General features: G+C 67.5%; 46 protein-coding genes and 1 rRNA gene (2 of these 47 running past the window's edge). 35 read left to right on the top strand and 12 right to left on the bottom strand.

Annotated features, from left to right (window positions below; translation table 11 throughout):
- Together C1924_RS19985 and C1924_RS19980 are read left to right on the top strand one after the other, a co-directional pair.
- Positions 1 to 19, top strand: the 3' portion of a protein-coding gene (locus C1924_RS19985; protein ID WP_108767134.1) for a lytic murein transglycosylase. It extends 2,084 nt beyond the left edge of the window; the window shows 19 of its 2,103 coding nt (coding positions 2,085–2,103); its start codon lies off the left edge, out of view; its stop codon occupies positions 17 to 19.
- 238 nt (positions 20 to 257) lie between these two features.
- Complete coding sequence (locus C1924_RS19980; RefSeq protein ID WP_108766878.1) at positions 258 to 995, top strand: GYF domain-containing protein; 738 nt, start codon at positions 258 to 260, stop codon at positions 993 to 995.
- 6 nt (positions 996 to 1,001) lie between these two features.
- On the opposite strand, the gene C1924_RS19975 is transcribed toward C1924_RS19980, so the two are convergent.
- Positions 1,002 to 2,189 (bottom strand): benzoate/H(+) symporter BenE family transporter, encoded by a 1,188-nt coding sequence (locus C1924_RS19975; protein WP_108766877.1) that lies wholly within the window; start codon positions 2,187 to 2,189, stop codon positions 1,002 to 1,004.
- 606 nt (positions 2,190 to 2,795) lie between these two features.
- On the opposite strand from C1924_RS19975, the gene rrf reads away from it, so the two are divergent.
- Positions 2,796 to 2,910: ribosomal RNA gene (gene rrf / locus C1924_RS19970) — 5S ribosomal RNA — on the top strand.
- A gap of 263 nt (positions 2,911 to 3,173) precedes the next feature.
- Here rrf and C1924_RS19965 read toward each other — a convergent pair.
- The 3 genes from C1924_RS19965 to hemH all read right to left on the bottom strand — a co-directional run bounded on the left by C1924_RS19965 (position 3,174) and on the right by hemH (position 7,361).
- The gene (locus C1924_RS19965; protein WP_108766876.1) at positions 3,174 to 5,276 is read right to left on the bottom strand and encodes a methyl-accepting chemotaxis protein; all 2,103 of its coding nucleotides are present in this window, start codon (positions 5,274 to 5,276) and stop codon (positions 3,174 to 3,176) included.
- Positions 5,277 to 5,556: 280 nt separating this feature from the next.
- Positions 5,557 to 6,402, bottom strand: a complete 846-nt coding sequence (locus C1924_RS19960) for an alpha/beta hydrolase (RefSeq protein ID WP_108766875.1) — start codon at positions 6,400 to 6,402, stop codon at positions 5,557 to 5,559.
- A complete protein-coding gene (hemH, locus tag C1924_RS19955) occupies positions 6,399 to 7,361 on the bottom strand; it encodes a ferrochelatase (protein WP_108767133.1) in 963 nt (320 codons plus the stop codon). Before hemH ends, C1924_RS19960 begins: the two co-directional genes overlap by 4 nt.
- A 165-nt stretch (positions 7,362 to 7,526) precedes the next feature.
- Here hemH and C1924_RS19950 point away from each other — a divergent pair, with 165 nt between their 5' ends.
- The 4 genes from C1924_RS19950 to tatC all read left to right on the top strand — a co-directional run bounded on the left by C1924_RS19950 (position 7,527) and on the right by tatC (position 9,951).
- Positions 7,527 to 8,411 carry a YSC84-related protein gene (locus tag C1924_RS19950; protein ID WP_108766874.1) on the top strand — a complete coding sequence of 295 codons (885 nt, stop codon included), beginning with the start codon at positions 7,527 to 7,529 and terminating at the stop codon, positions 8,409 to 8,411.
- Between the two features lie 74 nt (positions 8,412 to 8,485).
- Positions 8,486 to 8,713, top strand: a complete 228-nt coding sequence (gene tatA, locus C1924_RS19945) for a Sec-independent protein translocase subunit TatA (protein ID WP_108759268.1) — start codon at positions 8,486 to 8,488, stop codon at positions 8,711 to 8,713.
- A gap of 15 nt (positions 8,714 to 8,728) precedes the next feature.
- Complete coding sequence (gene tatB / locus C1924_RS19940) at positions 8,729 to 9,205, top strand: Sec-independent protein translocase protein TatB (RefSeq protein WP_108766873.1); 477 nt, start codon at positions 8,729 to 8,731, stop codon at positions 9,203 to 9,205.
- Positions 9,202 to 9,951 carry a twin-arginine translocase subunit TatC gene (tatC, locus tag C1924_RS19935; protein ID WP_108766872.1) on the top strand — a complete coding sequence of 250 codons (750 nt, stop codon included), beginning with the start codon at positions 9,202 to 9,204 and terminating at the stop codon, positions 9,949 to 9,951. Before tatB ends, tatC begins: the two co-directional genes overlap by 4 nt.
- An 83-nt stretch (positions 9,952 to 10,034) precedes the next feature.
- Here tatC and C1924_RS19930 read toward each other — a convergent pair whose 3' ends face one another.
- The 3 genes from C1924_RS19930 to C1924_RS19920 are packed head-to-tail and all read right to left on the bottom strand — an operon-like array spanning position 10,035 to position 13,545.
- Positions 10,035 to 10,946, bottom strand: a complete 912-nt coding sequence (locus tag C1924_RS19930; RefSeq protein WP_108766871.1) for a BPSS1780 family membrane protein — start codon at positions 10,944 to 10,946, stop codon at positions 10,035 to 10,037.
- Between the two features lie 51 nt (positions 10,947 to 10,997).
- On the bottom strand, positions 10,998 to 11,744 hold the full coding sequence (locus tag C1924_RS19925; RefSeq protein WP_108766870.1) for a glutamine amidotransferase: 747 nt from the start codon (positions 11,742 to 11,744) through the stop codon (positions 10,998 to 11,000).
- Complete coding sequence (locus C1924_RS19920; RefSeq protein WP_108766869.1) at positions 11,716 to 13,545, bottom strand: GspE/PulE family protein; 1,830 nt, start codon at positions 13,543 to 13,545, stop codon at positions 11,716 to 11,718. The genes C1924_RS19925 and C1924_RS19920 overlap by 29 nt, the downstream gene beginning before the upstream one ends.
- A gap of 83 nt (positions 13,546 to 13,628) precedes the next feature.
- On the opposite strand from C1924_RS19920, the gene glyQ reads away from it, so the two are divergent.
- The 6 genes from glyQ to C1924_RS19890 all read left to right on the top strand — a co-directional run bounded on the left by glyQ (position 13,629) and on the right by C1924_RS19890 (position 28,487).
- The gene (gene glyQ / locus C1924_RS19915; RefSeq protein ID WP_108754631.1) at positions 13,629 to 14,540 is read left to right on the top strand and encodes a glycine--tRNA ligase subunit alpha; all 912 of its coding nucleotides are present in this window, start codon (positions 13,629 to 13,631) and stop codon (positions 14,538 to 14,540) included.
- 71 nt (positions 14,541 to 14,611) lie between these two features.
- A complete protein-coding gene (glyS, locus tag C1924_RS19910; protein WP_108766868.1) occupies positions 14,612 to 16,687 on the top strand; it encodes a glycine--tRNA ligase subunit beta in 2,076 nt (691 codons plus the stop codon).
- A gap of 250 nt (positions 16,688 to 16,937) precedes the next feature.
- Positions 16,938 to 18,734 (top strand): autotransporter assembly complex family protein, encoded by a 1,797-nt coding sequence (locus C1924_RS19905; protein ID WP_108766867.1) that lies wholly within the window; start codon positions 16,938 to 16,940, stop codon positions 18,732 to 18,734.
- On the top strand, positions 18,731 to 22,591 hold the full coding sequence (locus tag C1924_RS19900; RefSeq protein WP_108766866.1) for a translocation/assembly module TamB domain-containing protein: 3,861 nt from the start codon (positions 18,731 to 18,733) through the stop codon (positions 22,589 to 22,591). The genes C1924_RS19905 and C1924_RS19900 overlap by 4 nt, the downstream gene beginning before the upstream one ends.
- Before the next feature lie 166 nt (positions 22,592 to 22,757).
- The gene (locus C1924_RS19895) at positions 22,758 to 24,905 is read left to right on the top strand and encodes a S46 family peptidase (protein WP_108766865.1); all 2,148 of its coding nucleotides are present in this window, start codon (positions 22,758 to 22,760) and stop codon (positions 24,903 to 24,905) included.
- 135 nt (positions 24,906 to 25,040) lie between these two features.
- Positions 25,041 to 28,487: a PAS domain-containing hybrid sensor histidine kinase/response regulator gene (locus tag C1924_RS19890; protein WP_108766864.1), complete on the top strand. Its 3,447-nt coding sequence runs from the start codon at positions 25,041 to 25,043 to the stop codon at positions 28,485 to 28,487.
- A gap of 39 nt (positions 28,488 to 28,526) precedes the next feature.
- Here C1924_RS19890 and mntP read toward each other — a convergent pair whose 3' ends face one another.
- The 3 genes from mntP to acs form a co-directional block, all read right to left on the bottom strand.
- Positions 28,527 to 29,102: a manganese efflux pump MntP gene (gene mntP / locus C1924_RS19885; protein ID WP_108766863.1), complete on the bottom strand. Its 576-nt coding sequence runs from the start codon at positions 29,100 to 29,102 to the stop codon at positions 28,527 to 28,529.
- A gap of 355 nt (positions 29,103 to 29,457) precedes the next feature.
- Positions 29,458 to 30,123, bottom strand: coding sequence for a response regulator transcription factor (locus C1924_RS19880; RefSeq protein WP_046982592.1), 666 nt, complete (start codon positions 30,121 to 30,123; stop codon positions 29,458 to 29,460).
- 122 nt (positions 30,124 to 30,245) lie between these two features.
- Entirely contained in the window at positions 30,246 to 32,189 is a 1,944-nt protein-coding gene (gene acs, locus C1924_RS19875; RefSeq protein WP_108766862.1) for an acetate--CoA ligase, read from the bottom strand.
- 244 nt (positions 32,190 to 32,433) lie between these two features.
- On the opposite strand from acs, the gene C1924_RS19870 reads away from it, so the two are divergent.
- The 4 genes from C1924_RS19870 (at position 32,434) to xth (ending at position 38,115) form a co-directional block, all read left to right on the top strand.
- Positions 32,434 to 33,861 carry a DcaP family trimeric outer membrane transporter gene (locus C1924_RS19870; RefSeq protein ID WP_108766861.1) on the top strand — a complete coding sequence of 476 codons (1,428 nt, stop codon included), beginning with the start codon at positions 32,434 to 32,436 and terminating at the stop codon, positions 33,859 to 33,861.
- 79 nt (positions 33,862 to 33,940) lie between these two features.
- Positions 33,941 to 35,596: an MFS transporter gene (locus tag C1924_RS19865; protein ID WP_108766860.1), complete on the top strand. Its 1,656-nt coding sequence runs from the start codon at positions 33,941 to 33,943 to the stop codon at positions 35,594 to 35,596.
- A gap of 214 nt (positions 35,597 to 35,810) precedes the next feature.
- On the top strand, positions 35,811 to 37,220 hold the full coding sequence (locus C1924_RS19860; RefSeq protein WP_108766859.1) for a coniferyl aldehyde dehydrogenase: 1,410 nt from the start codon (positions 35,811 to 35,813) through the stop codon (positions 37,218 to 37,220).
- A gap of 127 nt (positions 37,221 to 37,347) precedes the next feature.
- Positions 37,348 to 38,115: an exodeoxyribonuclease III gene (gene xth, locus C1924_RS19855; RefSeq protein ID WP_108766858.1), complete on the top strand. Its 768-nt coding sequence runs from the start codon at positions 37,348 to 37,350 to the stop codon at positions 38,113 to 38,115.
- 70 nt (positions 38,116 to 38,185) lie between these two features.
- On the opposite strand, the gene C1924_RS19850 is transcribed toward xth, so the two are convergent.
- Entirely contained in the window at positions 38,186 to 38,437 is a 252-nt protein-coding gene (locus C1924_RS19850; protein ID WP_108766857.1) for a GlsB/YeaQ/YmgE family stress response membrane protein, read from the bottom strand.
- 90 nt (positions 38,438 to 38,527) lie between these two features.
- Between C1924_RS19850 and C1924_RS19845 the strand changes: the two genes are divergently transcribed.
- The 18 genes from C1924_RS19845 to C1924_RS19760 all read left to right on the top strand — a co-directional run bounded on the left by C1924_RS19845 (position 38,528) and on the right by C1924_RS19760 (position 57,439).
- The gene (locus C1924_RS19845; RefSeq protein WP_108766856.1) at positions 38,528 to 39,127 is read left to right on the top strand and encodes a 4'-phosphopantetheinyl transferase superfamily protein; all 600 of its coding nucleotides are present in this window, start codon (positions 38,528 to 38,530) and stop codon (positions 39,125 to 39,127) included.
- Positions 39,128 to 39,166: 39 nt separating this feature from the next.
- A complete protein-coding gene (gene rsmG, locus C1924_RS19840; RefSeq protein ID WP_108766855.1) occupies positions 39,167 to 39,805 on the top strand; it encodes a 16S rRNA (guanine(527)-N(7))-methyltransferase RsmG in 639 nt (212 codons plus the stop codon).
- Between the two features lie 112 nt (positions 39,806 to 39,917).
- Positions 39,918 to 40,715, top strand: a complete 798-nt coding sequence (locus tag C1924_RS19835; protein WP_108766854.1) for a ParA family protein — start codon at positions 39,918 to 39,920, stop codon at positions 40,713 to 40,715.
- The gene (locus tag C1924_RS19830) at positions 40,715 to 41,635 is read left to right on the top strand and encodes a ParB/RepB/Spo0J family partition protein (RefSeq protein WP_108766853.1); all 921 of its coding nucleotides are present in this window, start codon (positions 40,715 to 40,717) and stop codon (positions 41,633 to 41,635) included. The genes C1924_RS19835 and C1924_RS19830 overlap by 1 nt, the downstream gene beginning before the upstream one ends.
- Before the next feature lie 84 nt (positions 41,636 to 41,719).
- A complete protein-coding gene (locus C1924_RS19825; RefSeq protein ID WP_108766852.1) occupies positions 41,720 to 42,445 on the top strand; it encodes a suppressor of fused domain protein in 726 nt (241 codons plus the stop codon).
- A 45-nt stretch (positions 42,446 to 42,490) separates the two neighbouring features.
- A complete protein-coding gene (locus tag C1924_RS19820; RefSeq protein WP_108766851.1) occupies positions 42,491 to 43,456 on the top strand; it encodes an NAD-dependent epimerase/dehydratase family protein in 966 nt (321 codons plus the stop codon).
- A gap of 90 nt (positions 43,457 to 43,546) precedes the next feature.
- On the top strand, positions 43,547 to 44,269 hold the full coding sequence (locus tag C1924_RS19815; RefSeq protein ID WP_108766850.1) for a glycosyltransferase family 2 protein: 723 nt from the start codon (positions 43,547 to 43,549) through the stop codon (positions 44,267 to 44,269).
- The gene (locus C1924_RS19810) at positions 44,269 to 44,610 is read left to right on the top strand and encodes a lipid-A-disaccharide synthase N-terminal domain-containing protein (RefSeq protein WP_108766849.1); all 342 of its coding nucleotides are present in this window, start codon (positions 44,269 to 44,271) and stop codon (positions 44,608 to 44,610) included. Before C1924_RS19815 ends, C1924_RS19810 begins: the two co-directional genes overlap by 1 nt.
- Positions 44,611 to 45,071: 461 nt before the next feature.
- The gene (locus C1924_RS19805; protein WP_108766848.1) at positions 45,072 to 46,841 is read left to right on the top strand and encodes a DUF885 family protein; all 1,770 of its coding nucleotides are present in this window, start codon (positions 45,072 to 45,074) and stop codon (positions 46,839 to 46,841) included.
- A gap of 131 nt (positions 46,842 to 46,972) precedes the next feature.
- Positions 46,973 to 47,338 carry a hypothetical protein gene (locus C1924_RS19800; protein ID WP_159094855.1) on the top strand — a complete coding sequence of 122 codons (366 nt, stop codon included), beginning with the start codon at positions 46,973 to 46,975 and terminating at the stop codon, positions 47,336 to 47,338.
- A gap of 60 nt (positions 47,339 to 47,398) precedes the next feature.
- Positions 47,399 to 48,670: a TolC family protein gene (locus C1924_RS19795; protein WP_108766846.1), complete on the top strand. Its 1,272-nt coding sequence runs from the start codon at positions 47,399 to 47,401 to the stop codon at positions 48,668 to 48,670.
- The gene (locus tag C1924_RS19790; RefSeq protein WP_108766845.1) at positions 48,667 to 49,635 is read left to right on the top strand and encodes an efflux RND transporter periplasmic adaptor subunit; all 969 of its coding nucleotides are present in this window, start codon (positions 48,667 to 48,669) and stop codon (positions 49,633 to 49,635) included. The genes C1924_RS19795 and C1924_RS19790 overlap by 4 nt, the downstream gene beginning before the upstream one ends.
- A gap of 19 nt (positions 49,636 to 49,654) precedes the next feature.
- On the top strand, positions 49,655 to 52,822 hold the full coding sequence (locus C1924_RS19785) for a CusA/CzcA family heavy metal efflux RND transporter (protein WP_174209002.1): 3,168 nt from the start codon (positions 49,655 to 49,657) through the stop codon (positions 52,820 to 52,822).
- A gap of 107 nt (positions 52,823 to 52,929) precedes the next feature.
- Positions 52,930 to 53,418 (top strand): hypothetical protein, encoded by a 489-nt coding sequence (locus C1924_RS19780; RefSeq protein WP_159094854.1) that lies wholly within the window; start codon positions 52,930 to 52,932, stop codon positions 53,416 to 53,418.
- On the top strand, positions 53,415 to 55,127 hold the full coding sequence (locus tag C1924_RS19775; protein ID WP_108766842.1) for a hypothetical protein: 1,713 nt from the start codon (positions 53,415 to 53,417) through the stop codon (positions 55,125 to 55,127). Before C1924_RS19780 ends, C1924_RS19775 begins: the two co-directional genes overlap by 4 nt.
- A 10-nt stretch (positions 55,128 to 55,137) precedes the next feature.
- Entirely contained in the window at positions 55,138 to 55,326 is a 189-nt protein-coding gene (locus C1924_RS19770; protein ID WP_108766841.1) for a hypothetical protein, read from the top strand.
- Between the two features lie 5 nt (positions 55,327 to 55,331).
- Complete coding sequence (locus C1924_RS19765) at positions 55,332 to 55,877, top strand: hypothetical protein (protein WP_108766840.1); 546 nt, start codon at positions 55,332 to 55,334, stop codon at positions 55,875 to 55,877.
- Between the two features lie 2 nt (positions 55,878 to 55,879).
- Positions 55,880 to 57,439 (top strand): AAA family ATPase, encoded by a 1,560-nt coding sequence (locus tag C1924_RS19760; protein ID WP_108766839.1) that lies wholly within the window; start codon positions 55,880 to 55,882, stop codon positions 57,437 to 57,439.
- A gap of 55 nt (positions 57,440 to 57,494) precedes the next feature.
- On the opposite strand, the gene C1924_RS19755 is transcribed toward C1924_RS19760, so the two are convergent.
- A protein-coding gene (locus C1924_RS19755) for a RidA family protein (protein ID WP_108766838.1) crosses the window boundary here: on the bottom strand, positions 57,495 to 57,671 show its 3' portion. Its footprint extends 213 nt past the window's final position; 177 of the gene's 390 nt are visible here — the last part of the coding sequence; the start codon falls outside the window, past its right edge; its stop codon occupies positions 57,495 to 57,497.

Here is a 57,671-nt window from a genome sequence, read left to right as displayed (position 1 = left end):
GTCGGTATCACCCCTGTAGGAAGGGTGTAGCCAGGGCGCCGCAGCCCATCCTGCAAGACAGACCGGGGTAGTGCCGGCCGCTGGCCGGCCCCCCGCTGCAGAGGGCACGTCCTGGCCGCATGCGCTGGGTGAGAGTCGGTCATCCTGACGTCGATGACGCAAACGGCCTGGACGGTCTGGAAGGACTCCGTGACCATCTCCCGGCCCGCCGCCCGGCCCGGCGGTGCGTCACTGCGCACACAAGGATGAACGGTTCCATGGAGAAGGCACGCTGGCATTACGTCGATGGCGCAAGGAGCAAGGGGCCCTACAGCCTGGCGGAGCTGCACCATCTGCAGGCGCAGGGCAGGGTCACCGCCCAGACGCTGGTGTGGTGCGAGGGCATGCCAGGCTGGCAGCCGCTGGACACTGTTGGCGTGGGCGCGCCCCCGACGACCGCAGGTTTCGATACAGCGCCGCACGATCCCTACCGCGCACCCGGAGCGAGCGCGGGTCCACACCCAGCAGCAAGCGCGGCTGATCGCCTGCCAGGTGAGATGGCGCCCTATGCCGCCTTTGTCGGCAAGCGTTTCTCCACCTATCGCAAGCGCTGGCGCTTGGACTTCGGTGGTGCCAACGCCGCCAGCACGTGGCACTGGCCGGGTTTCCTCTTCGGTGTCGTCTGGCTCATGTACCGCAGGATGTACGGTATTGCTGCCGTCTGGTATGGCGTGATGATCGCGCTGACGGTGCTCGAGAAGGTGGCGGGCCTGCCCGAGGTGGTCACGTTGTTCGTCTCCGTGGGGCTCTCCATCACGGCCGGTGCCTGCGGCAACGCCTGGTACCTGTCCCACTGCCAGCGCAACATCGCCGAGGTGCGCCGCCTGCGCGGTTACGACGAACCACGGCGGCTGCGCGTGCTGGCGGAACGCGGCGGCACCAGCGTGGGTTCCGCGCTCGCCGCCCTCGGTATAGCCTTGGCCATGAGCGTACTGGGTCTACTCATGGCGGCCTGAGTCGTCTCAGCCCGATGCACGCGGCCGCAGGACCAGCAGGCACAGCGTGCCGGCCACCAGGCCCCAGAATGCCGAGCCGATGCCGGCCAGCGACACCCCGGAAGCGGTCACCAGGAAGGTGACCAGCGCGGCTTCGCGGTCGCGCTCCACGGCCAGGGCGCTGGCGAGGCTGTTGCCGATTGTGCCGAACAGGGCGATGCCGGCCACGCAGGCGACCAGTTCCTTGGGGAAGGCTGCGAACAATGCCGCCACCGTCGCCCCGAACAGGCCGATCAGGATGTAGAACGCACCGGCGGCCATGGCGGCGGTATAGCGGCGTGCGGGATCCTCATGGGCATCGCGGCCCATGCAGATCGCCGCGGTGATCGCCGCCAGGTTCAACGCATAGGCGCCGAAGGGCGCCAGCAGCGTATTGACCACGCCGATCCAGCCGATCACCGGCGAAATGGGAGCGCTGTAGCCGGACGCGCGCATGACAGCCACTCCGGGGATGTTCTGCGATGCCATGGTGACCACGAACAGCGGCAGGGCGATGCCGGCCACGGCCTGCCAGGACAGCGAAGGCGTGACCCAATGCGGGGCAGCCAACTGCAGGTGCAGGTCCTGGGCGTGCAGCAGGCCACGGCTGGCCGCGATGATGATGCCGACCAGCAGGGTTGCGATCACCGCATAGCGCGGGAACAGGCGGCGGCCGGCCAGCCAGGTGGCGAACATGGCCAGGGCGAGCAGCATCTGGGTGTTCATCGCTACGAACACATCCAGGCCGAAGCGCAGCAGCACGCCGGCCAGCATGCCCGCTGCCAGTGCCATCGGCACCCGCTGCATCAGACGGGCGAAGATGCCCGAGAAGCCGGCCAGCATGCCCAGCACCGCAGCGAGCAGGAACGCACCGGTGGCTTCAGACAGGGAGGCGCCACCGGCACCGACCACCAGCATTGCCGCACCGGGCGTCGACCATGCGGTGACCACAGGCACGCGGTAGCGCAGCGACAGGCCGATACAGGTCACCCCCATGCCCAGTCCGAGCGCCCACATCCACGAAGCGATCTGCGCCTGGTCAGCGCCAACGGCCTGTGCAGCCTGGAACACGATCACCGCAGAACTGGCGAAGCCCACCAGTACGGTAATGAAGCCGGCGACGATGGCCGGTACAGAAAGATCGCGCCACCACGCGCGTTGAACCTGCGCACCCATCACTCTCTCATCTCTGTTCATCCCTACATAGATAGCGCCTGCGGCATTGACCGCGCAACGCGCGGGCAATGCCGCAGTGATGCCGGCACGCGTGTCATGCATGGCGCAGGCGACGTCGTTGTCATCTTCCTGAAAAAAAGTGTTGACGAATTCTGCAGGATCTCTAGAATTCGCTCCCTTGCTGCGGCGTGGCAACTTCCTCGGAAGTGACCCGCCAACAGCGACGCCACACCGGCGAACGAGATGATCGAACGAAGGTGTTGACGGACTCAGAAAGTCCGGCATAATAGGCGGCTCGCAACGACGAAAGGCCCTCGGGTCCAACGACGAAGCGGCATCGGCAACAACGTCCACCCCGGTGAGACGGCCTTGAAAAAGGTGTTGACGAAGCGGAAAAGCCGGCTATAATGGGCGGCTCGCTACGAAGGAAACTTCGCAGCACACGGGAGCGGCGCTGAGGCCACTTCCCCGGATCTTTGAAAGTATGCGCAGGTATCTTGTGAAGGCGCCTGCAGGAAGGATGATTGTCCATCTTGCAGACGTTTGATCAAGCAACTATTAATTGTTTTAAAGCAAGCGATACGTTGCCAGCATCAATAAAGCCTCCCTGGTGAAATTAGCGCTGTGGAACCACCCGATCCCATCCCGAACTCGGAAGTGAAACGCAGCTGCGCCGATGGTAGTGTGGCTCAAGCCATGCGAGAGTAGGTCATCGCCAGGGTTTATACCCAAAAACCCCGCTGCTCACGCAGCGGGGTTTTTTCTTTGCGCGAGGATAGACACGCCGGGCGCGCTGCCGCGCATTGCGCGGTGCCAACCAAGGTTGGCAGCTACCAACGACGAACCCGGTACATCCACGCCATGCGTGGATGCGTCCCCGACGCAGCGCCATCCGGTAGATCCACGCCATGCGTGGATGGGCCGCCTACGCAGAGACAGGTGCCAACACCACGGTTGGCACCTGCCCAATGCAACCGCGCTTCCTCAAGCCAGCGCTACGTCCTGCGCTTCCTGTTGGCGGAACACCGCTACCGCTTCACTCAACGTCCCTGCCTGCGCCTGCAGTTCACGTGCGGCGGCGGTGGCTTCCTCCACCAGCGCCGCGTTCTGCTGCGTGGCCTGGTCCATCTGCACCACGGTCTGGTTGATCTGCTCGATGCCACTGGATTGCGCCTGCGAGGCGGTGGAGATCTCGTGCATCAGGGCGCTGACGCGCTGCACGCCACCGACAATACCCTCCATGCGCTGGCCAGCATCGGCCACCTGTTGTGCACCCTCGCCGACTTCGCGGCCAGCGGTGTCGATCAGCGTCTTGATCTCCTGCGCGGCTGCCGCTGAGCGCTGGGCGAGTACGCGCACCTCACTGGCCACCACCGCAAAGCCGCGCCCCTGTTCGCCCGCGCGGGCGGCTTCAACGGCGGCGTTCAGGGCCAGGATGTTGGTCTGGAAGGCAATGCCGTCGATCACGCCGCTGATGTCGCCGATGCGACGCGACGCCGCTTCGATCGCCTGCATGGTGTGGACCACCCGTTGCATCGCCTGGTTGCCCTCATGGGCGGCATCCTGCGTGGTGGCGGCCAGATCGCTGGCTTGGCGCGCATGGTGGGCGTTCAGGCGCACGGTGGACGTCAGCTCCTCCATCGAGGCGGCCGTCTCCTGCAGGTGCGCGGCCTGGCGCTCGCTGCGCTCGGACAGTGCGTCGTTGCCGGTGGCGATCTCGCGGGCGGCGCTGCGGATCGCGCCGGCACTGTGCTGGATGCGACCGACCATGCGGGCCAGCTGGGTGGCGGTGGCGTTGGCATCGCGCTGGATCGCGGCGAACGCGCCCTGGTACTGACCCTGCATGCGCTGGTCGAGCTCACCGCGGGCCAGTGCGGCCAGCATCTGTCGTACCTCTTCGACGGTACCGCCGACGGTTGCCATCAGCTGGTTGATGCCCGCCGTGAGGCCGTGCAGGAAGCTTGCACCCTCGCTGGCCTGGAGCCGCTGCTCGAGATCGCCCGCCGCTGCCGCCGCGACGATGCCGGCGACGGCGTTCTCCAGTGTCAGTTCATGCGTGCGGTCGTGCCACTCCACGGCAAAGCCGAGCCGGTTGCCCTGTGCATCGAACACCGGGGTGACCACCTGGGCAAAGTGCACCGCGCCGATCTGGATCTTGCCGTTGTGGGTGACCTGCAGGCCGTTGAGGAGGGTGCGGATGCGGTCCGGATTGGCGTGGAAACGATGGATGCTGGTGCCCACCAGCCGTTCGGCATCGAAATCCGGGAAGGCCTGGCGCAGCGTGGCTTGCTGGTTGCGCAGCAGGGCGACGACCGATCGGTTTACGTAACGGATCACGTGCTCGTTGTCGGCGATCATCATGGCCGTGCGCGAGACATCCAGCGCCTGACGGATCTGCGCGTTCTCGGCATGTGCCTGTGCCTGCCGGCCACGCTGTGCCTGCACGTGGCGGGCCGTGTCGGCCAGTGCATGGGCCAGGGAACCGGCGGCGTAATCCTGCGCGTTGCTGTGTGCGGTCAGGTCGGCTCCGGTGGCAATATCCCGCGCCAGTGCGGCCAGTCGCTGCGGGCCATGGCCCAGCGCCTCGCCCTGCTGGCGCAGGCGCGCCGCAGTCTGGCCGAGCACGAGGGCCAGACCACCCAACGCAGCGGCGTGCAGCAGGCCAGGCAGTATCGCGGCGCCCTGCAGGAGCGGCAGCAGCAGGGCGATCACCCCGACCGTACCCGCCAGCCACAGTGGCAGGCGGTCGCGATGGCCCAGCAGAACCGCAAGCAGCAGGGCGATCGGCAACGCGGGGCTGACACCCCCGAGGTGGCAGAGCAGGCCAAGCTGGGTGGCGATGATCACCGCCAGGCCATTGCGGGCCAGGCGGCTACCTGCCTGCGGGCCAGCCAGCCACGCGGCGGGCAGCACCGCAGTCACTGCCAGCAGGGCGACCAGATCGCGCTGGCCATTCAATACAAGGCCCAGCCCGAGCAGCGCCATGGCAACGCTGCCGACCAGCAGGCGGCGGTCACCGCGTCGTGCGAGCTGCTGCAGATAGGGGCGGCGGCCCTGATCGGGGGGACGAGGGGATGCGACGGACATCGATGACTCCTGGAAAAGCGGACGGCACAGGCCCGGCGTACCGCCACGCGCGACGGCGTGTCAGTGGCAGGGCCAGGAATGTGCAGGGGGAGATGACGCGGATGGCAGACACCGGGGCCACGTCCTGTGGGCGGCGGTGCAGGCAGACAGGCATGTGGGCTTCCTTGCAGAGCACGAACAGCCGCAGGCCCGACCGGACCCGCGTACCACGGGCGCAGGGGCCCGCAACTGTTCTATCGGCCGTGCGCGCGCAGAGTGAAGCGTGCGGCGCAGGCGCTGCTCAGCCGGCGAGGAAGCGGTTGATCACTTCGGCGATCTGCGCCGGATGTTCCATGTGCAGGTGGTGGTTGCCGGGAAACACGGCCAGGCGCCCGTCGCGCAGGTGCTGCAGCCGCTGGCTGCGGCCGGGCTCCGGATAGTAGGACTGTGCCGGCGTGGCGTAGATCACCTGGGTGGGGCAGGCGATGGCCTGCAGCAGGTTGTCGATCTGGCCCTCGCTGAGGCGGATGGCCGTGGGCAGCATCAGGCGCGGATCGCTGCACCAGCGGTAGCCGCCTTCCACCGGCTCCACGCCGCGTTCGACCAGCAGGCGGGCGCAGCCCTCACTGAGCTGGTTGGCCATCATCCGTGCGCGGATGGGTGCTGCGAGTTCCGGGAACACGCGCAGCTGCTTGCGCGCCAAGGCGCGGCTGGCATTCACGTGATCGCGCAGGCGATCGGCGGTTTCTTCTTCGGGCCCGCGCAGGCCGCCCAGCGCTTCGATGGCGATCAGCCGTTCGACGCGATCACTGACAGCTGCGGTGAGGCTGGCGATGCCGGCGCCCATCGAATGGCCCATCAGGGTGAAGCGGTCCCAACCCAGCGCGTCGGCGACATCCAGCACATGGGTGATGGCGGCTGGCGTGGTGTAGACCGCACCCGCAGGCAGGTGCGCGCTGTGGCCATGGCCAGGCAGGTCGATGGCCACCAGTTCCACACCCTGCAGGTGCGGCGCCAGCGGCACGAAGCTGGCGGCATTGTCGAGCCAGCCATGCAGGGCGAGTACGCGGGTGCCGTCGGTGCTGCCGCCGCGCAGGCCGGACACGCGCGTACCGGCGATGTCCATCGCGAATGGCTGCAGGCTCATGCCAGCGATGCCACGGCCAGACGGGCCAGCGCCCGCGCGTGCCCGGGTTCTGAATTCAAGCAGGGGATGTAACGCATCGTCGCGCCGCGTTCGGCCAGCGTTTCGGTGAAGCCCATCGCCACTTCTTCCAGCGTTTCCAGGCAATCGGTGGCAAAGCCCGGACAGACCACGTCGATCTGCTTCACGCCTGCTTCGGCCAGCGCCCACAGGCTGGGTTCGGCGTAGGGCTGCAGCCAGCGCTCACGGCCGAAACGCGACTGGTAGCCGAGCTGCCACTCGTCGGCGGCCAGACCCAATGCGTTGGCGATGGCCTGCGCGCTGGCTTCGCAGCGGTGCGGGTACGGGTCGCCTGCATCGGCCAGGCGCTGCGGAATGCCGTGGAAGGAGAACACCAGCTTCTGGCCGCGGCCGTGCTGCTGCCAGTAACGCTGGATGGAGCCGGCCACGGCGGCGACCCAGTCCGGGTCGACCGAGTAATCCTGCACCAGGCTGATGGTGATGCCGGGATGGCGGTGCTGCCAGTCATCGACGCGGTCTTCGATCGACGCGGTGGTGGTGGTCGAATACTGCGGGTACAGCGGCAGCACCACGATGCGGCGCACGCCCTCGGCCGCCAGGCGGTCGAGTTCGGCGGTCAGCGCGGGCGTGCCGTAGCGCATGGCGTGGCGAACCCGCAGGGTGGGCAGCAACGCCTGCATGGCCTCGGCCAGGCGCCGGGTGTGCACCATCAGCGGCGAGCCTTCCGGCAGCCACACCTGGGCGTACTTGGCCGCCGAACGGCCGCTGCGCAGCGGCAGGATGAGCCCGCGCAGCAGCGGCTGCCAGAGCAGCGCCGGAATCGAGACCACGCGGGGATCGGACAGGAATTCAGCCAGGTAACGACGTACGGCGGGTGCCGTCGGCGTCTCGGGCGTGCCTAGGTTGACCGCCAGCACGGCGGTATCGGGTGCGTCGAGCATGGTGGCCATTGTCGCCGATCCGGCGCCGCACCGGCATACGGGGTTCGGATCGTGGTGATGCAGCACGGCTATCGACGGCGGACGCGCTCATTGGATATTCATGACAACGCTACTAATTTCAGTCACTTGCTATATCTTCCTATGGACTGACTTCTGGAGCCCGCCATGCGTCGCCCGATCCAAGCCCTGCTGATCGCCGCCAGCCTGCTGTCCAGCCAGGCCATGGCCGGACCGCAGGAAGACCAGCGCGCCCGCAACGCGGTGCGTGTGCTGGCTGAAATCCAGGAAATCCCCGAACAGGGCATTCCGGACAAGTTGCTCGACGAAGGCCGCGCGGTCATCGTCATTCCCGACACGATCAAAGCAGGTCTGGTCATCGGCGGTCGCCGGGGCCATGGCCTGATGTCGGTGCGCATGCCCAACGGTGCCTGGTCCAACCCGGTGTTCATCAAGCTGACCGGTGGCAGCATCGGCTTCCAGGCCGGCGTGCAGTCCTCCGATGTGGTGCTGGTGTTCCGCAATGACCGCAGCCTGGACAACCTCGTCAATGGCAAGTTCACCCTGGGCGCCGATGCGGGCGTGGCTGCCGGTCCGGTGGGCCGCAATGCCGCCGCCGCCACCGATGGCCAGCTGAAGGCTGAGATCTGGTCGTGGTCGCGTGCCCGTGGCCTGTTTGCCGGTGTGGCGCTGGATGGCGCGGTGCTGCAGATCGACGATGCCGCCAACCTGGACGCCTACGGCAGCAACACCACCCCGCGGATGATCTTTGAAGGCCGCGCTGCCGGTGCCCCGTCGATGGACGTGGTGGCCTTCCGCGACCGCCTGGAAGAAGCCACCTACGCTGCGCGCAACAACCGCACCGGCAACGCTGGCACCGCCAGCGCCCCGCCGCCGCCGGTCCAGGCGCCTGTTCAGGCACCGACCCCGGCGCCGGCCGAAGCGACCACCGCGCCCCTGCAGAACATGCCGCAGAACCCGCCGCCGCCGCAGCAGGGCTTCCAGCCGGTCGGTGACGGTGAGATCCGCACCGAGACGCTGGGCGGCAACTGACTTTCGTCACGCGCGCCGGCTTGCAGCCGGTGCGCTATGCTCGACAGCCTGATCACTACGTAACGAGCGTCTTTATGGGCGGTTTGAGCATCTGGCATTGGTTGATTGTCCTGGCCGTGGTTCTGTTGGTGTTCGGCACCAAGCGGCTGACCAGTGGCGCCAAGGATCTCGGCTCGGCGGTGAAGGAATTCAAGAAGGGCATGCGCGATGACGACAAGCCGTCGGCGCAGCTGGGCGACGAGTCGCGCAGCCAGGATGCCTCGCGCACCGCGCAGGACGAGCACGACCGCAACGCGCGTTGATCCGGAGCGGTTGCGGTGTTTGATATTGGTTTCAGCGAACTGCTGGTGATTGCCGTGGTCGCCCTGGTGGTGCTCGGTCCCGAGCGCCTGCCCAAGGCGGCCCGTTTCGCCGGCCTGTGGGTACGTCGTGCCCGCAACCAGTGGGATTCGGTGAAACAGGAGCTGGAGCGCGAACTGCAGGCCGAAGAGATCAACCGGCATATGCAGGATGTGCGGCAGAGCATGCACGACACCGAAAGCCAGCTGCGTGCCAGTGGCGAAGCGGTGCGCCGCGAGGCGGTACAGGCACAGCAGCAGGGCGATGCCCTGGCCCAAGAAGTGCGCGCGCCGGCCCCGGCGCAGATGCCGCCGCACCTGGCCGAAGACGACCCCGCGATGCCCGCAGCGGCCCAGGACGGCGATTCAATTCCGCCCACCTCCACCGACGTCGCCAAGGATGCTCCGGCGAACCCCGTGGCCGATGCGCCCGCTGCGCCGGAGCGCCAGCCATGAGCGAACATGATTTCGGCGAAAGCTCGCTGGTCGAGCATCTGGTTGAACTGCGCGCGCGCCTGATCCGTGGGCTTCTCGGCTTTGGCGTGGTGCTGCTGGGCCTGCTGCCGTTCACCCAGAAGCTCTACAACACCCTGGCCGAACCGCTGGTGTCGCAGTTGCCGAACGGGCAGACGATGATCGCCACCAACCCGGCTGGTGCTTTCTTCGCGCCGTTGAAGCTGACCTGCTTCGTTGCCCTGTTCGTGGCGGTGCCCTGGCTGCTGTACCAGCTGTGGGCGTTCGTCGCGCCGGGTCTGTATGCGCGCGAGAAGCGCCTGGCGGTACCGCTGCTGGTGTCCTCGGTGCTGCTGTTCTACACCGGCTGCGCGTTCGCCTACTTCCTGGTGCTGCCGGCGGTGTTCCACTTCCTCACCACCTTCAGCCCGGAAGTGATTGCGATCACGCCCGATGCCAACGCCTACCTGGATTTCGTGCTGGCGATCTTCTTCGCCTTCGGCGGCAGCTTTGAGCTGCCGGTGGCGATGGTGATCCTGGTGCTGCTGGGCTGGGTGACGCCGCAGCAGTTCAAGGAAGGCCGTGGCTACGCGATTGTCGGCATCTTCGTGCTGGCCGCGGTGCTGACCCCGCCGGACGTGGTCTCGCAGCTGATGCTGGCGATTCCGATGTGCCTGCTGTACGAGCTGGGCATCCATGCGGCGCGCTGGCTGGTGCCGTCGTCCGTGGTGAAGAAGCCCGCTGCCTGATACAAAAAGGGGACGGAGGGGACCAAGTCGCGTGTGCACACACGAGACTTGATCCCCTCCGTCCCCTTTTTTCACGGTGCAGGTCAGGCGTGGAAGACGTCGTTCGCGGGGGCGGTGGCCGGCACCGGCGGTGCGCCGCGGCTGCCGCGGTGTACGAACATCTGCTTCCAGGCGGCATAGACCGCGCCGACGTACAGCGGCATGACCACGGTGGTCAGCACCAGCTGGGCGATGAAGGCCGCTGCCAGCGGGCCGCCGATCAGCATCGCGATCTGGATGACGATGACGAACAGGATGTAGCCGCAGAACGCGGCGATCAGGCCCAGGGCCGCGAACACGACCATCGCCACGATGTTCTCGATGCAGCCCTGCAGGCTCAGGCGCAGCGCGTGCATGCCGCTCTGCTTGTCGAACACCACCAGCGCCGGCTGGGTGAACATCGCCAGCGACAGACCCACGGCGGTGACGAACACCAGCAGCAGCCACAGCGCGATGCGCTTGGCCGGCAGGTTGGCGACCAGGCTGGCCGCATCATCGGGACTGATCTGCTGGCCGCTGCGGCTGATCTGTTCCATCTTGGTCATGACCTCGCTGAAGGCGGCAAAGCCTTCGCGACCGATCATCAGGTACAGCAGCACGCCCAGCAGCAGCACCGCCAGTACCTGGATGGCCAGCGGCACCAGCAGGTGGCTGACGCGACGGTCGCGGATCGGCTGCAGCAGGTGCGAGGCCAGGCCGGGGCGGCCCTCGTCGATCTCGCCCATGGCATACAGCATGCCGCCGAACATGACCGGCGAAATGGCCAGGGTCATCAACTGCACGGCCAGGCCCGCCGCGCCCGGAATCAGGGTCGACAGCAGCGTGACCACCCAGCTGACCACCAACCAGGTGAGACCGATGCGGGCCAGCTGCAGCGGCGCGCGCCGGTACAGCGAGAACGTATCCAGCAACCACTGGGCGCCCGCCGAAGCCGGCAGCTTGCGAATCTCTTTCATGGACATCCGGGAAGGGACAGAAGGGGGCCGGGCGGGTGCCCGTGCCGCCGATTATCCCTGTTTTGCGACCGGCTGGGCTGAAGACTGGCGGGCCTGGCGGACGAAGCGCCGCAACAGCTGGCGGGCCAGGGGGGCGGCGCTGACCGCGCGTTCGATGCTGCGCGCGCAGCCGCCATGGCGGCCGATGCAGTCGGCACGGGCGCGGATGTAGCCGCGCATGTGGTGGGTGGCGAACTCGGGATGGAACTGCACGCCCCAGGCCTGGCGGCCCCAGCGGAAGGCATGGCAGCCATCCAGCGGCGAGCGCGCCAGTACGGCGGCGCCATCGGGCGCGCGCAGCACGGTCTGCAGGTGGGTGGCGTGGGCCGGGAAATGGCTGGGCAGGCCGCCGAACAGCGGATCCTCGGCGGCGGCCGGGTCCAGCGCCAGTTCGATCGTGCCCGATTCGCGTCCGGCCGGGTTGTAGGCCACCTCACCCCCGAGCGCATGCGCCAGCAGCTGGTGGCCGTAGCAGATGCCGAACACCGGCACGCCGTCATGGGCGACCTGGCGCAGCCACGCCGCGCTGCGTTCGCTCCATTCGGCATGGTCGGTGACATAGGCGGCCGAGCCGGTCACCAGCACGCCGGCGAAGACGCGGGCATCGGGCAGCGCGGCGCCGTGTTCGACATCGACCACCACGGTTTCGTGTTCTTCCAGCCCGGCGGCCACGCGGATCCAGTGCGGGAAACGGCCGTAGCGCCGCAGGGACGGCACCGGGCGGCCGGTTTCAAGGATCAGGAACGGGGCTGGATTCATCCGGGGGCGGCAGGACTGACAGGACTTCCTCGATTGTAGTCAGCCCCTGCGCCACCTTTTCAAGCCCCGCCTGGCGCAGGGTTCGCAGTCCTTCAGCCTGTGCGGCATGGCCGAAAGCGGCCAGATCCATGTCCGCGCGGATCAGCCTGCGCAGCCGCGAACCCAATGGCAGCAACTCATACAGCCCGATGCGGCCGAGGAAACCGGTGCGCCGGCATTCCAGGCAACCGACCGGGCGACAGGGCGTGGCGGCATCTGGATATGCTGCATGGCTATCAGCCAGCACCGCCCAATCGGACGGGCCGAGGCTGTGCGGCTGCTTGCAGTGCGGGCACAGGGTGCGCACCAGGCGCTGGGCCAGGATGCCGTTGAGGGTGCTGGCCAGCAGGTAGTGCGGCACGCCGATGTCGAGCAGGCGGGTAATGGCCGAGGCCGCATCGTTGGTATGCAGGGTGGACAGCACCAGGTGGCCGGTCAGCGAGGCCTGCACCGCCATCTGCGCGGTTTCCAGGTCGCGGATCTCGCCGATCATGATGATGTCCGGGTCCTGCCGCAGCAGGGTGCGCACGCCGCTGGCGAAATCCAGGTCGATGTTGGCCTGCACCTGCATCTGGTTGAACTCCGGCGAGATCATCTCGATCGGGTCCTCCACCGTGCACACGTTCACGTCCGGCGTGGCCAGCCGCTTCAGCGTCGAATACAAGGTGGTGGTCTTGCCCGAACCGGTGGGGCCGGTGACCAGCACGATGCCGTGCGGGCGCTCGACCAGGGCATTCCAGCCGGCGGCCTCCTGCGGGCTGAAGCCAAGCTGGTCGATGCTCTTGAAGGCCGCGTCCGGGTCGAAAATGCGCATCACGCACTTCTCGCCGAAGGCGGTGGGCATGGTCGACAGGCGCATTTCGACCTCACGGCCGCCCGGCGAACGGGTCTTGATGCGGCCGTCCTGCGGGCGCCGACGCTCGGCCAGGTCCATGCGGCCGAGCACCTTGATGCGACTGACCACGGCGGTCATCACCGTCGGCGGCACCTCGAACACCTTGTGCAGCACGCCGTCGATGCGGAAGCGCATGCGCCCCATTTCGCGGCGCGGTTCCAGGTGGATGTCCGAGGCGCGCTGCTCATAGGCGTACTGCAGCAGCCAATCGACGATATGGACGATGTGCTGGTCATCGGCATTGACGTCGCCGGCCCGGCCCAGTTCGACCAGCTGCTCGAAGCTGGGCAGGGTGGTGCTGGCTTCGCCGCGCACATCACCGCGGGCCCCACGCACCGAGCGGGTGACCCCGAAGAACTCCATGGTGTAGCGGTGCAGATCCAGCGGGTTGACCATGGCCAGCTCGATCTGGCGCCGGGTCAGGTGCTGCAGGTCGCGGCGCCACTCCTGGGCCAGCGGTTCGCTGGTGGCCACCAGCACGCGCTCGGCATCGACGGCCAGCGGCAGGAAGCGATGGCGGCGGGCGTAGGCGTGCGAGGCCACGGCGGTGACCGAGGCGACGTCGACGCGGGTCGGGTCGATGCGCAGGTAGCGGCAGCCGGTGCGCCGGGCCAGCCATTCGGTCAGGCGTTCCAGGCTGAGCTCGCCGCCCTCGCTGGCGGCCAGCTTGAGGTTGGACAGCAGGACCAGCGGGTGCACCTCGCTGGCGTTGCGCGCGCCCTGTGCGGAAAAGCGCACGCGGTCGCGGTCACGTTCGGCGATCAGGCCATCGGCCAGTGCGGCAGCGGCCACCTGCTCGAACTGCAGGCGCCCTGGCGGCAACGGGGCCGGTGCGCCGGGCGTGCCTGCCGGCAGCCGGTGTTCCATCTGCCTGCTCCTCCCGGGTACGGAATGCCCCGCAGGTCGGCCGTTATACTAGCGCACCCCTCTGCCGGCCAAGAATCGTCCGCATGTCCGCGACCCCGACCGTTCCGATCACCTTCCAGGGCCTGATCCAGACCCTGAACCAGTTCTGGGCCCAGCAGGGCTGCGTGCTCATCCAGCCGCTCGACCTGGAGGTGGGCGCCGGTACGTTCCACCCGGCCACCTTCCTGCGTGCGATCGGCCCGGAAGGCTGGAACGCGGCCTATGTGCAGCCGTCGCGCCGCCCGACCGACGGCCGCTACGGCGAAAACCCGAACCGCCTGCAGCGCTACTACCAGTACCAGGTGGCGATGAAGCCGGCGCCGGACAACATCCAGCAGCTGTACCTGGATTCGCTGAAGGCGCTGGGCATCGACCCGCTGGTGCATGACCTGCGCTTCGTCGAAGACAACTGGGAATCGCCGACCCTCGGTGCGTGGGGCCTGGGCTGGGAAGTCTGGCTCAACGGCATGGAAGTGACCCAGTTCACCTACTTCCAGCAGGCCGGTGGCCTGGAGTGCCGGCCGGTGCTGGGCGAGATCACCTACGGTCTCGAGCGCCTGTGCATGTACCTGCAGAACTGCGACAACGTCTACGACCTGGTCTGGACCTACGGGCCGGACGGCCAGCCGGTGACCTACGGCGACGTGTACCACCAGAACGAGGTGGAGCAGAGCACCTACAACTTCGAGCACGCCGACGTGGAGGAACTGTTCCACCGCTTCGATGCGTGCGAGCGTGAGGCGCAGAAGCTGGTGGAAGTGAATCTGCCGCTGCCGGCCTACGAGCAGGTGATGAAGGCCAGCCATACCTTCAACCTGCTGGATGCGCGCCGTGCGATCAGCGTGACCGAACGCCAGCGCTACATCCTGCGCGTGCGCGCGCTGGCCCAGGCGGTGGCCAAGGCCTATTACGAGCAGCGCGAGAAGCTGGGCTTCCCCGGCGCGAAGAAGGCCTGACGGCCGCTCTCCCCCTCACTTCGGGGCGCCGGCCGCGTCGCGCGCTGCGCCCCCACCACAGGATTGAAACGATGAGCCAACTGTCCCCCCTGCTGATCGAACTGGGCACCGAAGAGCTGCCGGTCAAGGCGCTGCCGGGCCTGGCCCAGGCCTTCTTCGATGGCGTTGTCGAGGGCCTGCGCAAGCGTGGTGTCGAACTGGACCTGGGTGATGCCCGTCCGCTGTCGACCCCGCGCCGCCTGGCCGTACTGTTGCCGGGCGTTGGCCTGGAACAGCCCGAACAGCGCAGCGAAGTGCTGGGCCCGTACCTGAACATCGCGCTGGACGCCGAAGGCCAGCCGACCAAGGCGCTGCAGGGCTTTGCCGCCAAGGCCGGAATCGACTGGACCGCGCTGGAAAAGACCAGCGACAACAAGGGTGAGCGCTTCGTGCACCGTGCGGTGAGCCCGGGCGCGCGCACCGCTGCGCTGCTGCCGGAGATCCTGCGCGAAGCGATTTCCGCGATGCCGATTCCCAAGCCGATGCGCTGGGGCGACCATGATTGGGGCTTCGCCCGCCCGGCGCACTGGCTGGTGCTGCTGCACGGCAACGATGTGGTGGAAGCCGAGCTGTTCGGCCTGAAGGCCGACCGCATGAGCCGCGGCCACCGCTTCCACCACGACAAGACCGTGTGGCTGAGCCAGCCGCAGGATTACGTGGAATCGCTGCGCGCGGCCAAGGTGCTGGTCGACCCGGCCGAGCGCCGCGCGCGCATCGTCGCCGAGGTCGAGGCCGCTGCTGGCCAGGCCGGTGGCAGCGCCCGCATCACCGAGGACAACCTGGAGCAGGTGGTGAACCTGGTCGAGTGGCCGGCGGCGGTGCTGTGCAGCTTCGAGCGCGCGTTCCTGGCGGTGCCGCAGGAAGCGCTGATCGAGACGATGGAGATCAACCAGAAGTTCTTCCCGGTGCTGGATGACAGCGGCAAGCTGACCGAGAAGTTCATCGGCATCGCCAACATCGAATCGAAGGACGTGGCCGAAGTGGCCAAGGGCTACGAGCGCGTGATCCGCCCGCGCTTCGCCGATGCCAAGTTCTTCTTCGACGAGGACCTGAAGCAGGGCCTGGAATCGATGGGCGATGGCCTGAAGACGGTGACCTACCAGGCCAAGCTGGGCAGCGTGGCCGACAAGGTGGCGCGCGTCTCGGCGCTGGCCGAAGTGATCGCGCCGCAGGTCGGTGCCGACCCGGTGCTGGCCAAGCGTGCCGCACAGCTGGCCAAGAACGACCTGCAGTCGCGCATGGTCAATGAATTCCCGGAACTGCAGGGCATCGCCGGCCGCCACTACGCCGTGGCCGGTGGCGAATCGCCGGAGGTGGCGCTGGCCATCGACGAGGCCTACCAGCCGCGCTTCGGTGGCGATGACATCGCCCTGTCGGCGCTGGGCAAGGTGCTGGCCATCGCCGAGCGTGTGGACACCCTGGCCGGCGGGTTCGCCGCGGGGCTGAAGCCGACCGGCAACAAGGACCCGTTCGCCCTGCGCCGCAACGCACTGGGCCTGGCCCGCACGATCATCGAAAGCGGTTTCGAGCTGGACCTGCGCGCGCTGCTGGCCAGCGCCAACACCGGCCTGGCCGCGCGCAACGTGCAGGCCGACGTGGGCGAGCTGTACGACTTCATCCTCGACCGCCTGAAGGGCTACTACGCCGACAAGGGCGTGCCGGCCACGCACTTCAATGCAGTGGCCGAGCTGAAGCCGGCCTCGCTGTATGACTTCGACCGTCGTATTGACGCCATCGGCACGTTCGCCGCGCTGCCGGAGGCGGAGGCACTGGCTGCGGCCAACAAGCGCATCCGCAACATCCTGCGCAAGGCCGAGGGCGACATTCCAGGCCAGATCGATGCCTCGCTGCTGCAGGAAGACGCCGAGCGTGCGCTGGCCGAAGCCGTGACTGCGGCCATCGACGACACCGGCGCCAGCCTGCACCACAAGGACTACGTGGCCGTGCTGGCGCGCCTGGCGCGCCTGCGCCCGCAGGTGGATGCGTTCTTCGATGGCGTGATGGTCAATGCCGAAGACCCGGCCCTGCGCGGCAACCGCCTGGCGCTGCTGACCCTGCTGGGCGAGCGCCTGGGCAAGGTGGCGGCGATCGAGCACCTGTCGAGCTGACGGGTGCCCCATCCACGCATGGCGTGGATCTACTGGGCACGCCCACGCATGGCGTGGATGCATCGGTAGTGCCGGCCGCTGGCCGGCATTGTCCATGTTGCCGGCCAGCGGCCGGCACTACCTTCGCCGGGCATGGCCCGGCGCTACCGGTTTCGTGCAGATTCGACGCACAAAGATGCGCATTTTGACTGCCACTTAACAACCGATCCCGATTCGCGCGCTGCATTTCGCATCGTCACGCGCGGTCGGTATGCTGTGCCGCATGCAGCCAAAGAAATACGCCCTCCCGCTGATGGTCCTGAGCCTGGCCACCACGTCCGTGGCCCACGCGCGCGGCACCATCGACAAGGTGGACATCAAGGGATTGGACAAGGGCGACGACGCCGCGATCATCGAGAACATCCAGGAATCGCTGTCGCTGTACGACACCATCGGCAAGGAACAGGGCGAGTCACGGCTGGAATACCTGCTGTCACAGGCCGAGCGGCAGACCCGCGAGGCGCTGGAACCGTTCGGTTACTACAACCCGGTCATCACCGTCGAAGCGCCCCGCCAGGATGAGCGCGTGCAGGTGCACATCCGGGTGGAGAAGGGCGAGCCGGTGCGGGTGCGCCGCGAGCACATCGACATCACCGGCCCGGCCATGTACGACCAGTACCTGCAGGATGACATCGCGGCCTTCAAGCCGCGCAAGGGCCAGCGCTTTGAACACACCCAGTACGAAGCGAGCAAGATCACCATCACCCGCCGCCTGGCCGAGCGTGGCTATTTCGATGCCGACTACACCCAGCGCCAGGTGCAGATCACCCGCGCGGAGAATGCGGCCGACATCGACCTGACCTGGGACAGCGGCCGCCGCTACAACATGGGCCCGGTGACCTTCGAGCAGGACTACTTCGTCGACAAGCTGTTCGACCCGCTGGTGTACTGGAAACAGGGCAGCTACTTCCACGAAGGCAAGCTGGACCGCCTGCGTGAATCGCTGACCAAGCTCGATTACTTCAGCGTGATCGACATCCAGCCGCGGCCCGACCAGGCCGACGAAAACGGCGAAGTGCCGGTGGAAGTAAAGCTGACCCGGGCCAAGCGCACCATCTATACCTCGGGCCTGAGCTACGGCAGCGAGAGCGGGGCCGGTGTGCGCGGTGGCATCGAGCGGCGCTACGTCAACAGCCGCGGCCACAAGATGAACACCCAGCTGGACTATGCGCAGAAGCGCAAGAGCCTGACCAGCACCTACCGCGTGCCGGCGTTCAAGTGGCTTGATGGCTGGTATGGGTTCACCGCCAGTGCCTACGACGAGCAGACCGACTACATCGACCTGCGCAACTTCAAGCTGATCGCCAGCCGCAGCGGCCAGATCAACGAGAACTGGACCGCCATCGCTTCGATGAACGCCCTGCGCGAGCGCTGGCGCTATGCGTCGGGCACCGAGTTCACCAATGCGGTCTACAACACGTCCACCCTGGTGTATCCGCAGCTGGTTGCCGACTACGTCAACGTGGACGATCCGCTGTTCCCACGCAGCGGCATCAGCGGCACCGCCACCCTGCGCGGCGGCATCGAGGGTGCCGGTTCGGACACCAGCTTCGTGCAGGCCAACGCGGTGCTGCGCTGGTACATTCCGGTCGGGCAGAGCGACCGCCTGATCCTGCGCGGCGAAGGCGGTACCACCTGGACCAGCGACCTGGTGGCCATGCCGCCGAGCCTGCGCTACTTCGCCGGTGGCGACCGCAGCATCCGGGGTTATGCCTTCCGCGAAGTCGGCCCGCGCACGCCGGCCCCGGACAAGTACGCGCTGGGCGCGAAGAACCTGGTGGTCGGCTCGGCCGAGTATGAGCATTACTTCAATGGCGGCCCCTGGGGCGCGGCGGTGTTCGTCGACACCGGCAGCGCGTTCGACAACACCATCGACCTGCACACCGGCGTGGGCTTCGGCGTGCGCTGGAAATCGCCGGTCGGCCCGGTGCGCGTGGACATCGCGCACGGCCTGAACAACCCGGATTCGCAGTTCCAGCTGTACCTGAATATCGGAGCGGACCTGTGAGCGCGCAGACCCCGGACACCCGCACTCCGCCGCCACCGCGCGTGCGCTTCTACCGCCGTCGCCGTTTCTGGGCGTGGTCGGGCGTGGGCGTGATCGGCCTGGTGCTGCTGGCGCTGTTGGCGGTGTACTGGCTGCTGCAGACCGTGGCCGGCCGCGATGTGCTGCTGGCCCAGGTGGTGGCGCGCCTGCCGGTGGGCGCCAGCTTCACCTGGGACAAGGCGGATGGCCCGGTGGCCGGGCCGTTGACCCTGTACAACGTCGATTTCCGCTACGACGACATCCACTTCCACGCCGAACGCGCGCATCTGGAGCCGGACCTGCGCCCGCTGCTGGGCCGCAAGCTGCTGCTGGACAAGCTGGAACTGACCAACGCCACGCTCAACCTGGCCAAGAGCGATGAGCCGTTCAAGCTGCCGTCGTGGCCTGATTCGCTGCCGCAGATCGAGATGCCGCTGGCGATCCAGGCCGATGCCATCGCCATCGATGGCCTCCGCATCAGCCAGGGCAACGAGCCGGTGATCGACATTGCCCGCGTGCGTGGCGGCATCGAGATCGCCAATGGTGAATTCCAGGCCCGGCAGCTGGTCGTGGCCAGCGACATGGGCGATTTCACCGCGCAGGGGCGTTACATCCCGGCCAAGGATTACGACACCGACGTGACCGTGACCGCCGTGCTGCCGGCACCGCGCGGACGCACCGCCGCCACCCTGGGCCTGGTCGCACGCGGCGACCTCGCGCACATGGAAGTGGCCGTAGCCGGCCGTGCACCACAGCCGCTGAAGGCAATGCTGGTGTTCGACGGCCGCACCGACCCGACCTGGAGCGCTACGGTGCGCAGCGATGAGCTGGACCTTGCGCTGCTCTCGCCGGCCCTGGCCACGTCGGGCATCGCGCCGCTGGCGCTCGATTTCAGCGCGTCGGGCAAGGGCGGCAACGCCAACCTGCATGGCCGGGTGAAACAGGGTGAGCAGGAACTGGAACTGGCCCCGTCGATGGTATCCCTGCAGGACCAGGTCCTGAAGGTGTCGCCGCTGGTGCTGAAGGGCCTGGGCGGCGAAGCACGCCTGCAGGGCACCGCCGATTTCAGCCAGGAAGACCAGCAGAAGCTCGATTTCTCGGTGGTGGCGCAGAACCTGACCTGGGTGCCGGCGCCGGACCCGAACACCGCCGGCAGCGCGCCGGTGCCGGTGACGCTGAAGGAAGCGCGTTTCGGCCTGGCCGGCACGCTGCGGGCGTGGGCAGCGATCGGCCGCGCCGATGTGCAGCGTGAGGACCAGAAGGCGCAGCTGCGTTTCGATGTGCGCGGCAACGACAAGGCCGCGCAGATCCATCAGCTGCAGGCACAGACACCGGGTGGCCAGCTGCAGGTGGAAGGCCAGGTGGCGTGGTCGCCACAACTGGACTGGGACGCCAAGGCCACCCTGAAGGACTTCGATCCGGGCTATTTCGTGCCGGGCTGGAATGGCCGCCTGTCCGGCAATTTCGCCTCCAAGGGCCAGCAGCTGCCGCCACCGGCCAATGCACCGCCCGGCACCTCCGGTACCCTGCAGGCGACGGTGGACCTGCCGTCGCTGAAGGGCACCCTGCGCCAGCGCAACGTCGACGCCCAAGGGAAGTTCGCGCTGCAGGGCGAGCAGGGCCAGGGCGAGCTGAAGCTGGCCGTGGGCAGCAGCCGGGTGACGGCGTCGGGCAAGGTGGGTGACCGCCTGGACATCGACGCACGTTTCGAGCCGCTGCAGCTGAGCGATCTGCTGCCCGGTGCCGATGGTGGCCTGCGTGGCCAGGTACAGGTGAAGGGGCCGCGCGATGCGCCCGACATCACCGCCGACCTGGTCGGCAACAACCTCAACTGGGATGGCTACGGCGCAGAAAGCCTGAGCATCAAGGGCCATCTGCCGTGGCGTGGCGACAGCGGCACCCTGGCGGTGCAGGGCCAGCAGGTCAATGCCGGCATGCTGCTGGAACGCTTGAACGTGGATGCGCAGGGCAGCGTCTCGAACCTGCGCCTGAGCGCACAGACCCACAACGAGATGGGCGCGATCGACCTGCAGGGCAGCGTGCGCCAGCAGGGCGCGCAGTGGCGCGGCGAACTGGCCACGCTGCGCATCGCGCCGATGAAGGGCGACCCGTGGTCGCTGCGTGCGCCCGCGGCGTTCGCGATCAACGGTGGTACGTACACCTTGTCCGAGGCCTGCCTGACCACCACCAGCAATGGCGCGCTGTGCGCGCAGGCCAACTGGCCGCGTGAGGGCGTGGTGGTGCGCAGCGATGCGCTGCCGCTGTCGCTGGTGCAGCCGTGGCTGCCGCCGCAGTCCGGCCGCCGCGTCTACCTGCGTGGTGATGTCAGCCTGGACGCGCAGATCCGCCCGCGCGCCAACGCCTGGGAAGGCCACGTGGAAGTGCGCTCGAAGGAAGGCGGGGTGCGCCTGGGTGAGGTCCGCAACGCCGGCACCGATACCACCCGCGGCGAACTGGTGCGCTACGACCAGTTCTCGCTGAAGCTGGACATGACCCCGGCCAGCATCAAGGGCTACCTGGGCATGGGCTTCCAGGGCAACGGCTTCGTCGATGCGAAGATGCAGACCGGTTGGGAAGCCGGTGCGCCTTTGAACGGCGAGCTCTACCTGAACATGTCACGGCTGTACTGGCTTGAGCTGTTCTCGCCGGACATCGTGCGCCCCACCGGCCTCATCGAAGGCCATGTGAGCCTGCGCGGTACGCGTGGCCAGCCCTCGCTGGGCGGCGACGCAACCCTGAGCAACTTCAAGGGCGAATTCCCCGCGCTGGGCCTGACCTTCGACCAGGGCAAGGGCAGCTTCGTGGCCCAGCCCGATGGCTCGGCCAAGATCACCGCACAGGCCAACTCGGGGCAGGGCACGCTGTATGTCGATGGTGGCCTGTCCTGGTTCGGCGATGCGCAGCCGCTGCAGCTGAAGATCCACGGCGAGAACGTGCTGGTCTCCAACACCAGCGAACTGCGCATCGTCGCCAACCCCGATCTCGACTTCACTCTGGCCAAGGCGGCGATGGAACTGCGCGGGACCGTCAACGTGCCCGAGGCCGACATCGACCTGGAGCGCCTGGACCGCGGTACCTCGGTGTCCGAGGACGTGGTGGTGCTGGACCCGGCCGACCCGGAAGAATCGCGCACTTCGCCGCTGGACATGGACCTGACCGTCAGTCTGGGCGACAAGGTGAAGATGACCGGCTTTGGCCTGAAGGGTGGGCTCACCGGCAAGATGCAGGTCTGGGCCAAGCCCGGCCGCGAGATGACCGCCAACGGCGGGCTTGAGGTGAGCGGCCGCTACAAGGCCTACGGCCAGGACCTGACCATCACCCGCGGCAACCTCAACTGGAACTACAACGCGGTCTCCGACCCGCGCATCAACATCCGCGCCGAGCGCCGCATCGGTGACGTCACCGCAGGTATCGACGTCACCGGCCGCGCGCAGCAGCCGCGTGCGGACGTGTGGTCCGATCCGGCGATGTCGCAGTCCGAAGCGCTGGCCTACCTGGTACTGGGCCGCAGCCTGACCAATGCCAGCACCGACCAGACCCAGCAGGTCACCGCGGCCTCGGCGGCGCTGTCGGCCGGCAGCGGCCTGCTGGCCTCGCAGCTGGGCGCCAAGCTGGGCCTGGACGATGCCGGCGTGAGCCAGTCACGCGCGCTGGGCGGTTCGGTCATCGGTTTCGGCAAGTACATCTCGCCCAAGCTGTACGTGGGCTACGGCGTATCGATGGTCGGCGCCGGTTCGGTGCTGACCCTGAAGTACCTGCTGCGCCGCGGCTTCGACGTGGAAGTGGAATCGAGCACGGTGGAAAACCGCGGCTCGCTGAACTGGCGCAAGGAAAAATAAGAATGCGGTAGTGCCGGCCGCTGGCCGGCAACCCATGCCGGGGTCAGGTCCCTTTCAACGAAAGGGCTCTGACCCCAGGTGCAACGCCGCCCCCAACCATCGGCCGTTGCCCCATCGGCCCCCAGCGGCTATGGTCCCGGGCTGTTCTGTACTGCCGGAAACGCCGATGTCTGCCCGCAAAACCCTTCCTGCCGCCCTGGCCCTGGGCCTGACCCTCGCCGCAGGCGCCCACGCCGATGAAGGCATGTGGATGCCGACCCAGCTGCCGGAGCTGGCCAAGCCGCTGAAGGCGGCCGGCTTCAAGGGCAACCCGGCCGAGCTGGCCAACGTCACCGCGCCGCCGCTGAGTGCGGTGGTGCGTGCCGGCGGTGGCACGGCCTCGTTCGTTTCCAAAGATGGCCTGCTGCTGACCAACCACCACGTGGCGATGGGCGTGATCCAGTACAACAGCTCGCCCGAGCACAACCTCATCAACGATGGCTTCATCGCCCAGGGCCGCGCCGACGAGCGCCCGGCCAACCCGGATTTCCGCGTGCTGGTCACCGTCGGCTTCGACAAGGTGACCGACCAGGTGCTGGCCCAGGCCAAGGGCAAGACCGGCCGTGCCTACTTTGATGCCGTCGATGCGGCCAGCAAGCAGATCGTGGCCGAGTGCGAGAAGGACGGCAGCGTGCGCTGCTCGGTGGCCAACATGTATTACGGCACCGACTTCTACCGCATCGCCCAGCTGGAACTGAGCGACGTGCGCCTGGTCTACGCGCCGCCGCGTGCGATCGGCAACTACGGCGATGAGATCGACAACTTCATGTGGCCGCGCCACACCGGTGACTTCACTCTGCTGCGCGCGTACGTCGGCAAGGACGGCAAGCCGGCCGCCTACAGCAAGGACAACGTGCCCTACCAGGCGCCGGCGCACCTGCAGATGTCGGTGGAAGGCCCGAAGGAAGGCGACTACGCGATGCTGGCCGGCTACCCGGGTATCACCTACCGCCACCGCACCGCGGCCGAATTCGCCGGCCAGATCGATACCGTGCTGCCGCGCCGCGTGTCGGTGTTCCAGCAGATGATCGACACCATCGAGGCGGCCAGCGCCAACGACGCGCAGGCGCGGACCCGCTACGCCTCGCAGCTGCAGTCGCTGAAGAACAACCGCAAGCGCGCTGCCGGCGAGCTGGAAGGCCTGCTGCGCAGTGATGCCAAGGCCCAGCGTGCCGCCGACGAAAGCGCCATGCTGGCGGCCACCGACCGCCGCTACCAGGCCGATATCAAGGCGCTGCTGGCCAACCTGTCGCAGGGTGCGGCGGTGGGCGAGCGCGACCTGCTGCTGGACCAGATGGCCCTGCAGACCCAGCTGCTGCGTTCGGCACTGCTGCTGGAACGCCTGCGTATCGAGTCGGCCAAGCCGGACGCGCAGCGCGAGACCGGCTTCCAGCAGCGCGACCAGGCGATGATCGAGGGCGTGCTCAAGCAGGTGCAGCGCCGCTACGCACCCGAGGTCGAGAAGGCCTTGCTGGGCAGCCTGCTGACCCGCTACCAGCAGCTACCGGACGCGCAGCGCGTGGCTGAGTTCGACGCCGCCTTCGGCCGTACCCCCGTGCAGCTGGGCAAGGCGCTGGACACCCTGTACGCCGGCACCCAGCTGGGTGACGAGGCGCAGCGCCTGTCCCGCTTTGCCGCTGCCCGCGAAGGCAAGGCGCTGGCCGCCGATCCGCTGATCGCCATCGCCGCTCCGCTGGTGGCCGCGCAGCTGCGCATCGAGAACGAGAGCAAGACCCGCGAAGGTGAGCAGCTGCGCCTGCGTCCGGCCTACATGCAGGCGCTGTTTGCCTGGCGTGCCAAGCAGGGACGTGCGGTGTATCCGGATGCCAACCGCACCCTGCGCATCAGCTACGGCAAGGTGGAAGCGCTGCATCCGCGCGATGGCGTGACCTACTCGCCGGTGACCACGGTGGCCGGCATCGTCGAGAAGAACACCAACGCCTACCCGTTCGATGCACCCAAGCCGCTGCTGGCCGCCATCGCCAAGGGCGATTTCGGCACGACCGCCGACCCCGCATTGAAGACCCAGACGGTCAATTTCCTGACCAATCTGGATACCACCGGCGGCAACTCCGGCTCGCCCGTGCTCAATGCGAAGGGTGAACTGATCGGCCTGAACTTCGACAGCAACTGGGAGTCGGTCAGCGCCAGCTGGTGGTTCGACCCGCGCTTCAAGCGTGCCGTGCACGTGGACATGCGCTACCTGCGCTGGCTGCTGGCCAAGGTCTACCCGGCGCCCGAGCTGCTGAAGGAAATGGGCGTGCCGGCCCAGTAAGAAGCCGACCACGACCAACGGTCGCGGCCCGCACCGCGTAGGCCCCCACCTTGGTGGGGGTGGTTGCCCCCAACGAGCCCGTACACCTGGCCACGCCTGGCCTACACTGCGGGTTCCTCTGACGGAAACGCACGCGTGGTCTCCAGCTGGATCCTGCTGCTGGTCTCGGTTGCCTATGCCGCGCTGCTGTTCGGCGTAGCGTGGTGGGGCGACCGTCGGCCGATGTACCCCGACCGGCCCTGGTTGCGGCCGGTTGTCTACAGCCTGGCCCTGGCCGTGTACTGCTCGTCGTGGACCTTCTACGGCGCGGTCGGAACCGCGGTGCGCCATGGCGTGGGCTACCTGCCCATCTACATCGGCCCGCTGCTGATGCTGCTGTTCGGCTGGCGCATCATCGAGCGCCTGGCGCTGGTGGCGCGCAGCCAGAACGTGGTGTCCATCGCCGATTTCATCTCCTCGCGCTTCGGCCGCTCGCGGCGGCTGGCCGCGCTGGTGGCCATCATCGCCCTGATCGGCATCGTTCCGTACCTGGCCCTGCAGTACAAAGCGGTGGCGATGAGCCTGCAGGTGCTGACCGGCAATACCGGCCCCACCGGCTTCTTCACCGACCCGGCGCTGTATGTGGCGCTGCTGATGGCCCTGTTTGCGACCCTGTTCGGTACCCGCCAGGTCGATGCCACCGAGCACCACCACGGCATGATGCTGGCCATCGCCTTTGAATCGGTCATCAAGCTGCTGGCGATGCTGGCGGTGGGCGTGTTTGCCTACCTGTGGCTGAGCAATCGCACCGATGCGGTGGTGGAGTCGGTGCATACGCTGTTCACCGGCCTGCCCCCGGTGGGCTTCATCTCGCAGACCCTGCTCAGCTTCCTGGCGATCATCTGCCTGCCGCGGCAGTTCCACGTGGCGGTGGTGGAATGTGGCGACGTGCGTGACGTGCGCCGCGCGCGCTGGATGTTCGGCGGCTATCTCGTATTGATCTCGGCGATGGTGCTGCCGATTGCCACGGCGGGTGTCACCCTGTTCGGTACCGGCGGCAGCGTGGCCGATGATGCGATGGTGCTGGCCCTGCCGTTGGCCGAAGGCCGCAACGCGCTGGCGCTGATCGCCTACGTTGGTGGCTTCTCGGCGGCAACCGGCATGGTCATCGTGGCCTCCATCGCGCTGGCCACCATGGTCAGCAATGACCTGGTGATGCCGGTGCTGCTGCGCCGCAGTGGTGACCACCAGGAAGCGGCCGACATGGCCTCGCGCGTGCTCTGGATCCGCCGCATGGCGATCCTGCTGCTGGCCTTGATGGCCTACAGCTACTACCGCAGCAGCAGCAACGACAGCACCCTGGCCTCGTACGGGCTGATGGCCTTCGCTGCCGTGGCGCAGTTCGCGCCAGGGCTGATCGGCGGCCTCTACTGGCGCGGCGCCAGCCGCAGGGGCGTCGAAGCCGGCATGCTGCTCGGCTTCGCCACCTGGATGTACACCCTGCTGCTGCCGGCGATGACCATGGCCGGCTGGGTCGATGCAACCTGGGTGCAGCATGGACCGTTCGGGGTTGAGTGGCTGCGCCCGCAGCAGCTGTTCGGCATGACCGGCTGGGACCCGCTCACCCATGGCACCTTCTGGTCGCTGCTGGTGAACGCGGCCACGATGATGCTGGTGTCGGCGCGCTGGCGCCCCGGCGTGGATGAACGCCTGCGTGCCGCGCCGTTCCTCGATCCCTATGCCGAGCGCCCCTCGGTGGCAGGTGGCTGGCCCGGCCATGTGCACGTGGGCGATCTGCTGGCGTTGGCGTCGCGCGTGGTCGGCGAGCGCCACGCGCGCCGTTCGTTCTTTGAACAGGCGCAGTCGCTGGGCCGCGAACTGCAGTCATCGGCGCCGGCCGACCGGCCCTGGGTGCAGTTCACCGAGCGCCTGCTGGCGGCCTCGATCGGTGCTGCCTCCGCGCGTCTGCTGCTGACCAGCCTGCTGCGCGGCTCGGGCATGGATCTGGGCGAAGTGGTGGCCGTGCTGGACGAGGCGGGGCAGGAGCTGCGCTTCAACCGCGAGATCCTGTCCACCACGCTGGAAAACATCAGCGCGGGTGTCAGCGTGGTCGACCCGGACATGCGCCTGACCGCCTGGAACCGCCGCTACCAGGACATGTTCGGCTACCCCGACGGCATGCTGTACGTGGGCCGGCCGGTGGCGGACCTGATCCGCTACAACGCCGAACGCGGTGAGCTGGGCGAAGGCGATATCGAAGTACAGATCAACCGCCGCATCGGCTACATGCGTGCCGGTTCACCGCATGTGTTCGAGCGTACCCGCAGCGACGGCAAGGTGATCGAGATGCGCGGCCAGGCCCTGCCCGGCGGCGGTTACGTGACCAGTTACAACGACATCACCGACTACAAGCACGCGGAAAGGGCGCTGCTGGAAGCCAACGAGACGCTCGAGCAGCGCGTGGCCGAGCGCTCGCACGAGGCGGAAGTCGCGCAGCAGTCCAAGACCCGGTTCCTGGCCGCCATCAGCCATGACGTGCTGCAGCCGCTGAACGCCGCGCGCCTGTTCGCCTCCGCGCTGCGTGACAGCGACCACGTAAGCGATGAACAGAAGCACCTGGCCGAGCGCGTGGATGCCTCGCTGCGTGCGGCCGAAGAACTGCTGGACGGTCTGCTGGACGTGTCGCGGCTGGATGCCGGTGGCCTGCATCCGGTGATCGGCGAGTTCGACGTGAGTGCATTGATGCGCGAGCTGGCCGCGCAGTACACGCCCGTGGCTGCCGGCCGCGGCCTGCGTCTGGATCTGTTCGCGCGCACCACCTGGGTGCGCAGTGACCGCCGCCTGCTGCGCCGTGTGCTGCAGAACTTCCTGGCCAACGCGCTGCGCTACACGCGCCAGGGCCGCATCGTGCTGGCCGTGCGCCAGCGGGGTGATGAAGTGGAACTGCAGGTGTGGGATACCGGCCCGGGCATTCCCGAGCACCACATGCGGCAGATCTTCGATGAGTTCCATCGCTACCAGCAGCCCTTCGACTGGGGCGAGCAGGGGCTGGGCCTGGGCCTGTCGATCTGCCAGCGCATCTCGCGCCTGCTGGACCACCGCTTGAACGCGCGCAGCCGGGTCGGCAGTGGTTCGATGTTCTCGATCATCCTGCCGCGCGTGGCGCCGTTGCCGGGCTACAGCGAACCCCTGCTGCCCACCCAGGCCGCACCGCCGCCGGTACGCAGCGATTCGCTGGCCGGCATGCGCGTGCTGTGTGTGGACAACGACGAAGAGATTCTTGACGGCATGCGCGCGCTGCTGGGCCGGTGGCAGGTGCAGGTCATCACCGCATCAACGGTGGACCAGGCGCTGCAGAAGGTGGCCGAGCAGCCGCAGGTGATGCTGGTGGATTACCACCTGCACGACCGCATGGATGGGCTGGATGCGCTGGTGGCGCTGCGCGAAGCGGCGGGCTACCCGTTGCCGGGCGCGCTGCTGACCGCCGACGGCCGCGATGAACTGAAGCGCATGGCACGCGAGCGGGGTTATCGCGTGCTGACCAAGCCGATCAAGCCGGCCTCGCTGCGCGCCTTCCTCGGCGCACTGCGCGACGCGAGGTAACGCCGGCCGCTGGCCGGCAACCACGCAATCCTCAACGTGTTACGCCACGCCGTGCAGGTGTTCGTACAGGATCGTCGAACCGATGATGATCAGGATCACGCCGCCGATGATCTCGGCGCGCTTGCCGACCATGCTGCCCAGCACACGGCCCAGCATGATGCCGGCGGTGACCATGGTGAGCGTGCACAGGCCGATGACCGCCGCCATCACGCCGATGTGCACGTCCATGAAGGCCAGGCCGATGCCCACCGCCATCGCGTCGATGCTGGTGGCGAAACCGGTCAGTGCCAGCTTCCAGAAGCCGTGGTGATGCGAGGGATCTTCATCCTCTTCGCCGCTGTCCGGGCGCACGCCGTTGATGATCATGTGCACGCCCAGCGCAACCAGCAGGCCGAAGGCGATCCAGTGGTCGAACGCTTCCACGTACTGCAGGGCGGCGCGGCCGAGCAGCCAGCCGATGACGGGCGTGATCGCCTCGATGACGCCGAAGATGATGCCGGCGCGGAGCGCATCACGGAATACCGGCTTGCGCATGGCCGCACCCTTGCCGATCGCGGCAGCGAAGGCATCGGTAGACATGGCGAAGCCGATCAGGAGGATTGAAACAGGAGACATTGGCGGCTGCTGAAGGTTGGGCAAGGACGGACGCACGGCTCGCGCTCGCGCCCAACCTGACGTTGCGCGCGCGGGCCGCTGGTCTCGCCAACCATCATGGTTGTCCGCGCCACGGCGCACTGGCCGAGTATGTTGACGTGGACGATTCCTGCACAGGAATCCGGCTACTCCCCAAGGGGAGGCGAAGCTTAGCACCGCGATCCGTGCGTGGCGCATTTGCGGGCAAACGCGCAGGCAGGGCTGGTTTGTATAGCGATGGCTATATCGCGGGTGATCCAGTAGTGCCGGCCGCTGGCCGACAGACGCGATGGCAGGAGCGTGCCAGACGATTGCCGGCCAGCGGCCGGCACTACCGTCAGTCTTCTTCCGGCGGCAGCACGATGGCGTCGTCGTCGATGGCCAGCTTGCCGGCCATCAGCACCGCCTGGGTGCGGTTGGTCACGCCCAGCTTGCGCAGGATGGCGGTGACGTGTGCCTTGATCGTCGCTTCGGAAACGTTGAGGTCATAGGCGATCTGCTTGTTCAAGCGACCGGCACCAAGCATCTGCAGCACACGGAACTGCTGCGGGGTCAGTTCGCGCAGGCGATGGCCGACCTCGCGTTCCTCGCTGCCGGTGGGGGGCACGTTGTGCGCCTCCGGCGGTGCCCACGTTTCGCCGTCGAGGATGGTGCCCAGTGCATGGCCGATGGTGTCCGAGTCGGCCGATTTCGGAATGAAGCCCAGTGCGCCGTGATCGAGCGCGCGGCGCATCACCGTCGCTTCTTCGCGGGCGGACACGACCACCACGGGCAGGTGCGGGTGCAGCGAGCGCATGTGCACCAGCGCGTTGAATCCCTGCGCGCCGGGCATGTTGAGGTCCATCAGGACCAGGTCGGCGTCGTTGTGCTGGTCGGCCAGCGCATACAGCGCTTCCACGCTGTCGGCCTCGAACAGCTGCACGCCCGGAATGACCCGCTGCACGGCTCCGCGCAGGGCTTCACGGAACAACGGGTGGTCATCGGCAATCAGGAGGGTGGTCATGGGTCGAGCTTATCGATCAGGAAAAAGGGGCGACGTGACGGCCGGCACGGGACGGGTTGGACGTGGCCGGGTCCCTCCCCCCGGCCGCGTCCCTGGCGCGTCCCGCGCCCGCCTTCATGCCATCAGCGTACCTTGCGCTCGTCCACCAGCGAGGCCACGACCGACGGGTCGGCCAGGGTCGAGGTGTCGCCAAGCTGGTCCGGCGCGTTCTCGGCGATCTTGCGCAGGATGCGGCGCATGATCTTGCCCGAGCGGGTCTTGGGCAGGCCTGGCGCCCACTGCAGATGGTCCGGCGTAGCGATGGGGCCGATCTCCTTGCGCACCCACGCCACCAGTTCCTTGTGCAGTTCGTCGCTGGGGGCTTCGTCGGCCACAAGGGTCACATAGGCATAGATACCCTGGCCCTTGACGTCGTGCGGGAAGCCGACGACAGCGGCTTCGGCCACCTTCGGGTGGGAAACCAGCGCGCTTTCCACTTCGGCGGTGCCGATGCGGTGGCCGGACACGTTGATCACATCGTCCACGCGGCCGGTGATCCAGTAATAGCCGTCCTCATCGCGGCGGCAACCGTCGCCGGTGAAGTAGCTGCCCGGGTAGGTGCGGAAATAGGTATCAATGAAGCGCTGGTGGTCGCCGTACACCGTGCGCATCTGGCCCGGCCAGGAATCACGGATGATCAGGTTGCCCTCGGTCGGGCCGTCCTGCACTTCGCCATCGGCATTGACCAGCGCCGGCTGCACGCCGAAGAAGGGCAGGGTGGCCGAACCCGGCTTGAGGTCCATCGCGCCGGCCAGCGGCGAGATCAGGATGCCGCCGGTCTCGGTCTGCCACCAGGTATCGACGATCGGGCAGCGGCTGTCGCCCACCACTTCGTAGTACCAGCGCCAGGCTTCCGGGTTGATCGGCTCGCCGACGCTGCCGAGCAGGCGCAGCGAGGCGCGCGAGGCTTTCTTCACTGGCTCCTCGCCTTCGCGCATCAGGGCGCGGATGGCGGTGGGCGCGGTGTAGAAGATGCTCACCTTGTGCTTGTCGATCACGTTCCAGAAGCGCGAGGTATCCGGGTAGTTCGGCACGCCCTCGAACATCAGCGAAGTGGCACCGTTGGCCAGCGGGCCATAGACGATGTAGCTGTGGCCGGTGACCCAGCCAACGTCGGCGGTGCACCAGTAGATGTCGTCCTCGCGCAGGTCGAACACCGCTTCATGGGTGTAGGCCGCGTACAGCAGGTAACCGCCGGTGGTGTGCAGCACGCCCTTCGGTTTGCCGGTGGAACCGGAGGTGTAGAGGATGAACAGCGGGTCTTCCGCGTTCATGCGCTCGGGTTCGCAGGTGGACGGCTGGCTGTCCACCACGTCGTGGAACCAGCGGTCGCGCGGGGCCTGCATGTCTACTGCGCCCCCGGTGTGGCGTACCACCAGCACGGTTTCGACGGTATTGGTACCCGGCAGTTTCAGTGCGGCGTCGACGTTGGCCTTCAGCGGAATCCTGCGGCCACCACGCAGGCCTTCGTCGGCGGTGATGATCAGCTTGCTCTGGCAGTCGCTGACGCGGTCGGCGATCGAGTTGGGCGCGAAACCGCCGAACACCACCGAGTGGATCGCACCGATGCGCGCGCAGGCCAGCATGGCCACGGCAGCGTCGACGATCATCGGCAGGTAGATGGTGACCCGGTCGCCCTTCTTGACGCCCAGGTTGCGCAGCGCGTTGCCGAGGCGGCAGGTGCGCTCGTACAGCTCGCGGTAGGTCACGTGCTGGGCGGGTGCGTCCGGGCTGTCCGGCTCGAACAGGAGGGCGGTCTTGTCACCGCGCTTTTCCAGCTGGCGGTCCAGACAGTTCACGCTGGCGTTGAGCTCGCCGTCCTCGAACCACTTGATGTGGAAGTCGGCCAGGTCGTAGCTGACGTTCTTGATCTTCGTCGGACTGCGCATCCAGTCCAGCCGCTCGGCGGCCTTGCCCCAGAACGCATCCGGGTCGGACACCGAGGCCTGGTACTGCTGCTGGTAGGACGTCTTGTCGATGCGTGCCTTGGCGGCGAACTGCGGATCGACGGGATAGATATCAGCCATGGCACCCTCACTTGCACGTTGACTTTGTATGTGCGGTCGCAGCATCGCAACGACCCTCCGCCATCAGTGTGCCCCATCCACCCCCGGTCGCGTCACCGCCGCGCTTAGACCATGGTCGAAAGACGGTGCCCTGCAGGCCCGGCTTCGACCAATGGCGAATACCGCTATACATAAACGCACCGCAGTCTCGGCTCGACCGTGCCCCACGCGCGGCATCACCTTGCCACTTGGGAGAGAGGGCAACATGAGCCACCGTACGTTGAAAGCCGTGCGCACACCTTTGGCGGCCTGCCTGCTGGTCGCCCTGGTGGCACCGGGCATGGCGTTTGCAGAAACCGCCAAAGAGAAAGCGCTGGAAGCGCGCGTCGCCGAACTGGAGCGCCAGGTCCAGGCGCTGCTGTCGTCGCAGCAGCAACAGCAGACCCAGATCGTCCAGACCCAGCAGGCGGTGACCGACGTCCGCGCCGTGCAGGACGAGCAGAAGCCGGTCGCACAGGTGCCGGCCGGCAAGCAGCCGATCCAGGTCACCACCATTACCCCGGGCGCTGCGCCGGGCACCACGGTCAAGATCGGTGGCTTCATCAAGGCCGACTTCCTGGCCACCCAGACCGGCGATGGCCAGCTGGCCGACGATGCCACCGGCCGCGCACTGTACCTGCCGGGCCAGACCCCGGTGGCCGGCGCCGGTGGTTCGGGCAAGCGCTCTGACGTGGACTACAACGCCCACGCCAAGTTCTCGCGCTTCAACCTGGGCATCGACAACGTCAGCGAGTCGGGCAACAAGGCTGGCGCGTTCTTCGAGATGGATTTCTTCGGCAACTCGCTGGGCAACCAGACGGCCACCAATACCTACGGCGTGACCCTGCGCCACGCTTACATGTACTGGAACAACTGGCTCGCCGGCCAGACCTGGTCCAACTTCATGGATGCGGCCGCGCTGCCGGAGGCTGTCGACTTCGTCGGCCCGACCGACGGCGTGGTGTTCGTGCGCCAGGCCCAGGTGCGCTACACGCAGGGCGGCTTCAGCGTGGCCTTGGAGAACCCGGAAACCACCACCCTTACCGGTACCCGCAACCCGGTCACCGGCGCGTGGACCAATGCCAGCGCCAACTCCGACCGTGGCAGCCTGCCTGACCTGACGATGCGTTACGGCTGGAAGGGCGACTGGGGCACCTTCGGTGTCGGCGGTATCGTGCGTCAGCTGAAGGTCGATAACCAGGCCAGCGGCGCCAAGGCCGACAAGGTGGCCGGTGGCCTGACCCTGGGCGGCAAGTGGGTGATGGGCGGCAACGATTCGCTGCATTACCAGCTGACCGGTGGTGAAGGCATCGCCCGTTACATCGGTCTGGGTGTGACCGCCGATACCGCGTATGACGTAGTACGTGACGAACTGAACCCGACCGGCGTGCTTGCCGGCTACGTGGGCTGGCGGCACGCGTTCACCCCGAAGCTGCGTACCAACCTGATCTACGCGCGCAGCGATTACGACAACGATGGCAGCCTGGGGCCGCTGGTCACCAAGAGCGTGCAGAGCATCCGCGGCAACATCTTCTACACGCCGATGCCCAAGGTCGATATCGGTGCGGAGTACATGTACGGCGTGCGTGAGATCGAGGACGGCCGCAAGGGCGACATCAACCGCGTGCAGTTCACCACGAAGTACAGCTTCTAAATGAGTGCCGACCCACGGTCGGCACCTACCGGGATTGCATGCCGACCAACGGTCGGCATCTACAGAGGGAAAACGTCTCATGTCCAGCACACCTGCACCGGCGAAAGCCCAACTTACCCAAGGCCACAAAAAGGTCATCTTCGCATCGAGCCTCGGCACGGTGTTCGAGTGGTATGACTTCTTCCTGTACGGCTCGCTTGCCGCCATCATCGCCAAGCAGTTCTTCAGTGGTTTCAATGAAACCACCAGCATGATCTTCGCCCTGCTGGCGTTCGCCGCCGGCTTCTTCGTGCGTCCGTTCGGCGCGGCCTTCTTTGGCAGCCTCGGCGACCGCATCGGCCGCAAGTACACCTTCCTGGTCACCATCCTCATCATGGGCATCTCGACCTTCCTGGTCGGCGTGCTGCCCAACTACGCCACGATCGGTTTCGCCGCGCCGGTGATCCTTATCGTGCTGCGCCTGGCCCAGGGCCTGGCGATGGGCGGTGAGTACGGCGGTGCCGCCACCTACGTGGCCGAGCACGCGCCGGATGACAAGCGCGGCCTGTACACCAGCTTCATCCAGTGCACCGCCACGCTCGGCCTGTTCATGTCGCTGCTGATCATCCTGGCGTGCCGCTACTTCCTGGGCAACGAAGCCTTTGAAGCCTGGGGCTGGCGCATTCCGTTCCTGGTCTCCATCCTGCTGCTGGGCATTTCGGTGTGGATCCGCCTGCAGCTGAGCGAGTCGCCGCTGTTCCAGCAGATGAAGGCCGAGGGCAAGGGTTCCAAGACCCCGTTCCGTGACAGCCTGAAGGGCGGCAACCTGAAGCTGATGCTGCTGGTCCTGCTGGGTGCTGCGGCTGGCCAGGCCGTGGTCTGGTACGGCGGCCAGTTCTACGCGCTGTTCTTCCTGAGCAGCATGCTGAAGGTCGATGCCACCACCTCCTACCTGCTGATCGCCGCTGCGCTGGCGCTGGGCGTGCCGTTCTTCATCTTCTTCGGCTGGCTGTCCGACCGTATCGGCCGCAAGAAGATCATCCTCGCCGGCTGCCTGCTGGCTGCCATCACCTACATCCCGATCTTCAAGGGGCTGACCCACTTCGCCAACCCGGCGGTGGAAGAAGCACGCAGCAACTCGCCGGCGCTGGTCGTGGCCGATCCGGCGACCTGCTCGTTCCAGTTCGATCCGGTGGGCATGCGCAAGTTCACCAGCTCCTGCGACGTGGCCACGGCCGCGCTGACCAAGGCAGGTGTGCCGTATGACGTGCAGCCGGCCGCTGCCGGCTCGCTTGCGATGATCAATGTGGGCAGCGCCAGTGTCACCTCGTACGAGGCCGCCGGCCTGACCAAGGAAGAAGGCAAGGCCAAGGCGGATGCCTTCGGTGCAGAGCTGAAGACCGCCCTGACCACCGCCGGCTACCCGGCCAAGGCCGATGGCGCGCGCATCAACTACGCCGGCACGATCTTCATGCTGTGGCTGCTGGTGCTGTACGTGACCATGGTCTACGGCCCGATCGCCGCCTACCTGGTGGAACTGTTCCCGACCCGCATCCGCTATACCTCGATGTCGCTGCCGTACCACATCGGCAACGGCTGGTTCGGTGGCTTCCTGCCGGCGATCTCTTTCGCGCTGGTGGCAGGCACGGGCAACCTCTACTACGGCCTGTGGTACCCCATCATCATCGCGCTGATGTCGGTGGTGATCGGTGGCCTGTTCCTGCGTGAAACGAAGAACGTGGACATCACCAAATAACCGGTGGGTTCAATGTAGTGATGGAAAGGCCGCGGTGCAGACCGCGGCCTTTCTGTTTGTGGGAACGGGGGCTGGAAACCCCGCGCTGCGCGCGATAGTCGACCAACGGTCGACTCTACCGTCGCGCGGTCCAGCACGCCCGGGGTCAGATCCCTTTCGCTTGCGAAAGGGATCTGACCCCAGTGAAAGGCGCGGCAGCCCGTATAGTCGGCCCATGACCACCACCGCTCCGGCCGACCTTCCCGCCCTCCTGCACACCCTGCGCAGCGCCTGGCAGGCCCAGCGCCCTTCGCTGGACCAGCGCGGGGACGACCTGCGACGCCTGCGCGAGGCGCTGAAGCCGCGCCTGGATGAAATGGCGCAGGCCATCGCCGCCGACTTCGGCCACCGCGCCGACGTTGAATCAAAGCTGGCCGATGGCATGAGCGTGCTGTCGGCCATCGACCACCTGCGCCGCCATCTGCGGCCCTGGTCGAAGCCGCAGCGGGCATCGGCGGGCTGGAAGCTGTGGCCGGCGCGCGCGCAGCTGCGGCCGACGCCGCTGGGCGTGGTCGGCGTGATCTCGCCCTGGAACTACCCGGTCACGCTGGCGCTGGTGCCGCTGGTCACGGCCATCGCCGCGGGCAACCACGTGCTGCTGAAACCTTCCGAGCACACCCCGCGCACCAGTGCCTTCCTGGCCGATCTGCTGGCCGGCGTGTTCCCGCCTGATCGGGTGGCGGTGGTGCAGGGCGGGGCGGACGTGGCCGCGGCGGTGTCCTCGCTGCCGCTGGACCATCTGCTGTTTACCGGCTCGACCGCCGTGGGCCGCAAGGTGATGGCCGCCGCAGCCGAGCATCTGGTGCCGTTGACCCTGGAGCTGGGCGGCAAATCGCCGGCGATTGTCTGCCGCGATTTCCCGCTGGAAAAGGCTGCCGCGCGACTGGCCACCGGCAAGTGGTTCAACGCAGGCCAGACCTGCATCGCGCCGGACTACGTGCTGATCGACACGGCGCGCCAGCGCGAATTCGTGCAGGCGCTGCAGCAGCAGGTGCGCGAGCGCTATGGCGACTTCAGCGATGCCGGCGATTACACGCGCATCATCAACGAGGGCCAGTACCAGCGCCTGCAGGGCTATCTGGCGCAGGCGCGCGAACGTGGCGTGCCGGTGATCCCGCTGGCGCAGGTGGACGCGGCGCGCGCCGACCGCGAGCGGCTGCTGGTGCCGACCGTGGTGCTGGACCCGCCAGACGACCTGGACCTGATGCGCGAGGAAATCTTCGGGCCGATCCTGCCGGTGCGGGCCTACCCGGATCTGGAGGCGGCGCTGGCCGATGTGCTGTCGCGCGAGCGGCCGCTGGCGCTGTATCCCTTCAGCCATGACACGGCCACGGTGGAACGCATCCTCGGCCAGGTGGTGGCGGGCGGGGTGACGGTGAACGACACGCTGCTGCACTTCGCCGCCGACGGCCTGCCGTTCGGTGGGGTAGGGGCCAGTGGCATGGGCGCGTACCACGGCCGGGCCGGGTTCGATGCCATGAGCAAGCGGCTGCCGGTGCTGTGGCAGTCGCGCTGGGCGGCCAGTGATCGCCTGCGGCCGCCGTACTCGAAAATCGCGGGGTTGTTGAAGCTGCTGGTTCGGTGAAGCCACGTATGGCGTGGCTCTACTGACGGGATCTGCTCTGGTAGGTGCCAACCTTGGTTGGCACACGGAGATTCACGCGCCAACCAAGGTTGGCGTCTACCAAAGCAGGGGCGGGTAGAATGCCCCCATGAAAATCGCCTCGTGGAACGTCAATTCGCTCAATGTCCGCCTGCCGCACCTGCAGCAGTGGCTGAAGGACTTCGGTCCGGACATCGTCGGTATCCAGGAAACCAAGCTGGAGGACCACAAGTTCCCCGATTCGGCACTGGCCGAAGCCGGTTACCGCAGCGTGTTCGCCGGCCAGAAGACCTACAACGGCGTGGCGCTGCTGTCGCGTGAGCCGGCGCAGGACGTGCAGATCGGCATTCCGGGTTTCGAGGACGAGCAGAAGCGCGTCATCGCCGGTACCTTCGGCGATCTGCGGGTGATCAACCTGTACGTGGTGAACGGCCAGGACATCGGCACCGACAAGTACGACTACAAGCTGCGCTGGCTGGACGCGGTGCACGCCTGGATCGCGCAGGAACTGCAGCGCCATCCGAAGCTGATCGTGATGGGTGACTTCAACATCGCACCGGATGCGCGCGACGTGCACGACCCCGAGGTCTGGAACGAGAACCATATCCTCACGTCCACCGCCGAGCGCGGTGCGCTGGAAAAACTGCTGCAGCTGGGCCTGCACGATGCGTTCCGCCTGCACAACGACGAGGCCGGCGTGTTCAGCTGGTGGGATTACCGCGCCGCCGGCTTCCGCCGCAACCTGGGCCTGCGCATCGACCTGACCCTGGTCTCCGATGCGCTGAAGGCAAGTGCCGTGGCCTCGGGCATCGACCGCGAGCCGCGCACCTGGGAGCGCCCCAGCGACCATGCGCCGGCGTGGGTCGAGATCGGTTGAACGAAGAAGGCCCGGCGACTGCCGGGCCTTCTGGAACAGATACCGGCCAGCGGCCGGCACTACCGCTGTTTCACCGTATGCTCTTGCGGGTGAACAGGTTGACGATGGCCAGCAGGATCACCGCGCCGATCAGCGAGAACAGGAACGTGCGCAGGGTGATGGCATCGTTGATGCCGCCGCCGAACAGGAAGCCGGCAATCAGCGCGCCGACGATGCCCACCACGACGTTGAGGATGATGCCCTGCTGGGCGTCGCGACGCATGATGATGCTGGCCAGCCAGCCCACGATGCCGCCAACGATCAGCCAGATGATGATGCCCATGAACGTGACCTCTGGAAGGGGAAGGGACGGGGACCAGTTGACCCGCAGTGCCGTGAAACCGTCGTGCAATCCCGTGACGGGCGCGTGCGGATGAGCCTGCCAGCCACCCTCGACGGCCCCTGGCGTTTCGGCCCGGTGACGGTCTGGCGCTGCCCGCATGTGCCCGGCCAGCGCGGTGAGCCGCAGGCCCGGCAGGTGCTGGCGCAGGCGCTGGGCGGTGAACCCGATGCCCTGCCGCTGGTGCGCGACGACAAGGGCCGGCCGGAACTGGCCGGCGCGCTGGCCCACTACGGCACCGGCTGGAGCCACAGCGGCGAGGTGCTGCTGGTGGCGCTGGGCGAGGGCGTGCGGCTGGGCGTGGACCTGGAACTGCTGCGCCCACGCCCGCGGCTGCTGGAAATCATCCAGCGCTTCTTCCACCCCGACGAAGTGGCGTGGCTGCAGGGGCTGGCTGCCGACGAGCGCGAACACTGGTTCTTCCGCGTGTGGTGCGCCAAGGAAGCGCTGCTCAAGGCGCACGGCCAGGGCATCTCCTTCGGCCTGCACCGCCTGCAGCTGGCGCCCGGCGCCGATGGTGCCCTGCACCTGCGCTGGTGCGACGCCGAACTGGGCCAGGCCGAGCGCTGGCACCTGCACGAATGGCAGGCCAGCGGCCAGTTCCGCGCGGCATTGGCGTGGTATCCACACTGAAGCGGCGAACCGGCGGGCAAAACCGGCGATAATGACGGCATGAGCGAACACGATCTTCCCGCCGGCGCGGTCTCCACGCTGGAACAGGGCCTGGCCAGCATGGGCCTGGCGGCCGCATTGGCGCCGCCGCTGCTGCGCTACCTGGCGCTGCTGCACCGCTGGAACGGCACCTACAACCTCACCGCCATCCGTGATCCGCAGGAAATGGTCACCCGCCACCTGCTCGATTCGCTGGCGATGCAGCCGTTCGTGGCCGATGGCAGCCTGGCCGATCTCGGTACCGGCCCCGGGCTGCCGGGCATCCCGCTGGCCATCGCCTGCCCGGGCCTGCAGGTCACCCTGGTGGAGAGCAACGGCAAGAAGGCGCGCTTCATGCGCGAAGCCGTGCGCCAGCTGGGCCTGGCCAATGCACGCGTGGCCGAATCGCGCGCCGAGGCGCTGGACGAGGCCGGCCGCTACGACCAGCTGACCGCGCGCGCGATGGATACCCTGGCCGGCATTGTCCGCGTCGGTGGCCACCTGCTGCGCCCCGGTGGCGTGCTGCTGGCCATGAAGGGCGTCTACCCGCATGACGAGATCGCGGCCCTGCCGTCAGGCTGGCAGGTGCGCGAGGTGACCCCGCTGAGCGTGCCCGGCCTGGCCGGCGAACGCCATCTGGTCACTGTTACAGGCCCCTGAACCCCGCCGCCAGCCCTTTGCGGAACAACGGGTTGGCGATCCATGATTTCCGCACGGGGCCGGTTGTACGCATAATGACCGGTCCCAGCACACGTCGACGAGGCACACCCGCATGGCCCGCATCATCGCCATCGCCAACCAGAAGGGTGGCGTCGGCAAGACCACGACCGCCGTCAACCTGGCCGCTTCCCTGGCCAACGCACCCAAGCGCGTGCTGTTGGTCGACCTGGATTCGCAGGGCAACGCGACCATGGGCAGTGGCGTGGACAAGCGCGAGCTGGTCTCCTCCACCTACGATCTGCTGCTGGGCGAAGCCAAGGCAGCGGACGTGCGCGTGGCCACCGCCGAGGGCTACGACCTGCTGCCGGGCAACATCGACCTGACCGCGGCCGAGATCCAGCTGATGGCGCAGGAAGAGCGCGAGCAGCGCCTGAAGCGCGCGCTGGCGCCGATCCGCGACGAGTACGACTTCATCCTGATCGACTGCCCGCCGGCGCTGTCGCTGCTGACGCTCAACGCGCTGGCCGCCGCCGATTCGGTGCTGGTGCCCATGCAGTGCGAGTACTACGCGCTGGAAGGCCTGAGCGCGCTGGTGGAAACCATCGAAGCGCTGCGCACCAACCTCAACCCGGTGCTGGAGATCGAGGGCGTGCTGCGCACCATGTTCGACGTGCGCAACAACCTGGCCAACGCGGTGTCGGCCGAACTGACCGAGCACTTCGGTGACCGCGTGTTCCGCACCATCGTGCCGCGCAACGTGCGCCTGGCCGAAGCGCCCAGCCATGGCCAGAGCATCGTCGGCTACGACCGCGCCTCGCGCGGTGGCGTGGCCTACCTGGGCCTGGCCGGCGAGATCATCCGTCGCAACAACGACCGCAACAAGGCCGCCAAGGCCGTGGAGACCGCCTGATGACCAGCAAGCCTGCCGCCAAGAAGCGAGGCCTCGGCCGCGGACTGGACGCCCTGCTGGGCCCCAAGGGCGCGGCCAGCCAGGTGCAGGCCACCACTGCGGTCATCGAACCCCTGCCGGGTGAAGTGCTGCGCAAGCTGGCCGTGGGCCAGCTGCAGCCGGGCAAGTACCAGCCGCGCCGTGAGATGGACGAAGGCAAGCTCTCCGAGCTGGCCGATTCGATCAAGTCGCAGGGCGTGATCCAGCCGATCCTGGTGCGCCAGCTGCCGGCGGGCAACTACGAAATCGTTGCCGGTGAGCGCCGCTGGCGCGCATCGCAGCTGGCCGGGCTGGACGAAGTGCCGGTGGTGGTGCGCGAGCTGGAAGACCGCACCGTCATCGCGATGGCGCTGATCGAGAACATCCAGCGCGAAGACCTGAATCCGCTGGAAGAAGCCGAAGCGCTGCAGCGCCTGATCAGCGAATTCACCCTGACCCACGCCGAGGCTGCCGAAGCCGTCGGCCGCTCGCGCGCGGCGGTGTCCAACCTGCTGCGCCTGCTGGAGCTGCCGGTCGCCATCCGCCTGCTGCTGGAAACCCGCCGCCTGGAAATGGGCCACGCCCGCGCGCTGCTGACGCTGGCCCCGGAACTGGCCGGCAAGCTGGCCCAGGAAGCGGCGGATGAAGGCTGGTCGGTGCGCGAGGTTGAGCGCCGTGCGCAGGCATTCGCCGCCGGCAAGGTGCCGAGCAACCGTCCGGTGGCCTCGCCGAAGGTGCAGCAGGCCGACATCGCTTCGCTGGAAACCGAGCTGTCCGAATCGCTGGGTACCAAGGTGGCCATCAACCACGGCCGCGGCGGCAAGGGCAAGCTGATCATCCATTACACCGATCTGGACACGCTGGACGGCGTGCTGGAAAAGCTGCGCACCCGCCAGGGTTGAGCGTGGCATCACTGCAACCGCGCACGGCAGGAACCTCGCACACCGCCGGACGGCGCCGTGCCGCGGCTCATCCAGGGAGCAGGAATGAGCATTGAGACCGACGACACCAGCCCGGGCGGCAGCCCGATCCTGCGGCACAGCCGGGAGAAGGAGTTCACCCCGGCCCGGGGTGAATCGCACATCGAGGCCATCAGTGCGCACATCGAGCGCCATCTGGGCCCGGTGTCCGGTGTATTCCACGAAATCATCTCCGACCTGGTGCATATCGACGTGCACGTCGTGCCGGCCAGCGAACAATTCCCGTACCTGCGCCTGGTGACCTCGGGCATGAGCGACCTGCCCATGACCACGCCCGCAGAGGTGGAGGTGCCGCAGTACATGGAACTGATGGTGACCCTACCGGCCGACTGGCCGATCACCCAGGACGCCTTCGAGGATGAACGCAACTACTGGCCGGTGCGCCTGCTGAAGACGCTGGCGCGCCTGCCGCACGAGTACGACACCTGGCTCGGCTTCGGCCACACCATTCCCAACGGCCACCCCGCCGAGCCGTACGCGCCCGGTGTGGGTTTCGATGGTGCCATCGTGCTGCCGCCGGTCTCCGCCCCCGATGACTTCGCCACACTGCAGCTGGACGACGGCATCACCGTTGAATTCATGTCCATCGTTCCGCTGTACCCGGAAGAGATGGACCTGAAATTGAAGAAGGATGCCGAGACCCTGCTGGGCCGCTTCGATGCGAAGAACATCAAGGATGTGATCGTGCCGGGTCGGACCAACGTCGCAAAGAAGCGTTTCGGTTTCTTCTGAGATCGGTAACATCCTTCGTCTGAACTTCGTTCCAGAGCCCTTGCCATGACCATCCTGCTCACCGGCGCTGCCGGCTTCATCGGTGCCTACACTGCCCGCGCGCTGCTGGAGGCCGGCCAGGCCGTGGTTGGCCTGGACAACTTCAACGACTACTACGACCCGCAGATCAAGCGTGATCGTGTCGCCGCGCTGTGCCCGGGCCTGGACCTGCGCACGCTGGACCTGACCGACCAGCAGGGGCTGGCCGCGCTGTTCGATGAGGTGCAGCCGACGGCGGTGATCCACCTGGCCGCGCAGGCCGGCGTGCGTTACTCGCTGGAAAACCCGCACGCCTACGTCGACAGCAACCTGGTCGGTTTCGTCAACATGCTCGAGCTGTGCCGCCACCGCGGTGTGCAGCACCTGGTCTACGCCTCCAGCAGTTCGGTGTATGGCGATTCGGCCACGCCGCCGTTCTCCGAGGACCAGCGCGTGGACCAGCCGCGCTCGCTGTATGCGGCCACCAAGGCGGCCAACGAGCTGATGGCCTACACCTACGCGCAGCTGTACGGCCTGCGTTCCACCGGCCTGCGCTTCTTCACCGTGTACGGTCCGTGGGGCCGGCCGGACATGGCGCCGCTGCTGTTCTCGCGCGCGGTGCTGGCCGGGCGGCCGATCGACGTGTTCAACGAAGGGCGCATGCAGCGCGATTTCACACATGTTTCCGACATCGTATCGGGCATCCTCGGCGCCCTCGCGAACCCCAGCACCGAACCCGTGCCGCACCGGGTGTTCAATCTCGGCAACCACACCCCGGTCGAGCTGGAGCGCTTCATCAGCGTGATCGAGCAGGCCGCCGGCCGCCCCGCGCAGAAGGTCTACAAGCCGATGCAGCCGGGCGACATGGTGCGCACGATGGCCGACACCCGCCGCGCTCACGAGGCCTTCGGCTTCGACGCAGCCACCCCGATCGAACAGGGCCTGCCGCCGGTGGTGCAGTGGTGCCGCGAGTATTTTGGCGATCGCGCCTGAGGACGGACCCTCACGCAGCCGGATTCATCTTCGGATAACCTCGGCTTTGGAGAATGCGCGGTCTTTGTATCCCTGCTGGCCGAGTGACCCATGAGCCACCCCGAGCTTTCCGTTGTCGTTCCAGTGTTCAACGAGCGCGACAATGTCGCGCCCCTGGTCGGCGAAATCGTGGCCGCGCTGCGCGGCCAGGTGCCGTTCGAGATCGTCTATGTGGACGACAACTCGCGCGATGACAGTCTTGCCGTCCTGCAGGGCCTGAAGGCCACCACGCCCGAGCTGCGCGTGCTGCACCACGTCAGCCAGAGTGGGCAGAGCACGGCCGTGCGTACCGGCGTCCGCAATGCCCGTGCACCGTGGATCGCCACCCTGGATGGCGACGGCCAGAACGACCCGGCGGATATTCCCCGGCTGCTGGCCGCACGGCAGAGCGCCGATGCGCAGGTGAAGCTGTTCGCCGGCTGGCGCGTGAACCGCCAGGACAGCGGCAGCAAGCGCTGGGCCAGCAAGTGGGCCAATGCGATCCGTGCACGCATGCTGCGCGACGACACGCCCGACACCGGCTGCGGCATCAAGCTGTTCGAGCGCGAGGCCTTCCTCGACCTGCCGTACTTCGACCACATGCACCGCTACCTGCCCGCGCTGATGCAGCGGGCCGGCTGGAAGACCACCAGCGTGCCGGTCAACCACCGCCACCGCACCGCTGGCGTGTCCAAGTACAACAACCTGGGCCGCGCGCTGGTCGGCATCCGCGACCTGCGCGGCGTGGCCTGGCTGATCACCCGCAGCAAGCGCACTGCGGTGGAGGAGCGTTGATGGAGTTGCACTGGCTCGACCAGCCGTTGACCTGGCTGTACTGGACCGGCCTGCATGTGACCGGCTGGAAGGTGATCGGCTACACCGGTGCGCTCATGTTCGGTGGCCGCTGGCTGGTGCAGTTCGTCGCCTCCAAGCGCGCCGGGAAACCGGTCATCCCGCGCCTGTTCTGGTACATGAGCGTGGTCGGCAGCCTGATGACGCTGAGCTACTTCCTGTTCTCGGCCAAGCAGGATTCGGTGGGCGTGCTGCAGAACCTGTTCCCGGCGTTCACTGCCCTGTACAGCCTGCACCTGGACATCAAGCACCGGGGCTGGAAGCGGGACCGGGCCAGCCATTGAGGTCCAGGGTCGGATCCCGTTCCGCCGGAACGGGCTCTGACCCCTGATGTTTGCACGTGCGCCAACCAAGGTTGGCGGCTACCAGAGCGCGGCCACTTGCTGTGGGTAGAGTCGACTGTCAGTCGACTATCGCGCGCAGCGCGGGATTTTCCGTGCTGGCCGAAGCGCAGCCGACCAACGGTCGGCTCTACCACGCGCCTTCGGCCTGCCACGCAGTGCGCCAACCAAGGTTGGCGGCTACCAGAACGGGGCCGCTTGCTGTGGGTAGAGTCGACTGTCAGTCGACTATCGCGCGAAGCGCAGCCGACCAACGGTCGGCTCTACCACGCGCCTTCGGCGCTTGGGTCCCGGCCTGCGGCCGGTCCCCGGTCCTGCCTGCCGCGCAGGCAGGACCTTCGTCCCATGCCACGGGCGCTGCGCGGTGCGATGATCGGGATCTGCCTTCCCGGGAACCTGTGCTCGTGAAAACCCGCCTTGCCGTTGCTCTGCTGATTGCCCTGTCCGCCCCTGCGCTCGCCCTCGCCGCCGCGCCTGCTGCCGCACCGGCCAGCATGGCCACCGAATCGGCTGCCGATACCGCCTTCCGCGCGTTGTATGAGAAGGAATGGAAGTGGCGCCAGGAGGGCGGCGGTGAAGCCAGTGAGGACGAGGACGCGCCGGCCAACGCGACCCGCATGCCCGATGTGGGTCCGGCTGCGCAGCTGGCCCGCCTGAAGGTATGGGACGAGACCCTGGCCGGGCTGAAAAAGGTCGACGCCAAGGCCCTGTCGCCCGACAACCAAGTGAACTACGCGATCTACCGCGACCAGGTGTTCAACCTGGCCGAAGCCGTGCGCCTTCGCACCTACGAGATGCCGTTCAATTCGGACTCCTCATTCTGGTCCAACCTGTCCTTCATGGCCCGGCGTGAGATGAAGACCGCGCAGGACTACCGCAACTACATTGCCCGCCTGAATGATGTGCCGCGTTATTTCGGCCAACAGACCGACAACATGCGCGCCGGCCTCAAGCGTGGCTTCAGCGTGCCGCGTGCGGTGCTGGACGGCCGCGAAGTGTCCATCGCCACCGTGGCTGAGCTGAAGGACCCGACCGGGTCGCCGCTGTACGCGCCGTTCAAGAAGCTGCCCGCCAGCATCCCGGCCGCCGAACAGGCCGCGCTGCGCGAGCAGGCGGTTGCGGCGATCGGCGGCAAGGTCGTGCCGGCGTTCCAGCAGCTGCGCACGTTCTTCGTCAGCGAATACGTGCCGCAGGCGCGCACCACCCTGGCCGCCGAAGTCATGCCCGATGGCAAGGCCTTCTACAAGCAGCAGATCCACGAGTACACCACGCTGGACCTGTCGCCCGATGAGATCCACCGCATCGGCCTGGGTGAAGTGGCGCGCATCCAGAAGGAAATGAACGACATCATCCAGCAGGTGCAGTTCAAGGGCAGCTTCGCCGAGTTCCTGACCTTCCTGCGCACCGATCCGCAGTTCTACGCCAAGACGCCGGAAGAGCTGCTGTCGCGTGCCGCATGGATCTCCAAGCGTGCCGACGGCCAGCTCGGCAAGTTCATGACGCTGCCGCGCGCGCGCTTCACCATCGTGCCGGTGCCGCCGGACATCGCGCCGTTCTGGACCGCCGGCCGTGGCGGCATGGGCACCTACTGGGTGAACACCTACAACCTGCCGTCGCGCCCGCTGTACAACCTGCCGGCACTGACCCTGCATGAATCCGACCCGGGCCACGCGCTGCAGGGCGCGATCGCCGCAGAGCAGAAGAACCTGCCCGAGTTCCGCCGCAACGCCTACATCTCCGCCTATGGCGAAGGCTGGGCGCTGTACTGCGAGAAGCTGGGCGTGGAAATGGGCATCTACGAAACGCCGTACGAAGATTTCGGCCGCCTCACCTACGAGATGTGGCGTGCCGCGCGCCTGGTCATCGATACCGGTGTGCACAGCAAGGGCTGGACCCGCGAGCAGGCCATCGCCTACCTGCGCGACCACACCGCGCTGAGCGAACACGAAGTCACCACCGAAGTAGACCGTTACATTTCCTGGCCCGGCCAGGCGCTGAGCTACAAGCTGGGCGAGATCGCCATCGTGCGCCTGCGCGCGCAGGCCGAGAAGGAACTGGGTGATGGGTTCGACATCAAGGCCTTCCACGATGTGATCCTGAAGCAGGGCTCGGTGCCGCTGCCGGTGCTGGAACAGCAGATCCAGGCCTACATCGCCGAGCGGAAGAAGGCCTGAGGGCCATGTGACCCTGCTCGGGGGTCGGATCCCTTTCCCGTGGAAAGGGCTCCGACCCCACTCCAGGTGCTCCCCCCTGCGATTGTGTAACGGCGCTACCGGCCGCTACCCTCCAGCAGATGATCCGCTTCGTGCGCCGCCGTCCGTCGTTCCTGCTCCGCCTGCTGATGCTGGTGGTGGTGGCCGTCGGCACCGTGGGCGGTGCCACCGCGTCGGCGCTGGGCGAACTGCACGAAATGGCCCACCAGGATCATCCGGCTGCGCCGCATGACGCGGCCGGCTTCGAGACCGGGCACGACCCGGACGACGCCAGCGCACGCCTGCTGCATGCGCTGGTGCATTGCGGGCATTGCCATGGGCAGGGCGGCGTACTGCCGTTCGCATTGGCCAGCTGGGAACTGTCAACGCCGCCATCGGCCGCCGCGCCGACCACGGTCGAGCCCGACGTCCGTCCCGCGCCGCTGGAATCGCTGCTGCGCCCTCCGATCCAGGCCTGATTGATCGCCCGCCATGCGCGGGCCCTCTGATCCTGTCCTGCGTTTTCCGGAGTATTTCCCATGTGGATCCGCCTGGCCGCCTTCGCGGCCCTGGCGATCGCGCCGTGCGTGCACGCACAGGCGCCATCGTCGCTTGACCCGTTGACCCTGGACGCGGCCGTCGACCGCGTTGCCCGCACCCATCCCGACCTGCGCCTGCCCACGCTGCAGCGCCAGGCCGCACAGGCGCGCCTCGACGGCGCCGGCCTCAAACCCGCGCTGGTGTTCGGCGTGGACATCGAGAATGCGCTGGGTACCGGCGCCAACCGCGGTTTCGATGCCACCGAAACGACGGTGACCTTGGCCGGTGTGCTTGAGCGTGGCGGCAAGCTTGATGCCCGCCGCGCGGTGGCCCAGGCCAACCTCGATGCACTGGCCCCCCAGCGCGAGATCACCCGCCTGGACCTGCTGGCCGAGACCGCGCGCCGCTACCTGGCCATTACCGCAGCCAAGGCGCGATACCGCGTTGCGCTGGACGACATCGAGCAGCGTCGCCGCGCGGTGGCCGCCGCGCGCCTGCGCCTGCAGGCCGGTGCTTCGCCGGCCTCGACGCTGATGACCGCGCAGGCGGCCCTGGCCCAGGCCGAGCTGGACCGCGACCGCGCCGGGCAGGCCGGGCAAGCGGCACGCATGGCCCTCGCCGCGCTGTGGAATGCACGCGAGGTGGACTTCGAGGCGGTGACCGGCGACCCGATGCAGCTGCCGGCCCTGCAACCGTTCCAGGCCTTGGCCACGCTGCTGGCGCAGACGCCGGAACTGGCGGTGATCGCCAACGAGGCGCGCGTGCGTGAGGCACAGCTGCAACTGGCGCGCAGCCAGCAGCGCAGCGATGTGTCGTGGCAGCTGGGGGTACGCCACCAGCGCGAAAGCGGCGACAACGCTTTCGTGGGCGGGTTCAGCCTGCCGCTGGGCAGTGCCCGCCGCGCCGAACCCGAGATCCGCGCAGCGCAGGCCGAACTGGCCATGAGCGCGGTGGAACGCGAGGCCCGCGCCCTGCAGTTGTACGCCACCTTGGCCGAAGCGCATGGCCGCTACGTCACCGCGCGGCTTGAGGTGCAGCGCATGGGCAGCGACGTGCTGCCGCAGCTGCAGAAAGCCGAGAAGGCCGCCGAAACCGCCTGGCGTGCCGGGGCCATCAGCTACCTGGAATGGGCACAGCTGCAGGCCATGCGTATCGAGGCACGCCAGCGCCAGCTTGATGCCGCCCTGTCGGCACAGACCGCCCTGATCGAAATCCAGCGCCTGAGCGGGCAGCCGCTGCTGGCCATCCCTGCCGAAGGAACCCAGCCATGAAGGCCTCCAATACCCTGATCCGCCTGCTTGCCGTGTCCCTGCTGCTGGCGGCGTTGACCGCGTGTGGCGCCAAAGCACCGCCGGCATCGGCCGCCGCCGATGGCCACGATCATGCCGACGGTGAAGCCCACAAGGACGAAGACGCCGCCGAGCACACCACCATCACCGCCGCGCAGGCCACGGAAGCGGGCATCATGAGCGCCGCCGCAGGCCCCGGCACCATTGCCGACGAGCACGACGTGCAGGGCCTGCTCGCACCCGTGGATGGCCGCACTGCGCAGGTCACCGCCCGCTTCCCCGGCCCGGTGCGTGCGCTGCGCGCCAACGTCGGCGACCGCGTGCGTGCCGGCCAGCCGCTGGCCAGCATCGACAGCAACCTCAGCCTGACCACCTACAGCGTAGCCGCCCCGATCAGTGGCGTTGTGCTGTCGCGCCTGGTGCAGGTGGGGTCGGTGGCGGGAGAAGGCCAGGTGCTGTTCGAGATCGGCGACCTGTCGCAGCTGTGGGTGGACCTGCACATCTTCGGTGCCGACACCCAGCACATCACTGCCGGTGTACCGGTCACCGTCACCCGCATGACCGATGGGGTCAGCCAGACCACCACGCTCGAACGCGTGCTGCCCGGTACCGCCACCGCCAGCCAGAGCACGGTGGCGCGGGCCAGCGTGGACAACCGCGATGGCCTGTGGCGCCCGGGTGCGGCGGTGCGTGCGCGCATCGTGGTGGCCAGTACCCCGGCCGACATCGTGGTGCCGTTGACGGCGCTGCAGACGCTGGATGGCAAGGACGTGGTGTTCGTCCGCGACGGCGATACCTACACCGCTCGCCCGGTCACGCTGGGTGCACGCGACGCCGGCCAGGTCGCGGTGAATGCCGGGCTGCGCGCAGGTGAGCAGGTGGTGGTCGAACAGAGCTATACGGTGAAGGCCGATATCGGCAAGGCGGGGGCCAGCCATGAACACTGACCTCGCTCCACGTCCCGGCGTGCTGGAACGCATCATCGCCGGAGCCATCGCGCACCGCTGGCTGATGCTGGCGCTCACCCTGGTGCTGGTGCTGGTGGGCAGCTGGAGCTTCACCCGGCTGCCGATCGACGCCACGCCGGACATCACCAACGTGCAGGTGCAGGTGAACACCGCTGCACCGGGCTATTCACCGCTGGAAAGCGAACAGCGCATCACCTATGCGGTGGAAACCGCGATGGCGGGCCTGCCGAAGCTGGACCACGTGCGTTCGCTCTCGCGCTATGGCCTGTCGCAGGTCACGGTCGTGTTCAAGGATGGCACCGACCTCTACTTCGCCCGCCAACAGGTGGCCGAGCGCCTGCAGCAGGTGCGTTCGCAGATTCCGGCCGGGCTCGACCCGCAGCTGGGGCCGATCGCCACCGGCCTGGGCGAGATCTTCATGTACACCATCGATGCCGACCCCAAGGCGCGCAAGTCCGATGGCACGCCTTACACCGCCACCGACCTGCGTACGCTGCAGGACTGGGTGATCCGCCCGCAGCTGCGCAACGTGCCGGGTGTCACCGAGGTCAATACCATCGGTGGCTTCCAGCGCCAGGTGCACATCACCCCCGATCCGGCACGGCTGCGTGCGCTGGGCTTCACTCTGGAAGAGGTGGCTGCCGCGGTCGAAGCCAACAACCAGAACGTCGGCGCCGGTTACATCGAGCGCAATGGCCAGCAGTTCCTGGTGCGCATTCCCGGCCAGGTGGCCGATCTGCAGGAGATCGGCAACATCGTGCTGGACCGCCGCGAAGGCGTGCCGATCCACGTGCATGACGTGGCCGAGGTAGCAGATGGGCCCGAACTGCGCAGTGGCGCGGCCACGCAGAACGGCCATGAAGTGGTGATGGGTACGGTGGTGATGCTGGTCGGCGCCAACAGCCGTGAGGTGGCGCAGGCCGCGGCGGCCCGGCTGCAGCAGGCACAGGCCAGCCTGCCCAAGGGTGTGACCGTCACCGCCAGCTACGACCGCACTGCGCTGGTGGACCGCACCATCCAGACCGTCGCCCGCAACCTGCTGGAAGGCGCGCTGCTGGTGATCGTGGTGCTGTTCGTGCTGCTCGGCAATGTACGCGCGGCATTGATCACGGCAGCGGTCATTCCCCTGGCGATGCTGTTCACGCTCACCGGCATGGCGCGCGGTGGCGTGTCGGCCAATCTGATGAGCCTGGGCGCGCTCGACTTCGGCCTCATCGTCGATGGCGCGGTGATCATCATCGAGAACTGCCTGCGCCGGTTCGGCGAACGCCAGCACGCACTGGGGCGTGACATGACGGTGGCCGAACGTTTCGCCGAAACCGCCAGTGCCACCGCCGAGGTGATCCGGCCCAGCCTGTTCGGCCTGGGCATCATCACCGCGGTGTACCTGCCGATCTTCGCGCTGACCGGCGTGGAAGGGAAAATGTTCCACCCGATGGCGATCACCGTGGTGCTCGCGCTGACCGGAGCGATGCTGCTGTGCCTGACCTTCGTACCCGCCGCCATCGCGATGTTCCTCGGCGGCCGCGTGCAGGAAAAGGAAAACCGCCTGATGGCGTGGCTGCGCCGGCGCTACCAGCCGCTGTTGGCGTTCACTCTGCGCCGCGGGCGCTGGGTGGCCGCCGCTGCGGTGGTGCTGGTGGTCGGCTGCGGTGTGCTGGCCACGCGGCTGGGCAGTGAATTCGTGCCCAGCCTGGATGAAGGCGATGTGGCCATGCATGCCATGCGCATCCCCGGTACCAGCCTGGCGCAGTCGGTGCAGATGCAGGTGCAGATCGAACGCCGCCTGCTGCAGGTACCGGAAGTGGCCAAGGTCTTTTCCAAGATCGGCACGCCGGAAGTGGCATCCGACCCGATGCCACCCTCGGTGGCCGATACCTTCATCATGATGAAGCCCCGCAGCCAGTGGCCGGACCCGCGCAAGCCACGGGCCACGCTGCTGGCCGAACTGGAAAAGACCGCCGAACAGCTGCCGGGCAACAACTACGAGTTCACCCAACCGATCCAGATGCGCATGAACGAGCTCATTTCCGGCGTGCGCGCGGATGTGGCGGTGATGCTCTACGGCGATGACCTGGACACGCTGCGGCAGGTCGGCCAGCGCCTGCAGAAGGTGGTGTCGGCCGTGCCCGGTGCGGCCGATGTGCGGCTGGAGGAAACCAGCGGCCTGCCGCTGCTGACCGTGCTGCCGGACCGGCAGAAGCTGGCCGGCTACGGGCTCAACCCTGGCCAGGTACAGTCCACCGTGTCCGCGGCCGTCGGCGGCCAGGTGGCCGGGCAGCTGTTCGAGGGTGACCGCCGCTTCGACATCGTGGTGCGCTTGCCGGAAAAGCTGCGGCAGGATCCGGCAGCCCTGGCCGACCTGCCCATTTCGCTGGAAACCGCGTTGGCTGGAGGCAATGCCGATGAACTCAGCCGTGGCCAGGCCACCGGCAGTGGCATGGCCCGCACGGTGCCGCTGCGCGAACTGGCGCGCATCGAGAACACCGAAGGCCCGAACCAGATCAACCGCGATAACGGCAAGCGCCGCATCGTGGTCACCGCCAATGTCCGCGACCGTGACCTGGGCAGCTTCGTGGCCGACCTGCAGCAGGCGGTACAGGGCAAGGTCGAGCTGCCGGCCGGCTACTGGGTCGACTATGGCGGCAGCTTCCAGCAGCTGATTTCGGCCAGCCAGCGCCTGGCGGTGGTGGTGCCGGTCACGCTGGTGCTGATCTTCGCGCTGCTGTTCTGGGCCTTTGGTTCCGGTCGCGATGCAGCCATCGTGTTCACCGGCGTGCCGCTGGCGCTGACCGGTGGCGTGCTGGCTCTGGCCCTGCGTGGCCTGCCGCTGTCGATCTCGGCGGGCGTGGGCTTCATCGCGTTGTCCGGCGTGGCAGTATTGAACGGCCTGGTGATGATCAGCTTCGTGCGCCACCTGCGCGAACAAGGCCGACCGTTGGCCGATGCTGTCCGCGAAGGTGCGCTGGGCCGGCTGCGGCCGGTGCTGATGACTGCGCTGGTGGCCTCTCTCGGCTTCGTACCGATGGCCTTCAATGTCGGCGCCGGTTCGGAAGTGCAGCGCCCGCTGGCCACGGTGGTGATCGGCGGCATCGTGTCTTCCACGCTGCTCACCCTGCTGGTGTTGCCCGTGCTGTACCGCTGGCTGCACCGCAGGGATGCCTGAGCATCCCGCACAGACTCCATCGGCCGCGCCACGGCCGATGGAGCCGGTGGCGGTGAACTGCTAAGGTGCCTTCCACGCGCACGCGCGCGGAACACCGGAACAGGGACATGGTTCGTCGATTGTTGAATGGCACGGAGGCCACTGCGCCTGCCGTGCCCCTGCTGGACCGCGCGCGCGCGGCCAGCACCCCCACGCTTTCCGCACCGGCGCGCCTGCAGCGCCTGCGCGAGCGCCGCAGTGCCGCCTACCTGCAGGCGGTGTCACAGCTCGACGCCGGCACCCACGTGCATGACCGCCAGGCGATGGACGCGTTGAAGTCCGCCATCGACCTCGAGCTGGCAGCCCTGATCGACAGCGAGCAGCTGCAGGGCATCGTGGCGCGCTGCCACCTGGGGGACCCCTATGAAGTGCACACGCTGCAGTCCAGCGGCTGGATCATCGACCACTTCAAGTTTGGCCAGCCGCTGCCGCTAATGCTCGAACGAGCCAGGACGCTCGCCGTGCATCCGGCCTATGCCTTCATCGAGGTGTACGCCAACCGGATGGTGGCGGTGATGGCATCAGGGCAGACAGCAATCATCGAGGGAGCGACATGAGCGGCGAACGCATCATCCATCTGGCGGACCTGTCCGCCATCAAGAGCGGGCTCAACGCCATCGGCCGCGACCTGGAAACCCTGTCCACGCAGGTGCATGGCGTGCAGGGCGACGTCGATGCCACACGCAGTGAACTGGCGCGCCTGCAGCAGGCCTTCATGGATTTCGTGGCCGCCGACCTGATGGCCAAGGAACTGGCGCTGGCTGAAACGCGGCAGGTGAAGATCCGCCAGGAACTGGAAACGCGCTTCGGCCACCATGCCGATGTACGCCGCCAGACCACCGGCATCCTGCAGGCGGCCGACATCCAGCTGGTACGGCAGGACACCATCCGCGCCGCCACCGAACAGCTGATGCTTGCCGCGCCGGGCTACTGGCTGGCGCCGGCGCTGGTGGCGCTGGCCAGCTGGCTCAGCGACAACCGTGAACTGGCCGAGCGTGCGCTGTCCGAAGCGCTGCGCCGCGATGACGAAAAGACCAGCCTGCTGTTCGCGCTGGTGTGCCGCCGCGCTGGGCGCCTGCCTGCCGCGCAGCAGTGGATGGACCGCTACCTTGCGCTGCAGAATCCGATGGCGCTGGAACGCCAGACCGTAGTGCTGATCGATGCCATTGCTGCCGGCGTGTTCGGCGTGGACATGGCCAATGCCTGCCTGAAGCGTACCGGCGAATGGATCGATGAACTGTCCCAGCGCGCCGGCTTCGTGGACGAACAGCGCCAGCAGTGGATCCGCGCGCTGCGCTTCAAGACGCCCAGCAACGATGACACGGGCCGCTTCCCCCACCTGCACAAGCACAGCGCCACCTGGCCGGACCTGCAGCAGTCGCTGGACAGCCACGCGACCCATGCCGCAGTCACTGCCCACTTCCAGGGCGTGTTCGAGGGCCCGGCGCGTGCCACCACCAGTCTGGTCTCCGATGTGGATGCGCTGCTGGACAAGCTGGTCGCGCGTTTTGACGGTGACGAACTGCCGCTGCGCCGCGATGAAGAGCTGTGTCGCCTGATCATCGAGGAGAACGGCAACCGCGACGTCGCCCGCCAGCGTTATGCGCTGCAGGAAAAGGCACTCGACGACCAGGTCAGCTTCACCCAGCTGCTGACCAATGCGGCGATGCACCCGGAAACCTCGCATGCCTCGCGCACCACGCAGCGTTTTGCCACCGCGCTGTCGCGCAGCTGGATCCTCGACGCCCACCACGACCTGACCGCCCAGTTCCGCGTGGAGGTGCCGGTGGACATCGCCCTGGCCATCGATGGCTGGCAGGGCAGTACGCGTGATGGCAGCAACCAGGCCGAACTGGAAGCCAGCCTCAACGCGCATGTGGACGTGCAGGAGCAGGCTGCACTGGCCGCCGTGAAGCTGACCTGGGTGCATTGGTGCGCCGTGGCACTGGGCGCGGTGCTGCTGCTGTTCGGCTTCGGCTCGCTGGTGCCGATGGTGATGGGTGTCGGCATCGGTCTGTGGGTGTTCTGGGTCTACAAGAACCTCGACAAGCAGCGTGCGCAGGTGCGTGAGCGATTCGCCCAGGCACGCCAGGCCTGCCAGCAGCGCCTCAAGGCCTGCCTGGCCGAAGCAGTGGAACTGCGTCGCGAGCTGGCACGTCGGGACGCCGAATCGGAAACGCTGACCGCGCTGCTGGAATCGATCAGCCCGGAACAGTTCACCCTGGGTGGGCATGACACCGCCCGTCGCCTGCTTGCCACTGCCTGAGGAGCCGCACATGACCCGACAACTGCTTGATGGCGCCACCGGCGCACCGCCACCGCTGCCTGGTACGCCGCCCGTGCTTCCGTTGGCCGTGCCGGCTGCAGCGGAACTGCCGCCTGCCCCGGAACAGCAGGCGCTGGCCGGCGCGTTGCCAGCCTGGGACCTGCTGCCGGCCACCGGCTTCGTCCGTCGCAAGCGCTGAGCAGGATGGCCACGCCCGCCCCGCACAGCTACGCCGAATGGAGCCGCTGGCTGGATGTGTTCGCCAGCGGTGGCGAGGACGAGGCGGCCCTGCAGGCGATGGCCGCCGGGCGCCTGGACTGGACCCCCGGCGTCGCCAATCTGTTCAGCGAACGCATGCAGGCGGTGTTCGACCGCCGCCTGCAGGACTGCGGTGCGAGGCTGGACCGCAGCTTCGCGCACAGCCGCCACGACGTGGACGTGGTGCGAGCGCTGCTCGACGCCCGCCGCCATTTTGCCCTGCTGTACCGCTTGGCCAATCTGGTCTCGCTGCCGGAAGTGCTGCGCAGTCACCTGCGTGACAGCCTGGACAAGGTGGCCGCGCAGATGCAGCAGAGCCTGGAAGGCAGCGCCCGCCGCGAACGGGCCGACAGCCTGCTGCAGACCCTGCGTCATCATGATCTGCGCCAGTTCCGGCCGGTCGCCGCCGACGCGTCCGCACCTCCCCCTCTTTCCGCCGCCGCGCCGCAGGGCGCGTCCGCGCCTTCCCGGCGCCGGCTTCTGTTGAGTTGACGATGAGCGATACCCAGGAATTCAAAGCCACGCTGACCCGCTACCTGAAGGCGCGCGTGCCCTTCATTTCCATCCGCAGCACCGAGCGCGCGCGCGTGCTGGACATCCTGCGTGACGTGGCCGGTGGCCTGAACGCCCCGTTCTACGTGCACACGTTGTCGCAGGGCACCCGTGAACTGTCCACCGGGCGCGTGGTCAACGAGGACCGCTCGGTGATCGGCGCGGTGGACTTCGCCAGCCAGCAGATGACCCAGCGCCAGAACCTGAGCTTCGTGCTGACCGAAGTGGCCGATCTGGAAGACGACACCGCGTCCGCGCGCCAGCTGATCGATGTGGCGATGCTGGCGGCCGACCACGGCGGCTCGATGGTGGTGGTGACCAGCAAGCCGGTGTTCGGCCAACTGCAGCGCCTGGGCATGTCCCTGGTGCTGTCGGCGCCGAACGAAGATGAAATGGCCGCGATCATCCGCGAGCAGATCGATCCTTACCGCGGCCAGTTCAGCATTGAATGGGACGATGCGGACGTAGCCCGTGCGGCGGCGATCCTGGCCGGCGTATCGCGCCTGGAAGCGGAGAACATCATTGCCACGCTGCTGGTCAACGGCAGCATCCGCAAGGCCGACATGGTCGACCTGACCCACGCCAAGGACCGCATCTTCGCCGATATCTCCGGTATCGAACGCGTGTCGGTGCGGGGTGCGGAACTGAGCGTGGGCGGGCTCGGCGGCCTGAAGGCCTGGCTGCAGCGTGAGCGTCCGCTGCTGACCGCCGATCTGCGCGAGCGTGGCATCCGTCCGCCGCGCGGGGTGTTGCTGGTGGGTGTGCCAGGCTGCGGCAAGTCGCTGTCGGCCAAGGCCATCGCGCATGACTGGCAGCTGCCGCTGTACCGACTGGACCTGTCCACCATCCATGGCCAGTACCTGGGCCAGAGCGAAGGTCGCTTGAAGGAAGCGCTGGCCACGGCGGATCACGTGGCACCGTGCGTGCTGTGGATCGACGAGATCGAAAAAGGCCTGGCCGGCGCCACCGGTGGCGGCGATGGTGGCACGTCCACCCGCCTGGTCGGCCAGTTCCTGTACTGGCTGCAGGAAGCGCGCACCCGCGTGTTCGTCGTGGCCACCGCCAACGATGTCTCGCGCCTGCCGCCGGAGCTGCTGCGCCGTGGCCGCTTCGATGAGCTGTTCTTCGTCGACCTGCCGACCCCGGACGAGCGCCGCGACATCATCGGCATCTATGCGCGCCGTGGCCTGCAGCAGGGCGCGCTGAGCGACGCCCTGCTGGATGAACTGGTCGACCTGTCCGAGGGCTTTGCCGGTTCGGATCTGGAATCGGCCGTTCGCGAAGTGGTCAAGGAGGCGTACCTCAACGGCGATGGAGCCGTCAGCGATGCGCTGTTCCGTCGCAGCTTCCAGAACGTCGTGCCGTTGTCGCGTACTACACCGGAGCAGATCGAAGGCATCCGTGCCTGGGGCCGCGAACGCGCTGTCCCCGCCTCCGGCGAACCGATTGCTGGCGGCACGGGCGTGACCGCCACGCGCCCACGCCGCGCCGTGCTGACCTGACACTACACGCTGGACACAGCAGTCCGGGCCCCTTGATGCAGGGGCCCCGTGCCGCTTACGGCAGCTTCGCGATCACCTTGATCTCGAACTGGAACCCATACAGCCAGGTCACGCCGATGCCGGTCAGGGTCGGGTGCGGCGCTTCGCCCCAGTACTCGGGCACGATGGCCCAGGCTTTCTCGAAGTTGGTTTCCGGATCGACCATGAACACGGTTACGTCGATCACATCATC

Source organism: Stenotrophomonas sp. ESTM1D_MKCIP4_1 (assembly GCF_003086895.1).
In the GTDB taxonomy this organism is placed as follows: domain Bacteria; phylum Pseudomonadota; class Gammaproteobacteria; order Xanthomonadales; family Xanthomonadaceae; genus Stenotrophomonas.
Note: the sequence above shows the minus strand (reverse complement) of the source record. Positions and strands in the feature narration are given on the sequence as shown.

What these genes read in the sequence shown, in the direction of transcription:
- C1924_RS19980 (WP_108766878.1), top strand. Translation starts at nt 258, where the DNA reads ATGGAGAAGGCACGCTGGCATTACGTCGATGGCGCAAGGAGCAAGGGG.
- C1924_RS19950 (WP_108766874.1), top strand. Translation starts at nt 7,527, where the DNA reads ATGCGTCGCCCGATCCAAGCCCTGCTGATCGCCGCCAGCCTGCTGTCC.
- C1924_RS19865 (WP_108766860.1), top strand. Translation starts at nt 33,941, where the DNA reads ATGTCCAGCACACCTGCACCGGCGAAAGCCCAACTTACCCAAGGCCAC.
- C1924_RS19765 (WP_108766840.1), top strand. Translation starts at nt 55,332, where the DNA reads ATGGCCACGCCCGCCCCGCACAGCTACGCCGAATGGAGCCGCTGGCTG.
- glyS (WP_108766868.1), top strand. Translation starts at nt 14,612, where the DNA reads ATGAGCCAACTGTCCCCCCTGCTGATCGAACTGGGCACCGAAGAGCTG.
- C1924_RS19815 (WP_108766850.1), top strand. Translation starts at nt 43,547, where the DNA reads ATGAGCCACCCCGAGCTTTCCGTTGTCGTTCCAGTGTTCAACGAGCGC.
- mntP (WP_108766863.1), bottom strand. Translation starts at nt 29,102, where the DNA reads ATGTCTCCTGTTTCAATCCTCCTGATCGGCTTCGCCATGTCTACCGAT.
- C1924_RS19810 (WP_108766849.1), top strand. Translation starts at nt 44,269, where the DNA reads ATGGAGTTGCACTGGCTCGACCAGCCGTTGACCTGGCTGTACTGGACC.
- hemH (WP_108767133.1), bottom strand. Translation starts at nt 7,361, where the DNA reads ATGCTCGACGCACCCGATACCGCCGTGCTGGCGGTCAACCTAGGCACG.
- C1924_RS19830 (WP_108766853.1), top strand. Translation starts at nt 40,715, where the DNA reads ATGACCAGCAAGCCTGCCGCCAAGAAGCGAGGCCTCGGCCGCGGACTG.
- C1924_RS19795 (WP_108766846.1), top strand. Translation starts at nt 47,399, where the DNA reads ATGTGGATCCGCCTGGCCGCCTTCGCGGCCCTGGCGATCGCGCCGTGC.
- C1924_RS19965 (WP_108766876.1), bottom strand. Translation starts at nt 5,276, where the DNA reads ATGTCCGTCGCATCCCCTCGTCCCCCCGATCAGGGCCGCCGCCCCTAT.
- C1924_RS19790 (WP_108766845.1), top strand. Translation starts at nt 48,667, where the DNA reads ATGAAGGCCTCCAATACCCTGATCCGCCTGCTTGCCGTGTCCCTGCTG.
- C1924_RS19920 (WP_108766869.1), bottom strand. Translation starts at nt 13,545, where the DNA reads ATGGAACACCGGCTGCCGGCAGGCACGCCCGGCGCACCGGCCCCGTTG.
- C1924_RS19860 (WP_108766859.1), top strand. Translation starts at nt 35,811, where the DNA reads ATGACCACCACCGCTCCGGCCGACCTTCCCGCCCTCCTGCACACCCTG.
- C1924_RS19960 (WP_108766875.1), bottom strand. Translation starts at nt 6,402, where the DNA reads ATGAGCCTGCAGCCATTCGCGATGGACATCGCCGGTACGCGCGTGTCC.
- C1924_RS19905 (WP_108766867.1), top strand. Translation starts at nt 16,938, where the DNA reads ATGCTGTGCCGCATGCAGCCAAAGAAATACGCCCTCCCGCTGATGGTC.
- C1924_RS19845 (WP_108766856.1), top strand. Translation starts at nt 38,528, where the DNA reads ATGAGCCTGCCAGCCACCCTCGACGGCCCCTGGCGTTTCGGCCCGGTG.
- C1924_RS19850 (WP_108766857.1), bottom strand. Translation starts at nt 38,437, where the DNA reads ATGGGCATCATCATCTGGCTGATCGTTGGCGGCATCGTGGGCTGGCTG.
- C1924_RS19870 (WP_108766861.1), top strand. Translation starts at nt 32,434, where the DNA reads ATGAGCCACCGTACGTTGAAAGCCGTGCGCACACCTTTGGCGGCCTGC.
- C1924_RS19835 (WP_108766854.1), top strand. Translation starts at nt 39,918, where the DNA reads ATGGCCCGCATCATCGCCATCGCCAACCAGAAGGGTGGCGTCGGCAAG.
- C1924_RS19930 (WP_108766871.1), bottom strand. Translation starts at nt 10,946, where the DNA reads ATGAAAGAGATTCGCAAGCTGCCGGCTTCGGCGGGCGCCCAGTGGTTG.
- C1924_RS19925 (WP_108766870.1), bottom strand. Translation starts at nt 11,744, where the DNA reads ATGAATCCAGCCCCGTTCCTGATCCTTGAAACCGGCCGCCCGGTGCCG.
- C1924_RS19770 (WP_108766841.1), top strand. Translation starts at nt 55,138, where the DNA reads ATGACCCGACAACTGCTTGATGGCGCCACCGGCGCACCGCCACCGCTG.
- C1924_RS19825 (WP_108766852.1), top strand. Translation starts at nt 41,720, where the DNA reads ATGAGCATTGAGACCGACGACACCAGCCCGGGCGGCAGCCCGATCCTG.
- C1924_RS19820 (WP_108766851.1), top strand. Translation starts at nt 42,491, where the DNA reads ATGACCATCCTGCTCACCGGCGCTGCCGGCTTCATCGGTGCCTACACT.
- C1924_RS19780 (WP_159094854.1), top strand. Translation starts at nt 52,930, where the DNA reads ATGGTTCGTCGATTGTTGAATGGCACGGAGGCCACTGCGCCTGCCGTG.
- C1924_RS19880 (WP_046982592.1), bottom strand. Translation starts at nt 30,123, where the DNA reads ATGACCACCCTCCTGATTGCCGATGACCACCCGTTGTTCCGTGAAGCC.
- glyQ (WP_108754631.1), top strand. Translation starts at nt 13,629, where the DNA reads ATGTCCGCGACCCCGACCGTTCCGATCACCTTCCAGGGCCTGATCCAG.
- tatA (WP_108759268.1), top strand. Translation starts at nt 8,486, where the DNA reads ATGGGCGGTTTGAGCATCTGGCATTGGTTGATTGTCCTGGCCGTGGTT.
- C1924_RS19760 (WP_108766839.1), top strand. Translation starts at nt 55,880, where the DNA reads ATGAGCGATACCCAGGAATTCAAAGCCACGCTGACCCGCTACCTGAAG.
- C1924_RS19975 (WP_108766877.1), bottom strand. Translation starts at nt 2,189, where the DNA reads ATGGGTGCGCAGGTTCAACGCGCGTGGTGGCGCGATCTTTCTGTACCG.
- xth (WP_108766858.1), top strand. Translation starts at nt 37,348, where the DNA reads ATGAAAATCGCCTCGTGGAACGTCAATTCGCTCAATGTCCGCCTGCCG.
- C1924_RS19895 (WP_108766865.1), top strand. Translation starts at nt 22,758, where the DNA reads ATGTCTGCCCGCAAAACCCTTCCTGCCGCCCTGGCCCTGGGCCTGACC.
- acs (WP_108766862.1), bottom strand. Translation starts at nt 32,189, where the DNA reads ATGGCTGATATCTATCCCGTCGATCCGCAGTTCGCCGCCAAGGCACGC.
- rsmG (WP_108766855.1), top strand. Translation starts at nt 39,167, where the DNA reads ATGAGCGAACACGATCTTCCCGCCGGCGCGGTCTCCACGCTGGAACAG.
- C1924_RS19775 (WP_108766842.1), top strand. Translation starts at nt 53,415, where the DNA reads ATGAGCGGCGAACGCATCATCCATCTGGCGGACCTGTCCGCCATCAAG.
- tatC (WP_108766872.1), top strand. Translation starts at nt 9,202, where the DNA reads ATGAGCGAACATGATTTCGGCGAAAGCTCGCTGGTCGAGCATCTGGTT.